The following is a 57,671-nucleotide window of genomic DNA, read 5'->3' on the forward strand; positions in this document are numbered from 1 at the left end:
CTCCCGCACATAGCCGTCGGTCGCGGCGAACATCACCGCGATATCCCCAGCACCGCGGCCCTACATGGAGGCCAGCACGATCCCGGCTCGCCGTAATCGAACACGGTCCCGCGTGGACCGGGTGATCTTGACCAGACGCTGGGCCTCCTCAGGCCCCAGCCGACGAACGAACACCTCAGGACGACGTCCCACTCGACCACCACCTCCAGCGGCCAAGCCTGGACCATCACCGGACACCACGTCCACGCGACACGATTACAACGCCGACGTTGCTTGATGCGGCACTAGCGTGGGCGGCCGTCGGGTTGCTGCCAAAGTGGAGGGAAATGCGGCCGGTTCCGGCAGCCTGAGCGGTATTCGTCCTACCATCCGGCGTGACCTCAGAGCCCGCCAAGCCCACCCGGGGCACGGTCTTCATCCTGCTGGCCTCGCTCGCGTTCGGCAGTTCCGGCCCGCTTGCCAAGCACCTCATGCAGTCCGGGTTCTCGCCACAGGAAGTGGCGAGCGCGCGCATCGGGCTCGCGGCGATAGTTCTTCTTCTCGCCGTCTCCGTCACCCAGCCCAGCATCCTTCGCATCGACCGTAAGCACTGGCGGACCGTTGTCGCGTTCGGGCTTATCGGGGTCGCGGCCGTGCAGTTGCTCTTCTTCGTCGCCGTCTCCCGCCTGCCCGTCGGCGTGGCGATGTTGCTCGAATACACCTCCCCCGTCCTCGTGGCGCTCTGGGTCCGGTTCGTGCGTCGGACCAAGCTGTCGCGGCTGTCTTGGGCGGGTACGGCGCTCGCGTTCGTCGGGCTCGCGGCGGTGGCGCAGGTGTGGGACAGCGGGCGGATCGACTCGCTCGGGTTGCTTGCCGGGATGGCGGCGGCGCTGTGTTCGGCGGGCTATTACCTGCTCGCCGAACGGGGGGCGGGTGAGCAACACCCGATCGGGATGGTCACCTGGGGCATGGTGATCGGCGCGTTGGCCGTTTTCGCCGTCGCCCCACCATGGGATCTGCCCATCACCACCGACGGTGACTCGCTCGGCTACCTGGTCACGCTCGCGGTGGTCAGCACCGCGCTCGCCTACGCCCTGAGCACCAGCTCTCTGCGTCACCTACCGTCCACAGTGGCCAGTGTGCTGGCACTGACCGAACCCGTCGTGGCCACCCTGTTGGCATGGGCGATGCTCGGCGAGACCCTCGACGCGGCGCAGATCGTGGGCATGGTGGTGCTGCTGTCCGGCGCCCTGCTGGTCCAGCTGGCCGCCCGCGCTCTTGTCACACCAGCCGAACCTTTGCCCATGAAATGAGACCCAAGTCACTCCAGATCCACCCGGTCGAGTGAACATCCGGCCATTCCGGCCGTAACCGGAACCGATAAAAGTAAAGCTCCGTTTACTCGACGGACGCGACACATGGTGGTCGATCGGTCACCATGTGCTGCGACATCGGTTCATCACTCCGACATCTGGAGGTTCCCATGGGTGCCGTCCGCACCAACAGTCCCGCACACGCGCCACCGATCCACCGGGTGCGCCAGTGGCTCGGCCGGGACGCCCGGTTCGACCTGGCCGCCTCGCTCGTCGTGTTCCTCGTGGCCATCCCCCTCTCCCTCGGTATCGCCGCCGCCTCCGACGCGCCGGTCATGGCGGGTCTCATTGCCGCCGTCGTCGGCGGTGTCGTCGCCGGATCGCTCGGCGGCTCCGCACTCCAGGTCAGCGGCCCGGCCGCCGGGCTGACCGTGGTCGTCGCCGGGCTCGTCGGCCAGTTCGGCTGGGCCGTCACCTGCGCCATCACCGTGCTCGCCGGTGTACTGCAGGTCGCACTCGGCGCCGCGCGCATCGGCCGCGCCGCGCTCGCCATCTCCCCCACCGTCGTGCACGCCATGCTCGCGGGCATCGGCGTCACCATCACCCTGGGCCAGCTGCACGTCCTGTTCGGCGGCGCGCCGGGGTCCACCGCCTGGGAGAACGTCCGCGACCTGCCCGCCACCGTGCTGTCGGCGGACATCGCCGCCGCGCTGGCCGGACTGGCGGTGATCGCCATGCTGGTGCTGTGGCCGCGGCTGCCCGCGCGCGTGCGCGGTGTCCCGGCCCCGCTGGTGGCGATCGTGCTGGTGACGGTCGTCGGCACGGTCCTGGCGCTGGACGTGGACAGGGTGTCGCTCCCGGACTCTCCGCTCGCCGCGATCCAGCTGCCGCGGCTGCCCGAGGGCGAGTGGCTCGCGTTCACCGTCGGCGTGTTCACCATGGCGATCATCGCCAGCGTGGAGAGCCTGCTGTCGGCGCTGTCGGTGGACAAGCTCAGCGAGGGCCGCCACCGCAGCGACCTCGACCGCGAGCTGGTCGGCCAGGGCAGCGCGAACATCGTGTCCGGCATGCTCGGCGGCCTGCCGGTCACCGGCGTGATCGTGCGCAGCTCCACCAACGTGCGCGCGGGCGCCCGCACCCGCGCCTCGGCGGTCATGCACGGCGTCTGGGTGCTGCTGTTCACCGCGCTGCTGGTCGGCCTGGTGGAGCAGGTGCCGCTGGCCGCGCTCGCCGGTCTGCTGGTGGTGATCGGCCTGCGCCTGGTGCGCCCGGCCGACATCGGCGTCGCGCGCAGGCACGGCGAGCTGCACGTGTACACGGTCACGATCGCAGGCGTGGTCCTGCTGAACCTGTTGGCGGGCGTGCTCATCGGCCTCGCGGTGTCGCTGCTGGACACGCTGCGCCGGGTCGTGTGGGCGCGGCTGCGGTTCGAGCCGGGCGACGACACCGACGCCGAGGGCAGGCCACGCTGCACGGTGTTCGTCGAGGGGACGTTGAGCTTCCTGTCCCTGCCGCGTGTCGCCCGGGTGCTGTCGCAGGTGCCCGAGGGCAGCGCGGTGCAGCTGGCGCTGGTGGTCGACTACCTCGACCACGCCGCCTACGAGCACCTGTCGGCCTGGCGCGGGCAGCACGAACGCGGCGGCGGCACGGTCGAGGTCGACGAGATGGGGCGCATTGGCAAGCGTCACCAGTCGGGGGTGCCGCGCTGGTTCTCGCCGTGGTCGCACTGGCAGGGCGACCACCCGGTCATCCCGGCGCAACGCTCGACCGGCGCCGACGACCACGCCCTGCGCCCGCTGGTCACCGGCGCGCGCGAGTACCACCGCTCCGGCGCCCCGGCGCTGCGCCCGCACCTGCGCAGGCTCGCCGGATCGCAGCAGCCGCAGGCGCTGTTCCTGACCTGCGCGGACTCCCGGATCGTGCCGAACGTGATCACCACGTCCGGTCCCGGCGACCTGTTCACCATCCGCAACGTCGGCAACCTGGTGCCCGACCCGGACACCGACCAGTCGGTGCAGGCGGGCGTCCTCTACGCGCTCAACGCGCTGAGCGTGCCGACCCTGGTGATCTGCGGCCACTCCCGCTGCGGCGGCATGGCCGCCCTCCTCGACGGCCGCACCGACGACGACCCGGTCGGCCGCTGGCTGCGCTGGGGCACTCCCAGCCTGGACGCCTTCCGCGCGGGCCACCCGCTCGCCGCCCGCGCCGCGGCCGAGGGCTGGTCGGCGGTCGACCAGTTGGCCATGGTCAACGTCGCTGTCCAGCTGGAGTCCCTGCGCGCGACCCCGGAGGTGGCCGCCAGCGGCGCCCGGTTGGTGGGCCTGTTCTTCGACATCCCCACCGGCACCCTGCACATGCTCGACGGCGACCGCGTCACTCCCCTGGAAGACGCCGCCTTGACCAGGTGACCACCGTCACACCGGTCCGGGCGCCGGCGATGTACACCGGTGTCCGGACCGGAGGTGACCATGAACCCGACCCGCCGCGAACAGCGCCGCGCCCGCAACGCGTTATTCCGCCAGCTCCTGGTGGCCAGCCTCGCCATCCTCATCGCCTCGGCCCGCCGACGATGAGGGTCTGGCCTTCAACTCGGTCGTGGCAGGCATGGCTTCCCGATCGCTCCACCGCTTGCCTGCGAGAAATGCGTCCGACCAGCCGGTGGTCGGCCGAGCCTTGATCCGAGCAGCCCGATCGACCACCGGAATGGATCAGCCGCCGTTGGCTGGGGTGTAGGTGGTTGTCGTGGTGAGAGCGGTGGTGGGGACGGCTTCGAGGAAGCGGCGGCCGAGGGCGGCTCGGGCGCGGACCGCCGGGTGGGTGCCGCCGAAGTCGTCGGGGTTGGGGGCGCCTTGGCAGAACAGGGCGTAGATCAGGGTGGGGTGGTCCGCCGAGTCGAAGACGATGCCTGCCTCGTTGCGGCCGTCGTTGAACCAGCCTGCCTTGGTGGCGACGCGGGCGCGTTCGTCGGAGGACATCTCGCGGCGGATGCCGTCGGTGTGGGCGGCTTGGGAGCGGAGGATGTGCAACAGGTACGCCGTCGACGAAGGGGTCAGCAGGTTGCCCTGGGCGAGGGCCTGCAGCAGGTTGTGCGTCTCGCGAGGGGTTGTCTTGCCGAGATAGAAGCGGTTGGGGTTCGCGACCGGTACGACCTGGGTCTTGGGAAAGCCCTTGTCCACCAGGATCTGGTTCACTTCCAACGCCGGACACACAAGCCCGCATAAGCGCACGGCAGTGTCATCGGAGACGGTCAGCAGCAACGCCAGCACGTGTCCGACGGTCACGGAACTCGGGTAGGCGCCGTCCAGCGGGAGGATGCCGTCGCCGGTCGGGATGACGATGTCGGCGGTGACCTCGACCCGCTGGGTGAGCGAGATCAGCCCCCGGTCGACCTTGTCCAGGACCGCGACCGCGACGGCCACCTTGTTCACGCTGTAGGCCTCGACCAGGTCGTCCGCGCGCTCGGCCACCACGTCGGTGCCCGCGAGGCTGATCACCGACTCCCAGGTGCCGCCTGCCTTGCGGGTCTGGCGCCGGTAGGCGTCGGCCAGGCCGGACGGGTGGTTCGCCGGGCCGTGGCCGGTGCCGGATATCCCGCCGCGCGGGTCGGGGTCCGCCGGAGCCGGAGTCGCGGCGGCCGCGGGGGCGAATCCGACCACCGCTGCGGCGGTGCCCAGGCCGAGTGCTGCTCTGCGATTGAGTTTGTTTCCCACGACGTTGTACTACGCCGTTCGAGCGACCCGGGCCGTCCGACCGCGGCCCGGGTGTCGCGTTTCCGCCTATACCGGGATCACCGTGGGAACGATCATCGGGCGCCTGCGGTAGGTGTCGGCGACCCAGCGGCCCACCACCCGGCGGACGGCCTGGGCGATGCGGTGGGTGTCGGTGATGCCCTCGGACTCGGTGTGCGACAGCTCCATCTCGACCAGCGACACCACGTCGTCGAGTGCCTTCGGGTCGTCGGAGAAGCCGCGGCCGGAGATGGTCGGCGGGGCGACCGCGCGGCCGGTGGCCGAGTCGACCGCGACGGTGATGGCGATGAAGCCGCCCTCGCCCAGGACCAGGCGGTCGGACAGGGTGGACTCGCCGACGTCGCCGACGGACAGGCCGTCCACGTACACGTGGCCGACCTCGACCCGGCCGGTGATCCTGGCGCGGCCGTCGACCAGGTCGACCACCACGCCGTCCTCGGCGATGACCACGTTCTCCGCGGGCACCCCGGTCTTGGCCGCGAGCGCGGCGTTGGCCCGCAGGTGGCGCCACTCGCCGTGCACCGGCATGACGTTGCTGGGGCGCACCGCGTTGTACAGGAACAGCAGCTCGCCCGCGGGCGCGTGCCCGGAGACGTGGACCTTGGCGTTGCCCTGGTGCACGACGTGCGCGCCGAGCCGGACCAGGCCGTTGACCACGCCGAACACCGCGTTCTCGTTGCCCGGGATGAGCGAGCTGGCCAGCACGACCGTGTCGCCCGGCCGCACCGAGATCTGCCGGTGCTCACCGCGCGCCATCCGGGACAGCGCGGACAGCGGTTCGCCCTGGGAACCGGTGGAGACGAACAGCACCTGGTCCTCGGGCATGGCCATGGCCTCGTCGAGGTTGATCAGCAGCCCGGGGGGCACGTTGAGCAGGCCGAGGTCGGCGGCGATGCCCATGTTGCGGACCATGGAGCGGCCGACCAGCGCGACCCGGCGGCCGTGGTTCTGCGCCACGTCGAGCACCTGCTGCACGCGGTGCACGTGGCTGGCGAAGCAGGCGACGATGATCCGCTGGTCGGCGCGGGCGATGACGCCGTCGAGCACCGGGCCGATCTCGCGCTCGGAGACCACGAAGCCGGGCACCTCGGCGTTGGTGGAGTCGACCAGGAACAGGTCGACGCCCTCGTCGCCGAGCCGGGAGAAACCGGCCAGGTCGGTGAGGCGGCCGTCCAGCGGCAGCTGGTCGAGCTTGATGTCGCCGGTGTGCAGGGCGATGCCCGCCGGGGTGCGGATGGCGACCGCGAGCGCGTCCGGGATGGAGTGGTTGACCGCGAAGAACTCGCAGTCGAACTCGCCGTAGGAGACGTGCTCGCCCTCCTTGACCTCGCGCAGCCGCGGGTCGAGGCGGTGTTCCCGGCACTTGGCCGCGACCAGGGCGAGGGTGAACCGGGAGCCGACGACCGGCAGGTCGGGGCGCATCCGGAGGAGGAACGGCACGGCGCCGATGTGGTCCTCGTGGCCGTGCGTGAGGACCAGCGCGTCGATCTCGTGCAGCCGGGACTCGATGGGCCGGAAGTCGGGCAGGATCAGGTCGACGCCGGGCTGCTGGTCCTCGGGGAACAGCACGCCGCAGTCGACGATGAGCAGTCTGCCCGCGTACTCGAACACGGTCATGTTGCGGCCGACCTCGCCGATGCCGCCGAGCGCGAAGACCCGCAGGCCGCCCTCGGGCAGCGCGGGCGGCGGGTTGCCTGGCCAGCCGCCCGACCTGGGCGACCCGTGCTGCCTCATCACCACGTCCTCCCCACGCCGCCGGACACCGCTCCGACGATCATGGCACCGGGGGTGCGCGGGCCGCGAACCGAGGCCGCGACTACCCCCGCGCGGGCGACCCGGACCGCGGGCATGCCGGAAGAGTTACGGCCGGAGCGGGCCGGGCCGGAACTCTTTCCGTCCACAGAGCACGGAATCCGGGAATCCGTTCGCCCGGCCCGGGTCCGCGGCGCGCCGACGGTCGGTCTCACTGGTGCACCGTCCCGGCGCTGGTGTGCGTGGTGGTGGCGATGTAGGCGGCGTTGGCGTCGGCGTGCGCCACCCGGGCGGCGGCGACGTGCGACTCCGGCGCCTCCAGCAGCGGCACGCCCGCCTCGGCCAGGTCGGCGGCGATGGCGCGGACCTGCTCCGGGGTGGCGGGCGGCAGCGGCAGCCGGGGGTCGCCCACGGCGTGGCCGCGCAGGGTCAGCGCGGTCTTGCTGAACACCACGCCGCCCACCCGGCTGAACGCGCGGAGCACCGGGAGGAGTCCATTGTGGATGTTGCGGGCGGCGGTGACCTCGCCGTTCTCGTGGGTGTCCAGCATGGACCGCAGCCGACCGGCGACCACGTGCCCGATCACGCTGACGAAGCCGACCCCGCCGATCGACACCCAGGGCAGGTTTAACGCGTCGTCGCCGGAGTAGTAGGCCAGGTCGGTGCTGGCGATGACCTGGCTGCCCGCGAGCAGGTCGCCCTTGGCGTCCTTGACGGCCTGGATGCGCGGGTGCTCGGCCAGCCTGCGCAGGGTGTCGACCTCGATGGGCACGACCGAGCGCGGCGGGATGTCGTAGAGCATGACCGGCAGGCCGGTGGCGTCGGCGGCGGCGGTGAAGTGCGCCAGCAGCCCGGCCTGCGGCGGCCGCGAGTAGTACGGGGTGACCACAAGCAGCCCGTGCGCGCCCGCCTTCTCGGCCTCGCGGGCCAGGTGCACGGTGTGCGCGGTGTCGTAGGTGCCGACCGAGCCGACCACCGTCGCCCGGTCCCCGACCGCCTCCACCACGGCCCGGACCAGGTCGGATTTCTCCCGGTCGGTGGTCGTCGGCGACTCGCCGGTGGTGCCGTTGACGACGATGCCGTCGTTGCCCAGCTCCACGAGGTGCTCGGCGAGGGCCTGCGCGCGGTCGAGGTCGACCGAACCGTCGGCGGCGAAGGGGCTGACCATGGCGGTCAGCACCCGCCCGAACGGACGGCCCGGGGCGGCGGTGGGGCATGCGGTCATGGTGCTGACGCTACCCGCTGGCCATCCCGGTGACGCCCGCCACCGCCTGGTTGTGGATGGATTCGCGCCTTGTGGACGGATTCCCGGAAGACCTAAAGGCCGCGCTTCATACCGCGCAACGCGGCCACCGATGTCTCCGGTCCCGAGTACTCGACCGTGCTCTCGGCTCGCCCGAACGCGTCGAGCAGCAGTTCCCCGGGTTCTCCCGTGATCGTCACCGGTTCCGGCCCGGTCCGCGCGGTGGTCTCCCGGCCGTCCGGCGCGCGCAGTACCACCCCGACGGGGCTACGCCGGTAGTTCAACCTGGCCGCGCGGGTCAACCCCGTCCACAAAGCACGGTCACGCTCGGCGTCGTTCGCACGCGGTTCCCACCCGGTGGCGGCACGGCGCACGTCCTCGTGGTGGACGTAGTACTCCACGGCGTTGGCCTGCTCGTCCAGCCAGTGCAGCGGCGAGTAGACCGGCGGTCCTGTCCGCACCAGGTCGACCAGTTCCGTCCACGGCCGTTGCGCGTAACCGGCCTGCACGCGTTCGGTGTGCCCGGCCAGCGCGGGGATCACGATCCCGGGCGCCGCGTCGAGCCGCCGTTCCCGGATGACCAGGTGCGCGGCGAGGTCGCGGGTCAGCCATCCCGCGCACAGCGTGGGCGCGTCCGGTCCCACCTCGGTGAACAGTTCCGACAGCGCCGCGCGCTCAGCCTTGGCCAGACCCATGCCCCGAGCCTACGACGTGCTGTTCACCTGGTCGGTGTCCATGGTGTTCTTGTCCTTGCGGTAGAGCACGCAGAACACGGTGTGCTCGCCGTAGCTGGACGACGCCTCCGACTTCTCCCAGGACTGCTGGGACGGGTAGATCACGGCGAAGGTCAGCAGCGCCTTGTCCTTCGGCTTGACCCGGTCGGTGTTGAACAGCCACTCGCAGTGCCCGATGCCCGCCTGCTGGATCAGGTCGGGTTTATAGGCCCACTTCGAGCTCGAATCACCCAGGTCGAACGTGCCGTAGACCTGCACGCGGTGCTCCTCCTCGCAGCTGGCGGTGCCGTCGAACGAGGTCCCGGTCTGCAGCACGCTGCTGGAGCAGTAGCCGTCGCTGAGGCCGAACTTGGGCAGGTCGGCGGTGCCGCGCCCGTAGGACAGCGTGAGCGGCGGCGCGGGCGGTTCCACCGCGTTGGCCTTGGTGATCGCCGAGTTGATCGCGTACCCGCCGACCAGACCGGCCACCAGCGCGATGCCCGCGCCGATGGCCAGCGCCTTGACCGGGAACCTCGGCTTGGCGGCCGGGGCCATGGGCGGGATCGTGGTGGTGGGGTTCTGGTGCGGGTAGTACGCGGTGCCGCCGGTGATCATGGTCGGACCGGTGGGCGGCCCCAGCGGCACGTGCGAGAGCATGCCGCGCACCTGTCCGGACGTGAGGCGCGCGGCCGGGGTCCCCACCATCAGACCCGACACGACCGACGCCAGCGCACCTTGCGCGCGCGTCAGGTAGGGCACCTCGCTCAGGATCGCGTGCATCGTCGCCGCGGTGGTGGTGCGCTCGTACGGCGAGTAGCCCTCGATCGCGTAGAACAGCACGGCGCCCAGCGCCCACAGGTCGGAGCTGGCGCTGGCCTCCTCGCCGCGCAGCCGTTCCGGCGCCATGTAGGTGGGCGAGCCGATGAGCATGCCGCTGCTGGTCAGCCGCGGGTCGTCGAGCGACTGGGCGATCCCGAAGTCGGTGAGCTTCACCCGCCCGTTGGCCGCCAGCATGATGTTGCTGGGCTTGACGTCGCGGTGCACGATCCCGGCCTGGTGCGCCGCGTCCAGCGCGGACAGCAACTGCTCGGCGACCTTGGCGACCTGTTCCTGCGGCAGCGGCCCGCGCTCGCGGATGACGTCGGACAGCGTGGGTGCCTGGATCAGCTCCATGACGATGTAGGTGGCGCCCGACTCCTGCACCACGTCGTAGACCGTCACCACGGCCGGGTCGTTGAGCCGCCCGGCGGTGCGTGCCTCGCGCAGCACCCGCTCCTCGAACACCGCCCGCTCGTTCGCCGGGACGCCGTCGGGCAGGTGCAGCTCCTTGATCGCCACGTGCCTGCCGATCATGCGGTCCTCGGCCAGCCACACCACGCCCATGCCGCCGCGGCCCAGCTCGTTGAGGATCGCGTAGCGGCCCGCGACCACCCGGGGTCCATGTGCGACGGTGGGTCCCTGCTCGGAACCCTGCTCTTGCGACACCGGCAACCTCCTCGACCGCGCGAATCCTAATGGTCCTATCGCGCGGGGGAGCTCGAACGGGTCAACTTGTCGCGGCGTCGCCGTGCACGTCGTGCCCTGCCTCGCGCAACGCGGCGACCGCCCGGTCCAGGTCGGCGTCGTGCACGAGGACGTGGTCGGTGTCGAAGGTGGACACGGCGAACAGCGGCACCCCCGCCGCGGCCAGCGAGCTGGCGATCGAGGCCATGATCCCGGTGAGGGTGAACTCCAGCGGGCCACGCACGGTGAGCAGCCGCCAGCCCAGCTCGGTCCGGCCGCCGCCCGGGGTGGCGTCGGCCGGGGTCACGATGGACAGCTCGGTCGCCGTCCTGGTGACCGAGACCAGTCCGGGCGCGGTGAACAGCTCCGGCGCGATCGGCGTGCCCGGCGCGAACCGGGTGATCGAGTACTCGCCCGCGACGACGTCGATGACCAGCCTGCGCACCGCTCAGCCCTCGGCGACGAGCGGGCTGGACGCGACCTCGGTGCCGTCCGGCAGCGCGGAGATGGTGAAGTCGGCGAACGCGTTGGCGGCGGCCTTCTGCAGCTGCCGCAGGCACTCCACGGCCAGCGCGCGGATCTCCACGTCGGCGTGCTCGGAGGCGCGCATGGCGATGAAGTGCCGCCACGCGCGGTAGTTGCCGGTGACCACGATCCGGGTCTCGGTGGCGTTGGGCAGGATCGAGCGGGCGGCCTGCCGCGCCTGCTTCTTGCGCAGGGTCGCGCTGGGCACGTCGGCGAACTTCTTCTCCAGCCCGACCAGCAGCTCGTTGTAGGCGTCCTGCGCGGCCTGGGCGGCGGCCAGGAACTTCTCGTGCAGCTCCGGGTCGGCGGCGATGACGTCCGGCTCGACCATGGCGGCGGACTTCTCCGGCACGTAGCGCTGGGAGAGCTGCGAGTAGGAGAAGTGGCGGTGGCGGATCAGCTCGTGGGTGAGCGAGCGGGAGATGCCGGAGATGTAGAAGGAGACGCTGCCGTGTTCGAGCACGGACAGGTGGCCGACCTCGATGATGTGGCGGATGTAACCGGCGTTGGTTGCGGTGGCCGGGTTCGGTTTCTTCCAGGACTGGTAGCACGCACGGCCCGCGAACTCGGCCAGCGCCTCGCCGCCCTCGGCGTCGGTGGACCACGGCACGTCCGACGGCGCCAGGAACTCCGTCTTGGCGATGAGCTGCACCTTCGGCGACACCGTCTCGGTCACGTGCACGTCCTTTGCGTCGGCTGTCGACCACCTGGCTGTCGACCACTGGGCGTCACAGTAGTCGTCACACGAGCGGGGACCGGCCATCGGCACGTGACACCACTCGACACCAGCCGGGCGATAGTTGACACCCCGGTCCGACTTGACTGATGTCAGAAATGACGTCATGGTGGTGTCATGGATTTGAGCACCTACCTCGCCTCCCTCCGGGACGACCTGACCACCACCGCCTCCGCCGGCGACGAGGCCACCCGCCGCGCCGCCGCCGTGCTGGCCGCCGCGCTGGAGCCGTCCGCCCGCCTGGCCATCATGAACGCACTGGCCGACCTGGCCGCGGAGATCACCGCCACGCTGCCCGACCACGTCGTCGAGGTCCGCCTGGACGGCCGTGATGTCAAGGTGGTGGTCACGGCGACGCGCGAGCACCCCGAGCCGCCACCGCCGCCGCCCCCACCACCGCCCGGCGAGGAGCCGCCGCCCCTGGGCGGCGACATGAGCCGGATGACGCTGCGGCTGTTCGAGGAGCTGAAGGCGAAGGCCGAGCGGGCCGCGTCGTCACAGGGCGTGTCGCTGAACACGTTCGTGCAGCAGGCGGTCCAGGGCGCGCTGAGCGGGCACGGCAAGACCCGCAAGCACCACCGGCCCGAACCGGAGTGGGACCAGTCCTCGGCCCACCGCGTGCAGGGGTGGTACGAGGGATGAGCGACGTGCGGATGGAGCAGTTCGCCACCGGCGGCGACCCGGTGGAGGTCACGATCGCGCTCGGCGCGGGCCGGGTGGACGTGCGGCTGACCGACGAGGAGGGCGTGGACGTCGAGGTCCGGCACTCGCCGGAGGACGCGAGCCCGTGGGCCGACCCGCTCAACAACCTGATGTCCTGGTTCACCAACCAGTTCGGCGAGGAGACGACCACCGACGTCACCGCCGAGGCGGTGCAGCGCACCCGGGTCGAGCTCATCGGCGGCAGGCTCGTGGTGCGCACCCCGAAGGAGGCCCAGCTGCGCAGCATCCCGATGGCGGTGACCGTGCGCGCCCCGCTCGGCTCGTCGGTGTCGGTGCGCAGCGGCGCGGGCTCGGTCCGGGTCACCGGCGTCGCCGACCGGGTGGACGTGACCACCGGCGGCGGCACCATCGACATCGCCGAGGCCACCGGCCCGGTCCAGGCCACCAGCGGCACCGGCGCGGTCCGCGTCGGCCCGGCACCGGCAGGCGCGCAGGTCCGCACCGGCCGCGGCGAGATCGAGCTGGCCGCGCTGGGCGGCTCGTCGATGGTCCTCACCGGCGGCGGCGACGTCTGGCTGGGCGCGGTCACCGGCAGCGTCAACGTCCGCTCCGGCACCGGCAACATCACCGTCGCCGACGCGGCCAGCGGGGACGTGCAGCTCAAGACCGGTTCGGGCGCGCTGCGGATCGGCATCCGCCCGGGGTCGCCCGCGGAGATCGACGTCTCCTCGGGGTCCGCGGACGTACGCAGCGAGCTGCCGTTGCGGGGCACGGCACCGGAACAGGCGCCCCCGTTGCGGGTGCGCGCCCGCACCGGGCTGGGTTCCGCGCTCGTCACGCTCGCGACCACCACGGCCCGCTAGGGGGTGGGGCCGTGTGGATGGGGGGAAGGCCGTCGATACTGGCCTTCCCCCGCCGCGCGTGCTGGGTCGAGCCCCCCGCGACGGAACGGATGATCCACAGCGCTAGCGACGATGACGCTCCTGCAGAGCAGGCAGACGAAGATCCGCCACCAGCTCCCGCAGAGTCGTGACATGCGCCAGGTCCGTGGGCTCCTCGGTGGCGGCGAGGAGGAGCCCACCGCGGGCGGCCTGGCGCAGCCGCGCCCAAGGGGCGGCGCGCACGCGGTCCTCGCCGATGGTCGCCAGCTGGGTGGTGTCCCAGTAGTTGACCCACCAGACACCGGGCGGCACGCAGCGGGTGTCGTACTCCTCTGGGACCAGCAGGTGCGGCAGGTCATCGGATTCGGGCGGTTCGGGGATGTAGTGCCGGTACTCCTCGGGAACGGCAGCCCGCGCGCGCTCGGTGGCGCGGTGGGATTGGTACAGCAGAAGGAAACGGTCGTCCTCGACGTGGGCGTGGTAGGCGTCGACGGCGGTGGTCAGGTCGTCGATCAGGGCCATGCAGGCGTCGACCGTGGTCGGTGGCAGCGGGAACCACACGGTGTCGGGTTCCGCCACCAGGACCATCGGACCGGAGGTGAGCAGGCTCGGGCGCGCCTCGCCGCGTTCCCGGGCCGCCAGAACCTCGCCGAGGTAGGCGGCCAGCGGACGTCTCGTGGGCTCGATGGGGATGCCCAGGTCGGTGGTCCACGGGTCCTGGGCGAGGTTGTGCTGGGCGAGCACGACGGCGGCGTTGGCGAGGACCTGGGCCGGGTCCAGCGCCGCGAGACTGGCCGTGACACGGCGGTTGGCGTCGGTCATGGTCACTCCGGGATGTGCAGGACCGGGGGCTTGCCACCCCAGCGGGCGATGAGCAGCTGCACGATGTGGCGGTCGGGTTGCGCCCATTGGTAGTGGAGCCCGCACCGGGCGGCGACCGCCAGACCGAGGTCTTTCTGCGTGTCCCATCTGGCCAGCTGGAACGCCGTCCAGCCCACGTGTTTGGGATTGAAGAACCAGCCGTACCCGGTCTTGACCTCCCACGTGGTGCCGGTGCCCGGTGTCCGGCCGTCGTAGTAGATCTGCAGGGGCGGCGGGGCGGTGCGCACGAACTCGTCCGACGGGGTGCCGGTGACCTTGGTGGCGTAGGCGTCGTGCCGGGCGTGCCCGCCCCGGCGCGGCACGGATTCCGAGGTACAGCCGGGGGTGCGCTGTTGCGTGACGGGCCAGTCCTCGCGGGACATGGCACCGTCGACCGCCGCGTCCGGCTCCAGTTGTCTGGCGGCGACCAGATAGCGGAGGTAGTCCCGCTGGGGCTGGGTGAGTCCGCCGAGCCACTCGTATTCCACTTGGCCGCCGTAGGGACCGCCGGTGATCGGGTTGACCATGTCCATCCACGGCGGGGCGGTGGACAGCGGCAACAACGTGAAGAGGGCCACCAACAAGGACGTGCCCAGGATCCCGGGCGCGAACACGATGCCGGGGAGGTCCTCCGGCTCCACCCTCGGCGGCCTGGGTTCGACCGTCCTGCCTCGCGGCGGCCCGGGATCGACCGGTTCGCGCGGCACCTTGTCGATCTTCGTGCCCTCCGGCCGGATGCGCACTCCCGGATTGCCGACCCGGGCGGCGCTCGGCGGGGAGTTCTTCGTCAGCGGCATCGGCAGGTCCGGGAAGTCGTCGACGTCCGCGGGCCGGAACGGCGGGTCCAGCAGTCCCGCCTTCCGCCACTCCGCCACCCATGGGGCGAGGAAGACCGGCACCGGGCGCGCCTGCTGTCGGGCGGCCAGGGCCATCCTGCCTGCGACGGCCTGGTTCCCGGCCTGCCGCTGGATGGCCACCAGCGCGTGCGGGTTCGGCGCGGCGGCCCGCGGGGCCACTCGCGCCGGATGGTCGGGAACCTCTGATTTCCGCATGACCACCCGCCTTCCGTAGCTGAGAATCACGGTAGTCATACCGCCACCATGTGCCACCGGCTACCGGAGCAACCACACGGGCAAGATCACCCGTACCGTCCGGTCTCCATCCCGGCACCCGCGAAGGAGGACCCGTCCCGTGACCAGCCACGAGGCGATGCTGAACCGGATGCGCGCGACCCACTTGGCCCGCAACGGCCCCCCGGACCGCACGAACGCGGCCGCCCACCGCGCCGCAGCCGCCGGAAACCCCGACGACACCACCCGCCGGGCCCTGGCCGAGTCGCTGGCCCAGTTGGCCCTCGACGAGTTCGGGGCAGGCGAGTTCGAGCAGTCCATCACCACTCTCGACGAGGTCGTGCACCTCTACCGCGACCTGGCCCGGGATCGGCGCCTCGCCCTGGCCCTGCTGGTGCGGTCCCACGTCAACGGAATCCTTCGCAGGCCCCTGTCCGCTGTCGCCGACGCCCAGAACGCCCTGCACCTGCTGATCCGCGCCGAGGCCCCGGACCAGATCGGCCTCTCCACCGACCTGCACCACCAACTCGCCTACGCCGCTTTATCGATGTCCCTCGCAGGCTACGAACCCGAACTCGTCCTGCGCATGACCGCGGTGACGAAACACAGCCACAAACCCCTCGACAGCGAATCCCGTTCGCACGCCGCCCGCGCCGCCTCCCTCGCCTACATCGCCCTCCGCGACCCGAACGGCATGATGACCGCCCTGGTCCAACTCGTCACCGCCGACCCGGACGGCGAGGCGGACCTGTCCCGCGACCAAGCCCTGGCCGCCCCGATGGGCACCCGGCTCGGCAAGGTCCTCCACCGCCACCCCGCGCTGTACACCTCGTTACGCGGCCCCCACGAGCACCCCGTCCTCCTCACCGCCGAACCCCGATGGCTGCTCCCCCACTCATCCACCGGCAGCGATCGCGACGAGGTGGCGGCCGAGCTGCTCTCCCTGTTACGCAAGGCAAAGGGCCTCGACGCCGTCACGCTCGGTCTGGAAATCCACGCCCTGCACGCGATCGACGGAAAGCCCACCGAGACCTGGTCCCACGCCTTGGCCTTGCTGAGCCGCGCCTACGAGAAGTCCGGCGGGACAGCACAGCTCGCGGACGCACAGGACTGGCTCGCCCGATTCCCCAGCCTCCCCCGCCGCCGCTGGTGGCAGGGAAGGTAGCGGACATCAACGGCGGAGGGCGGTCTCCTGGTCCATATGGGACAACTTCGCCGGATTGCGCACCGAGTACAGCCCCGAGATGAGCCCACCCTCAATCCGCACCGCCACCACCGTGTCCAGCTCCCCGGCAAGCCGCACGACCAACGCCGGATACCCGTTGGCCTGCACCAGATCCATCGACACCACGTCGATGATCCGCCCCATCCCCTTCACCAGCAGCCGCGCGACCTTGTCCGCCCCCACGACCGGCTTGAGCACGGCCTGCTTGACCCCGCCCCCGTCCCCCACCAGCACCACGTCCGGCGCCAGGATGTCGATCAGCCCTTGGAGGTCGCCGGTCCGCGCCGCCCGCTGAAAGGCGGTCAACGCCTCCCGGGTCTCCGCAGGCGAGGCGATCCCCCGCGGCCGCCGCGAGGCCACATGCGCCCGTGCCCGATGCGCGATCTGCCGAACCGTCGCCGCGCTCTTGTCCACGGCAGCGGCGATCTCGTCGTACCCCAGGTCGAACACATCCCGCAGCACGAACACCGCCCGCTCCGTGGGCGTCAACGTCTCCAACACCAGCAGCATCGCCATCGACACGCTGTCCGCCAGCTCGACGTCCTCCGCCACGTCGGGCGTGGTCAACAACGGCTCGGGCAGCCACGACCCGACGTAGGACTCCTTCCGCCGCCCCAACGTCCGCAGCCGGTTGAGCGCCTGCCGGGTGGTGATCTGCACCAGGTACGCCCGCTGGTCCCGCACCGTCCCCAGATCCACGTCCACCCACCGCAGCCACGTCTCCTGCAGCACGTCCTCCGCGTCGGCCGCCGACCCGAGCATCTCGTAGGCGACCGTGAACAGCAGATTCCGGTGCGCCACGAACGCCTCCGTAGCGGGATCAGTCATAGCTCGCCCTCCTCCTAGCCAGTCTCCCCCCACCCAGACACCACCACCCACCGCCGTGTGACACGCGACCACCGGTGGCGTGCGTCACTGTCACAAACCCGCCCTCCCCGGCATCTGGTGTTCGCCACACACACGAGAGGACAAACCCATGAACCCCCGCATCAACCTGATGGACAACCCGGTCGCCGCCAAGTTCGCCCGCCGGTTCGCGAACACCAGCCTCGTACTGACCCAGTCGACCCTGCCGAAGTCGACCCAGGAGCTCGTCTCCCTCCGCGCCAGCCAGATCAACGGCTGCGGCTTCTGCGCCGACATGCACACCAAGGACGCCACCGCCGCGGGCGAGACCCCGACCCGCCTCCACCTCGTCGCCACCTGGCGCGAGGCCACCGTCTTCACCGACGCCGAGCGCGCCGCCCTCGCCCTGGCCGAGGAGGGCACCCGCCTGGCCGACGCCCACCACGGCGTCACCGACGAGACATGGGCCGAGGTCGGCAAGCACTACGACGAGGACCAGATCGCCGCCCTGGTCTGCCTGGTCGGCCTCATCAACGCCGCCAACCGCATGAACGTCATCGTCCGCACCCCGGCGGGCTCCTACGAACCCGGCATGTTCGACGCCATGACGCACTGACCGAACGGCCCGGCCCTCGCGAAAGGGCCGGGCCGACCGCCGTCCGGGTGCCGAACCCGATCCGACTACGGCCCGGTGTGGAGGTAGGCCGCCCGGCCTGGACGCAGTGCCTGCTGATATTTCGCCGCGAGGCGGTCGTGGAGTTTGGCGTGACGGAACTGGTAGATCTCTCCGGTGACCCGCAGGATGTGCCGCGCTCGCGCGTCCTCAAGAAATACCATGAGACGCAACGGTGTGCCGTGCGCGGCTGCGATCTGCGCAAACGTGAACGTGGTCGTGGCGACAGCAGCAGCTGCGGCACCTGCCCCCATGACGAAACCCACCGTAAGACCGGCCAGGAAAATGACCACCACATGACCGGCTCCAAGCCCGTTTCCGAGTCCGGACATCCCATAGCCCACGAAAAGAAGGGCGCCAACCAGCAGCCCCCCGAGAGCGCTCCCCCCGAGGCAGTGCATGAGAAGGACATTTCTGTCTTGGCACCATGACTGCCACGGGTCGAGGAAGCCGGTGCTGCCATATTCGCGCCGGACACCGAGCACGCTTACTGCCACGATGCCCGCTCCGATCAGGAAGCCGAGGAATGACCACGTACCGAAAGCCTTACCGGACGTCAGGGCGCCTATCGAGCCACCCAGGAGACCGAAGGCGAGCATCAGCCCGACCTTCTTCATCGTGAAGATGTCGCGGAGGTGCGGTACGAGAAAGCGGCTGGGCTTCGCGCACACACCAGTGATGACCCCGCACTTGAGAAACAATGTGAAGGCGAACCGGCGCGCGCCTGACCGGGGAGCGCGATGTGGTAGGTGATCAATTTGCCACCAGCGGAAGTCACGTGTGTGTGCCTCGCTGAGCACGGCGGCGAGGTAGCTCAGCGTGTGGTGGGCCTGCCCTGCGCTGTATCGGGGCTTCGGTTCGCCGACACGGGGTGAATAGGCGACTGTCACGACTCGGTCAAGTAGATAGCCCTCGATGTCATCCTCGGTGGCGAACCGGTCCGGGTCGAGGAGTTCGTCAGCGGGGTCGGCGGGCGTGTAGGCGTCCCGGACCAGAGACAACGTGAGTGGTCTTTCGAACGCCTTCGCGACCGGACCGGACTTCGCCTTTTCGATGTGATCGCAGAGCCGCTGCCATGCCTGCGGGCGCGGATTGACGCAGCACCGACGAAGGTAGTCGGCGGCCTCGGTCGGGGTCACGGAGCGCAACTCCAGTGCGACCGCGCCCAGTAGCGGAGTGTCGACGGCGGCATGCGCGAGTTCCTCTACACGGGTCAGCAGGACGACCCGGAACGGCGCGGCCCCTAGCGCCTCAAGCACCAGCCGACGCAGGTGCGGGCTGATCTCGTCGAGACCATCGAAGAACACGGAGAGACGCCCCTCCCGCAGCAATCGAATCGCCGAGATTCGATCACACAACAGCGGGTAGACCCGAGCGAGTTCGCTGGCAACCCAGTCCACGATCGGTTTTTCTGCTGGATTCCAGCCATGCAAGGAGACCATCACCGGCACCGGGATATGTTCCCTGTCCTCGTTGGACGCCCGGCTCCTGAATAGCAGAGCTTCCCGGAGCAAGAGAAGCGCGGCCGTGGTCTTGCCCGCGCCCGGAGCGCCGATCAGGAGAATCCGCCCCGAGGCCAGCCCGCCGTATACGTCGTGCAGGCGGGCAAAATCTCCCTGGCGCAGGCTGGCGGCGGTCGACCTCATTAGTCCAGGCAGCGGTGGAAACCGCGGGGGAACACCGCGCGGACCAACGGCTGCGCCCACCGGCGGGGCAAACGAACGGCGAGTGCGAGTCCACCGGATCGGCACCGGCGCAGGCTGATTCAGGCGACGCTCGGTAATGGTCGTGTCTACTTCAACGAGAACCGCCGTGGCCAACAGGTCCACCTTCGCGGTGTCGGACAACTCAACTCGGGCGATATTCTTCTTCGTCGCGCCGATCGTCATCAGCACCAGACCGACCGCGGCGAGCACGAACTGCCCATAACCACTGGATACGCTACGCGCGTTCGGCTCCTGCAGACCTACCTGCAGCGCCCACCACCCGAGCCATGCAATGATCAATGCAGCGCCGACGAGCAACATCCAACGACGACCACGCCCCGGCGGGTTTGGCATGATGAGCAGTATCCCAGTCGGCCACGCTCACGTCTCACTGCTGCCGACGATCACCCGATCGGGCTCAAATGATACGTAAGGGTTGCCACCTTGCCGAGTGTGAGATACAAGGGAAGCTCGGGCTCGGAGGAGGTGTGGCGATGGCGGGCACCAGCTATCAGGACGCACCGGTTTGCGTCGAATGCGGGAACACCCCGCTGTTCACCAAGTGGGCCGCCAAGCTGATGACCACAGGATCATTTCGATCCTTCTATTCAGGCTATATCCGCTGCCCGTATCGCAACGGGTGGCACGTACTCCTCAGTCTCGGAGACGGCAAGTCTCCTCTCCCCGCACCACATCGCCCGTAGTCAGGTCCGTCGACCTACTCGCAGCCCGCAAGCTCCCCTGACCCTCACTCGCGCCCCCGCACGATCGTCGGCTCGTAGTCCTCGTCCTCCGCCGCGCCCCCGGACGGCCACCCCGGCGCTCGCCCCCCGATCACGTCCACCGACACCCGCTGTGTCGGGATCGTCAGGGTCGCTGTGTCGATGTCTCCCATGGTGTCCTCACGAATCCTCGCTCGATCCAACCCACCGGCAAGCGTGCGACGGCCGCACCGACCCCGCCACCGAACGCCCATCGGGCCACCCGGGTCAGTCAACCAAGGAGTAACCAAGAGCACAGCCCCTAATCCGCCAGGCGGGCACCGGGTACGTCGATCCGGGACAGCAGGAACTCCGGGCAGTAGTGCCAGCCGCTCCCGTCAGGCAGCGGGATCTGCACGATCAGCCTGCCCCACTTGCGCATCTCGGACATGTGTCCGATGGCCGCGTCCACCATGGTCTTGCGGGGCGCCGGATCCTCAGTCCGCCAAGCGAACTCCAGTTGGCTCAGCATGTCGCTGAAGGAGTCGTTGAAGGCGTCCAACAGGGCGGACACCGGTCGCCCGGTCGGGTTGTTCATCTGGTCGTGTGACCATCCGCCCGCCGGGACCTCCGCGGCCGCGTACACCGCGGGCATCGGGATCACCTCGCCCGTGTAGCCCCACTTGCCCGAACTGTCCTGCTCCAGCGCCCGGCCGTGGTAGAGCTGTCGGAACGCGTAGTAGTGCGCCAGGTCGCCCTTGACCGTCGGCTGGTCGGGTGAGGTGGTTGTGCCCTCGCCCTGTTCCATGATGACTTCCAGCGCCGACTGGACCTCAGTGAGATTCTTCATCGGGAAGATTCCCTTGCCGCTGCCGTGTTTGCTCAGCCGCTGGTCGATCTGCCGGTCGGTGGACAGCTTCGGCTTGACCGCCGCGAACCCCTGCTTGACCTTGCGGTAGAACGCCCCGATCGAGGGGGATGTGTCCATTTTGGCCAGCGGCTGTTCCGGTTCCTCGATGGCGCTGTACATGTCCAGCGCCGACCTGGTCAGCCCGGACAGCCGCACTTCCAGGCCCGGCCGCACCCCGCCGGGCAGCCCGCCCGGGTATTCCGGCAGCACCGCCGGGTCGGTGAGCACGGGTTCGCCGCCGATGGCCGTGAGCATGTTGCCCACCAGCCCGAAGTGCGTCATCTCGTCGAAGATGATGTCGCGGATCGTCTCGTGCACGACCGCATCCCGCTTCGGGTCCATGATGGACCACAGCCCGCACGAGTACGGCGGGATCGTGGCCAGCTCCAGCATCATCGCGTTGCGCAGCGCCTGCTTCAGCCATTCGATATCGACGTCGGCGTCGGCCACCCCCATCAGCTCGACGATCCCGGCGTCCGCGGTCACGGTCGTCGTCATGGGTGTCTCCCTCGGTCCGGTTACCGCCAGCGTCGCAAACCTCACGCCGCGCAGCCATGCGAGGTCACGCGAACCGGTGACGCTCCACATCGGACCCGAGGTCGGGTACGGTGGCCAGCGCCGCGGCAGAATGGGGTTGGCCATGTTCGACGACGACGAGGGCAAGCGCGTCAGCAGGCGCACCTGGGTACGCGGGATGGGCCTGGTGACCCTCGGCGGCCTGCTCGCCGCCTGCGGCACCGACGACTCGGACGCCAAGGCCACCCCGGCGGGCACCACCACCGACCCGGCCACCCTGCTGGCGAGCGCGGGCACCTGCGCCATGTCGCCCGCCACCACCCAGGGCCCCTACTACTTCGACGCCGACAAGGTCCGTGGCGACGTCCGCGAGGACCGCCCCGGCACCACCCTCGGCCTGGCGCTCAAGGTCATCGACAGCGAGTCGTGTTCCCCCATCACCAACGCGGTCGTCGAGATCTGGCAGTGCGACGCCACGGGCCTCTACTCGGGCGCGGAGAAGCTGTCCGGTTCCGGCTTCGGCAACATGAACGCGATGCCCGGCGGTGGCATGCCGATGCCGACGGCCATGCCCGGCGGCATGAACCCCGCCACCATGGACATGCCCGACCTGACCCCGCAGGACGCCACGCGCTACCTGCGCGGCGCCCAGGTCACCGGGGCCGATGGCGTCGTCCGCTTCACCACGATCTGGCCGGGCTGGTACCCGGGCCGCACCGTGCACATCCACGTCATGGTCCACATCAGCAAGGCCAAGACGCTCACCAGCCAGCTGATGTTCGACGAGAAGCTGAACACCGAGGTGTTCGCGAACGCCCCGTACTCGTCCCACACCGGCCGGGACACGCTCAACGGCCAGGACCTGATCTTCAAGGACCCGATGCTCGCGACCGTCCGCAAGGACGGCTCCGCCTACATCGCGGCCCAGACCCTGTCCGTGGACTCGAACAAGAACGGCCGCTGAGCGCTCACAGCGCCACCCCGAGCGCCGCCGACAGGTTCCCGCGCGGGTGCACGCTCACCTGCTCCAGCTCCAGCCACGACGCCATCGCGTGCAGTTCCTCGGCCAGCTCCGCGGCCACCCGCCCGGCATCACGATCCGGTTCCGCATACGCCCCTTGGACCCGCAGCGTCCCCGTCGCCCGGTCCGCTTTCAGGTCTACCCGCCCCACCAGCTCACCGTCGAGCAAAAACGGGAAAACATAGTAGCCGTACACCCGTTTGGGTTCGGGCACGTAAATCTCGATCCGGTAATGGAAGTCGAACAGCCGCTCCGTCCGATCCCGCTCCCAGATCAACGGGTCGAACGGGCACAGCAGCGCCCGCCCCCGCACCGCCCGCGGCAGCCGCGCGTCGACGTGCCGATATGCCTGATGCCGCCATCCCTCGACCGACACCGGCACCAGCTCCCCGGCCGCCACCAGCTCGGCCACCGCCTGCTTGGACCGCTCCGGCTCCAGCCGGTAGTAGTCACGAAGATCCTTCTCCGTCGCCACCCCGTGCGCCACCGCCGCCCGCCCGGTCAGCCGCCGCGCCGCCTCGTCATCGGGAACCGACGCCCCCAGGACCGACGCGGGCAGTACCCGCTCAGGCAGGTCGTACAGCCGCTGAAAGCCCTGCCGCGTCCCGGTCGTCAACCGCCCGGTGGCGAACAGGTACTCGCACACGTGCTTCACGTCCGACCGGTTCCACCAGCCACCCTTGGCCCGCGGCACCGCACCCCCGAGAGCCGATTCCAACGTCCCAGCGCCGATAGGTCCGAGTTCCTTAACGGTCGCCAACACGTCGTCCACCAACCCGGGCGACGCAGCCGCAATCCGCGTCACGTGCCGCGCGTACCGGGACTCGTACCGCGCCATCCGCCACCGGAACAGCGGCCAGTCCTCCACCGGGATCAGGCTCGCCTCGTGCGCCCAGTACTCCGCCATCAACCGCGGCTTCCGCGAGGAGTGCGACCACGCCGCCTCATCCACCAGCGACTGGTCATAGCCGCCCAGCCGAGCGAACAACGGCATGTAGTGCGCACGCACCGCCACGTTCACGGAGTCGAGCTGCAACAGCTGCACCCGCCGCAGCACCTGTTGCAGATGCCGCCGACCGGGCGCCCCCGACGGCCGCGCGACCCCGAACCCCTGCGCGGCCAGGGCCATGCGACGGGCGGCGGAAGCGGACAGAACCTCAGTCATCACCAGACAACCTCACGTGCGGATGCGGACGTGCCCGCATGCTCCCAGGCACCACCGACAATCTCTCGGTGGTTATCCGCTAGGTTGCCGGCATGGCCGACGCCGCGGTGCGCCCCGCAGGTCCAGACGACGTCAACGAGATCGCCCGGATCCAGGTGCTGACCTGGCAGTCCGCGTTCGACGGGCTCCTCCCCCCGACCGTGCTGGCCGGTCTCGACCAGGAACAATCGGCCGAGCAGTGGGCCCGGGTGGTCGAGCAGGGCCCGGCGTCGGTCTTCGTGGCCACCGAGGGCGCCTGGACGGTCGGTTTCTGCGTGGTCGGCCCGTCCCCCGAGTCCGAGTCGGCCGCCGCGAACGACCTCCCGGTCGAGGACGCCGCCACGGTCGCCCTGGTCAGCACCATCCTGGTCGAGCCCCGCTGGGGGCGCCGTGGGCACGGCGGCCGCCTGCTGGCCGCCGCGGCCACGACGCTGCGCGAACAAGGTTCCACGAGGGGCATCGCCTGGGTCCCGGAGCGCAACGCGGCGACCATGGGCTTCTTCCGCCGCGTCGGCTGGGGCCCGGACGGCGTCGTCCGCACCCTGGACGCGGGCGGCCAGCCCCTGCGCGAGGTCCGCCTCACCGGCTCCCTGGACCTCGCCCTGGCCCAGTGACCAGGACGTCGAGCCATCCGGGTGGCCGAGAAGCCGGTCGACCCGGAAACCACGTGCTGGATCGCCCGATCGGGCAATGATCCGCGCGAACTTCGCGCGGTGGACATCCCGGCCCTGGTCATCGCGGGCACCCAAGATCACCACCGGCGCTCCCGGCCGTGGTTCTCCGAGCGCAATTCACCCGAGTGCCGGGCAACCATTTCGGGGCATTCACTGGACCGGACCTACACCTCGTGATGGCCGAGTTCCTGGGCCGACCAGCAGTACCGATCAAGTGACCGAACCGCCTTTGCCGCACCCCGGCGAACACGGGATACTTCTGGATGATCTTGGCCGGATCGGGGCGCACGACTCGGCCGCCACACGGCGGGAAAGCACCCCCGGTGCCGCGGGGGCGTCGACCGCTGTCCGGAGACGGGAAACCGACATGGGGAAACCGGGGACGCGGGAAATCGCGGAGTTGGCGGCGTTAGTGCGGGAGTTGACCGCGGAGGTACCGGCCGCGCGGCTCGTGCACCGCTTCGACACTGGTCGGGCACTGTGGGACCGCTACCGTTCCGGCGCTGCGATCGTCCCGTGGCACCTGTTGGAACAACTTGTCACAGACCGGATCCCGGACAAGTGGGAACGGCTGATAGCGCTGTCCCAAGCGAAGGAGTTGTACGACCGCGCGGAGTCCTCCGCCGCGCGCAGAGAGGTCAACCACGTCCGGTTAAGACCGCACGTGAGCAAACGAAAGTGGTGGGTCGCCGCAGTTGCGGTCGCCGTGGTCGCGCTGGTCGCGACGACAGTGTGGCTGCCTAAGGCAGCGCAACCACCGGCGGCAGCAGAACCTCCCGCGGAGCTGTACGCGATCTCGACGGACATGAAATCCGTGTTGCGCTGGGATGACCGCAACAGCAGATGGATCACCATCGGCGGACCCGCGCAGGATCTGCTCGTGAGCAAGGCGGGCGTGTTCATCACCGACCCCGGCAACGGCAGGATCATGCGTTACGACGGTCGTCCACACGCGTGGACTCTCGTGGGTGAACGCGCGGCCGCGATAGCGGTAACCGACAACAGGTTGTACCGCCTGTCCCCGGACAAGGACATCATCTGGGAATGGCAACCGGAGACGCTCGCGTGGACCATCATCGGCGGACCCGCCAGCACACTGTTCGCGGGCGGCGCGGGCCTGTTCGCGGTAGATCCCACTGGAAAGCTGATCCACTACGACGGAAAGCCGGGTAGCTGGACCAAAGTCACGGACGCGTGCAGCGCGGAAGACCAGTTCGTCGTTGGCCACGACGCGCTCTACGCCCGTTCCCACAAGGACGGCACGGTGTGGGAATGGAGTGGCGGCTGGACCCGGATCGGCGGTCCCGCACGCGTGTTGCGCGCGGGCGGCGCGGGTCTCCTGATGCAGGACGCCGAGACGGGGAAGATCCTGCGCTACACCGGCAGGCCGTTCACCTGGAGCATCGTCGGCGACTCGGTCGCGGACCTGGCCGTGTCGGGGGACACGGTCTACACCCTGTCACCGAACAGGCGGTACGTGATCCGGTGGCGTAACGACCCGCTCCCCCCGGCGAAGGTCGTGATGGACGCCCCGGCGGCCCGGATCGTGGTGGATTCGGTCGGGTAGCGATAGGGGTGCCCCCCTATCGACCGGGGTCGGGAACCCGATGTCCTCGGGTACCGTCAGTGGTTGGGGATCGATCAGGAGGGGGCCCGTCGTGATCGGCTGGCTGTGCGTGACGTTCGGCGTCGCGTTCAGCTCATCCCTGATCCCCTTGATCAGCGTGGAACTCTTCGTCGTCGGCCTGGCGGCCCGCGAGCCGGACGTGCCGTGGCTGGCCCTGGGCGCGGTGGTCGCGGTCGCGCAGATCCTCGGCAAAACGCTGTTCTATCTGGCTGCCAGAGGATCGATCCATCTGCCCGCGTTCATGCACCGCAAGCACCCGAGCGAGAAGCCGGTGACGCCGCGTCGGGAGCGGTGGCGGCAGCGTACGAAGAAGCTGCGCGACCTGGTGGACCTGGTGCGCGAGAGGTGCGAGCGGCACCCCGGGTGGATGCTGGGGTCGTACAGCCTCAGCTCCGTGGTCGGGGTGCCGCCCTTCATGGCGATGGTGGTGATGGCCGGGCTGGTCCGGATGCGGCTGCTGACGTTCCTGGGGATCGGGGTCGTCGGTCGGTTCGTCCGGTTCAGTGCCCTGGCCGCGTCACCCGCGCTGTTCGCGGGTTGGTTCCTGTAGGAAGGACGCCCAGGCGGTGGGGGTGAAGGAGAGGATGCCCGCCGCAGGCTTCTTGGAGTCCCGCACCGCAACGGTCTCGGTGTAGGCAACCTCCACGCAGTCGCCGTTGTCCCCACTGAACGAGCTCTTACGCCACCCGACCTCGACGCAGTCGCCGTTCGTGCCGCTGAACGAGCTCTTGCGCCACTCCACCTCAACGCAGTTGCCGTTGCTGCCGCTGAAGCTGCTCTTACGCCAGCCCGTCCTGATCATCATGGTCGTGCGCTCCCGCTCGTTCGTACACACTCGCGATGTCCGCGAGCACCGAGCGTGATTGTTCCCTACTCAGGGCTGCGTCCGCGAGCCTCCCCAGGATGAGCCGATAGGTAGCGATGTCGGTCGCGCTCTCAAGGAACAGAGTCCGGTTCTGAGTCTCCAAACTGACGACAGGCTGGGCATCGCTGTACTGCATGAGCCGGAACGGGCAGTCGAGAGCAGCGTGTGCGCCAGCAGACCGAGGGATGATCCGGATATCGCAGCCCGGCCGCGCACCGAGGAAGAGGAGCTGCAACATCTGTTCATGCATAGCCTTGTCGTCAGCCACAGGTAGGTGCAACGCCTGCTCATGGATGTAGAAGATGACCCTCGGCGGGTTCTCCCGCCGGATCAGCGTCTGCCGCTCCATCCGAGCCTGCACTCGCCCTTCAATGAGAGAAAATGGCACTAGCCCTGGACCGGTAATGACCGCGCGCGCATAGTCCTCGGTCTGGAGCAGCCCCGGGACTCGATTGAGTTCGACCTCGTAGATCGTCTCCGCGATCGTCTCGTGCAAGATCAGCGTGCGAAGCTGGTCGGGCAGACAACCGTTCTCTCGAACCCATGTGCCATCAGCATCCCCCGCACAGAGCCTCAAGATCTCGTCCAGCCGGCGCCCGGTCACCTTGCAGTAGGCCAAGATGATCGCGGCCTCCACTTCGGAGCACGGCAGCTTGCCGTTCTCGATGCGGGACAGCTTGGACGCCTCCCAGCCGAGCCTGCGCGCCAGCTCGCACATGCTGATCCCGAACTTGTCTCGGACTTCGCGCAGCTCCAGCCCTAGCTCGCGACGCCGGACCGTGGCCTTGTAGGCGGTGGTGGTCATGCGCGCACGTTATCCCCGTGACGTGGCAAACTTCCCGCGACGGGCTGATTTATCACCGGAAAGGAGGCAGATCCCATCCGCCTTGCAGGTCCAACACTACTCAGCGTCCACGAACGACCAGCCGGTCGAGCAACTCGGCTGTCGCCGCCGCAACGGCGTCAACCGCCGCGTCGAACGCCTCCGCGTTGTGCGGGGCCGGGGCCCGGAAGCCCGAGATCTTCCGGACGTACTGCAACGCGGCCGCACGTACGTCGTCGTCCTCGACGGTCTCGACGTAGGGGGCCCTCAGGGTCTTGATGCTTCGGCACATGCCGACATCATGCCCCGGAGGACCCCCTGTCTCACTCCTTGTCGCTCTCCGTCGGCTCGAAAGCACAGCCCGGGGCCCCCACGTCGTGCAGTTCGCGCACGCCCGGCACCCGGGAGTACGCGGGACACAGACAGACGCCGGTGGAGTCCGCCACGTCGCCGGTGTCGACTTCGTTCACGTTCACGGTCCGCCTTCGCCGGAGTTGATATCGCCGAGGACCGGGACAGCCTAGTCTCGGGCGGTCAGTCGCGGAGTCGATACGCGACTTCGGTCTCCCAATCGGCCGGGTCCGGCGTGACCTCCGGGTTGGTGAGATAGGACTCGAAGCGGCCCGCCCACACACCGTCCGTCAGGTCCCACTCCGCACCGGTCTCCGCAGCCCATTCGTCCAGGTGAGCGAAGGTTTCGCGGATGCGGTCAGGGTGTCCTCGGTGCATCAGGACCGCGTACCGGCCTGCGGGTTTGCTACCGGACTTCACCCGTCCGTCCGGCTCCACCGGGCCGTCCACCGGCACACCGACCTCGACGGTCAGTACATCATCGGTCACCGAGTGGTACCGGTAGAACAGGGCGCCCGCCGGCGCGATCCCGCGTTGCGCGAGCCAGCCAAAGACCTCCCCGATCAGCGCGTTCACCTGCCCCCACTCCGACAGCCTTGCCTGGATCGGAATGGACACATAGGGCTGCTCGGCACGGGTCTCGATGGTGGGCTCCATCCGCCCTCCTCTCTCTCGTTCACCTATCCATACGAGATGAGCCCGCGAAACTCATCGCGGCGCGGTGGACGGTAACTCGAACAGGGGGAACAGGGCGGTGTCGAGGTGTGAGACCGCGTGCGCGATTCGTCCGTCGACGACGTCCAGGGTGATGAGGGCGAACGGCGCGCCGTCCGGACCGTAGTGGCCGAACGCGGGGCCGCCGTTGGCGTGGGTGGGGACGAGTGTCGCACCGAGACAGGGACCGTCGGCGTGCAGCAGTGCGATGCGCTGGTGTTCCTTGCCGCGAATCCACCACTGGAACGGAGGCATGCTCATTGTTGCGTCGTCACGTAACAGAGAGACCAGGGTGTCCACATCGTGCGCCTCGAACGCCCGGCAATAGCGGTCCAACAGGGACTGGTCCACTTCGTCCTGTGTGGGTTGTGCGGGGACCAGCGCGCGCGCCCGTTGCAGGACACTGTTAACCGCCTCAGTGGAGGTACTCAGCAGTTCCGCGACCTCTGCGGCCTTCCAGCACAGGACGTCGCGCAGGATCAGTACGGCCCGTTGTCGTGGCGGAAGGTGTTGCAGCGCGGCCACAAACGCCAACCGGACCGACTGCTTCGCGACCACTTGGTCCGCCGGGTCCAGCACTTTGGCGTCCGGAACCGGCTGCACCCAGGCGGTCTCCGGTAACGGCGCGCCGACGTCCTTGCCTGGAGCGGATACCGGCGCGAGATCCACCGCCAGCGCGCGACGTTGGGGACTACGCAACATGTCCAGGCAGACGTTGGTGGCAATCGAGTACAACCACGCCCGCAACGAACCGCGTTGCTCGTCGTACCCGGCCTTCCACGCCTTCGCGAACGTCTCCTGGACAGCGTCCTCGGCCTCGAACCCCGACGCCAACATGCGATAGCAGTACCCGGTCAACTCGACCCGGTGAGATTCCCAGTCCACTCGCCTCACCTTAGAACCGGCTGGTGTCGTGTCGGTCACGCTCTCGGGAAAATTGCCTGAAGTCCCAGACGGGTTGGGTTTGTTGGGTGTCTCGCTGGGGGGTGGTTGGGGTTGGTGGGGATCTCGCTGTGTTTGTTGGCTCGGCTTCGCCTCGCGGCGGGATCGCCTTTAGCCGGTCTCTTCCCACCCGATCCCACTCGGCCCCGGGGGCCTCCTGGGATCGGGTGGGAAGAGACCGGCGCGATCCCGCGTGGTGGTCGAGTTAGGGGTGGCTGAGTTGGGGTGGCTGAGTTGGGGTGGCTGAGTTGGGGTGGCTGAGTTGGGGGTGGCGGGGTGGGCCCACTCACTCTCACCTTGCTCTACTCCCCTCGCTCCCTTGCAAAGAAAACTCCGCCCTGCTGATCTGAATGGCGAACAGGGCGGAGTCGGTGTCTTTTCGTCCGCTATTCGGTGGTGAAGGTTTCTGCGGTTGGGGAGGTGTTTTCGCGGCGGGAGATCCAGGTGTGGATGGCGTCTACTGCCTTGGCTACCGGGATGCCGTTCAGTTGGGAGCCGTCGCGGAATCGGAAGGAGATCGTGTTGGCTTCCACGTCCTTTCCGCCTGCGACCAGCATGAACGGGACCTTCTGCAGGGTGTGGTTACGGATTTTCTTCTGCATGCGGTCGTCGGACATGTCGACCTCGACGCGGACTCGCTTGGCGCGCAGCGCCTTGGCCACCTGGAGCAGGTGGTCGGTGTGGTCCTCGGCGATGGGGATGCCCACCGCCTGTACCGGGGCCAGCCAGGCCGGGAAGGCGCCCGCGTAGTGCTCGGTGAGGACGCCGAAGAAGCGTTCGATGGAGCCGAAGAGGGCGCGGTGGATCATCACCGGGCGTTGGCGGGAGCCGTCGCCTGCGGTGTACTCCAGTTCGAAACGTTCGGGGAGCATGAAGTCGACCTGGATGGTGGACATCTGCCAGGTGCGGCCCAGGGCGTCCTTGGCCTGGACGGAGATCTTGGGGCCGTAGAAGGCGGCGCCGCCGGGGTCGGGGACCAAGGCCAGGCCTGAGGACTCGGCGGCTTCGCGGAGGGCCTCGGTGGCCTTGGCCCAGACCTCGTCGGAGCCGATGTACTTCTCCTCGTTGCGGGTCGACAGCTCCAGGTAGAAGTCGTCGAGGCCGTAGTCGCGGAGCAGGTCCAGCACGAACGTCAGGAGAGACTTCAGTTCGTCCTGCACCTGTTCGGGGGTGCAGAAGATGTGGGCGTCGTCCTGCGTCATGCCGCGTACCCGGGTCAGGCCGTGGATGACGCCGGACTTCTCGTAGCGGTAGACGGAGCCGAACTCGAACATGCGGAGCGGGAGCTCGCGGTAGGAGCGGCCCCGGGAGCGGAAGATCAGGTCGTGGAACGGGCAGTTCATCGGCTTCAGGTAGTAGTCCTGGCCGGGTTTGCGGACCGTTCCGTCCTCGTTGTACTCCGCGTCCAGGTGCATGGCCGGGTACATGCCGTCGCGGTACCAGTCGAGGTGGCCGGACGCCTCGAACAGGGTGCCCTTGGTGATGTGTGGCGAGTAGACGAACTCATAGCCCTCTTCCTCGTGCCGGGCGCGCGAGTAATCCTCCATCGCGCGCCGGACGATGCCGCCCTTGGGGTGGAAGACGGCCAGGCCGGAGCCGATCTCGTCGGGGAAGCTGAACAGGTCCAGCTCGGTGCCCAGCTTGCGGTGGTCGCGGCGCTCGGCCTCGGCGATCAGCTCCAGGTAGGCGTCCAGGGCCTCCTGGGACTCCCATGCCGTGCCGTAGACCCGCTGGAGCTGCTGGTTGTTCTGGTCGCCGCGCCAGTACGCGGCGGCCACGCGGGTCAGCTTGAAGGCCGGGATGTGCTTGGTCGTGGGCAGGTGCGGGCCCCGGCACAGGTCGCCCCAGACCTGGTCGCCGGTGCGCGGGTCGAGGTTGTCGTAGATGGTCAGCTCGCCGCCGCCGACCTCCATCACCTCGGGGTCGTCCACATCGCTCTTGATGTCGACGAGCTCCAGCTTGAACGGCTCGGCGGCCAGCTCCTGCTTGGCGGCCTCGACCGACTCCACGACGCGGCGGGAGAAGCGCTGGGCGCCCTTGACGATCTGCTTCATGCGCTTCTCCAGCGCCTGCAGGTCCTCCGGCGTGAACGGGCGCTCGACCGCGAAGTCGTAGTAGAAGCCGTCGCGGACCGGCGGGCCGATGCCGAGCTTGGCATCCGGGAACTGCTGCTGCACGGCCTGGGCGAGCACGTGCGCGCACGAGTGGCGGATCACCGAGCGGCCGTCGTCGGTGTTCGCCGCGACCGGCTCGACCTCGACGTCCACGTCCGGGGTCCAGGACAGGTCGCGCAGCCTGCCCTCCTGGTCGCGGACCACGACGACGGCGTCCGGGCCCTTGCCCGGCAGACCTGCCTCGCGCACGGCGGCACCAGCCGTAGTGCCCGCCTGCACCACCACGCGCGCGGCGGGTGCGACGGACGGGGGCGGCGGCTGGGACACGGTGACTCCTCGGTGCAGGCGGTCACAGGGGTTGTGACCTCGACAGCAGCGATGTTATCGACCGCCCCGCCGGACCCGCCCCCCGGTTTGCCCCGCCTGTGGACAACTCTCGAAGGTCGCGCGAATCTGTGGACAACCCCGGATCAGCCGCCGAGCATCGTGCGCATCCGCTGGATCTCGTCGGACTGCTCGGCCACGATGTCGTCGGCCATCTCCTGGACCCGGACATCCACCCCGTGCTGCTGGATGTCCTTGGCCATCTGGATCGCGCCCTCGTGGTGGCGGGTCATCAGCTGGAGGAACTGCCGGTCGAAACCCGGCCCGTACGCGCCCTGGAGCTCGACCATCTGCTCGGGAGTGGCCATGCCGGGCATCGGCATCTGGTGGCCCGCGTGTTGACCGTGCGATGGGTCGATCTTGGGCCTGCCCTTGCCCGCCAGCCAGGCGTTCATCGCGTCGATTTCCGGCTGTTGGGTGTGCGCAATCCGGTCGGCCAGACCCTTCACGGCCGCGTCCTGCGCGTGCGTCGCGGCGAGCGCGGTCATGTCCACCGCCTGCTGGTGGTGCTGGATCATCATCTCGGCGTACATGAAGTCGGCCGAGTTGGGCTGGTCGACGCGCGCGCCCGCCGAGATCTCCGCCGGGGACAGGGTTCTGTTGTCGCCACCGGGTTTCCCGGGTTGCACCACCGGGTTGGTGGGCATGCCCACGGCCGGTTCTGTGTCGTCCGTGCACGCCGAAACTGCCAGCAGTACGGCGATCATCGATACCCCGCCGCGCGCGATCAGACCCGCCACGCCAGACCCTCCTGTCGGCCACGCCCGACCCCCGAACGTAACCGGGGACCGGGCGTGGCGACAGCGTCCAACCAAGTGGTGAAAATTTCCAACCTCAAGACCTGGTAGCGCTCCGTCCATGAGTCCATACTCCCGGTTACCGACTCCACGAGAGGGGTAAGCAGCATGCCTTCATCCCACAGCGGCAGGCGTGCACTGGCATCGGTCGCGGCCATCGGCGTCGCGGTGCTCACCGCGTCCGGCCTGGTGGGGACGCCCTCGGCGACCGCGCAGAGCCAGCTACCGGGCCAGGACCAGATCGTCATGAGCCCGAACGTCAAGCACGTCGCCAACATCCCGGCCACCGCCCCGCTGGCGGGGGACGGGTCGATCGGCACCGACATCGCGTTCACCGGCAACTACGCGATCGTGGGGAACTACCTCGGTTTCACCATCTACGACATCGCCAACCCCCGGCAGCCCCGCATCACCAGCCAGGTGCTGTGTCCGGGCTCGCAGAACGACGTGTCGGTGAGCGGGAACGTCCTGTTCCTGTCCACGGACTCGCGCCGCAGCGACGACACCTGCTCCTCGGTCGCGCAGAACGACGGCACCCAGCCCTACTGGGAGGGCATGAAGATCTTCGACATCAGCGACAAGAGCAACCCGCGTTACGTCAAGGCGATCGCCACCGACTGCGGCTCGCACACCCACACGCTGGTCCCGGACCGGCGCGGGCGGGACGTCTACCTGTACATCTCCTCGTACGGGCCGTCCGACACCATCGCCAGGTGCAAGCCGCCGCACGACAAGATCTCGATCATCAGGGTGCCGCTGCGCGACCCGGGCGCGGCGGAGCTGGTGGCGACGCCGAACCTGTTCCCGGACGGCGGCAACCCGGGCACCCCGGGCACGGTGGACAGCGGTTACGTGTCGGCGACCAGCGGCTGCCACGACATCACCGTGTACCCGTCGAAGAACCTGGCGGCGGGCGCCTGCATGGGTGACGGTGTGCTGATCGACATCGCCGACCGGGAGAAGCCGCGGGTGATCAACCGGGTGCAGGACGACCGGCACTTCGCGTTCTGGCACTCGGCCACGTTCAACAACGACGGCACCAAGGTCGTGTTCACCGACGAGCTCGGCGGCGGCAGCGCGGCCACCTGCAACGCCAAGGTCGGCCCGACCCGCGGCGCGGACGGCGTCTACGACATCACCGGCCGCGGCGACCAGCGGCGGCTGGAGTTCCGCAGCTTCTTCAAGATCAGCCGCTACCAGGCGGACAGCGAGAACTGCGTGGCGCACAACGGTTCGCTGCTGCCGGTGCCCGGGCGGGACATCATGGTCCAGGCCTGGTACCAGGGCGGCGTGCAGGTGTGGGACTTCACCAGCTCGACCAGCCCGCGCGAGATCGGGTTCTTCGAGCGCGGGCCGCTGAGCGCGCAGCTCAGTCTGGGCGGCTCGTGGAGCGCCTACTACTACAACGGGTTCATCTACAGCTCGGACATCGTCAAGGGCCTCGACGTCCTGGAGATCAACGACCCGAGCACCGACCCGGCGAAGCGCTACCACTACGACGAGCTGAACGTGCAGACCCAGAACACCTTCCACTGACAGAAGAACAAGAGAGGGGACCCCGCCGAGCGTGGCAGGGTCCCCTCTCTCGTGGGTGTCAGACGGACCGGACGACCTCGTCGTAGTCCAGGCGCGGGTTGCGGTCGAACCAGGCGTTCTCGCCGGGGGTGCCGAGGTTGACCACGACCAGCGAGCGCAGCTTGCCGTCCGGGAAGAACTCGCGGTCCACGCCCGCGGCGTCGAAGCCGCTCATCGGGCCCGCGGCCAGGCCGATCGCGCGCACGCCCAGCACGAAGTAGCCGACCTGGAGCAGCGCGTTGAAGCGCGCGTTCTCGACCCGGGCCGCGTCGTCGGCGGCGTGGATGTCGCGGGCGATGGGCAGGTTCGGGAAGGTGCGCGGCAGGTGCTCGTGGAAGTCCACGTCAGCGGCCAGCACGGCGGTCAGCGGCGCGGTCAGCGTCTTGGCGCGGTTGCCCTCGGCCAGGTGCCGGGCGAGGCGCTCGCGGGCCTCGGGCGTACGGACCAGCAGGATCCGCAGGGGCTGGCTGTTCATCGCCGTCGGCGCCCACTTGACCAGGTCGTAGACGGCCTGGACCTGCTCGTCGGTGACCGGCTCGGCAGTGAAGGAGTTCGCCGTGCGGGCGGTGCGGAACAGCAGGTCCTGGCCCTCCTCGGTGAGCTGGGCGAGCTGGGGTTCCTGTACTGCGGTCATGACTGGTGCTCCTGGGTCGGCCGGTCCGTCGTTCCGGGAAAGGCGGAACGACCCGTGCAACTTAATTGAGAGCTTGACTATTTCACCGGCGTTCATGGCGATCGTCACATCCCGGATTCACCCGATAGCCGCAACGACGCCCGTTACGGGGACGTCGTGGTCCGGCAGGGTGTAGGGATCGGAGGCACAAGCTGATCACCGGGGGGACACGTGCGGGTGCCATCGCGCCGGATCATCCGGGCGGTGCTGCTCGCCCTGCTGCCGGTCGTGGCCATCGCCCTCGGCACGCTGATGGCCACCGGTGGTCTGGAGCAGAACGACAAGCTGGCCAGCGTGTTCGGCCTGTTCGCCGCGCTGGCCGCGCTCGCGGTCGCGGTGGTCGGCCTGCCGCCCGCGCCGGACGAGTTCGTCCGCGACACCACCGAGCTGGCCGACGACCTGGCCACCACGATCCGCGCGCAGTGGCTGGAGGAGGCCGCGGCGCGCAGCCTGATGGACCCGCACATGCTGCCGCTGACCTGGTCGGACGGCCAGCGCGCAGGCCGCGTCGACGGTCGGTTCGCCGAGGTCGGGCAGCGGCTGGCGGAGCGCTACGGCGACATCCACAGCGGCAGGCTGCTGGTGCTGGGCGAGCCGGGGTCGGGCAAGACGGTGCTGGCCATCGTGCTCACCCTTGGCCTGCTCGGCGAACGCCCGCCCGGCGCGGCGGTGCCGGTGCTGCTGACCGCGTCGTCCTGGGACCCGGGCGAGGTGCCGCTGGACGACTGGATCGTGCGCATGCTGGCCACCTCGTACTACCACGGCCGCGCGGACATCCCCCGCAGGCTGCTGCTGGCCGGGAAGATCCTGCCGGTGCTGGACGGGGTGGACGAGATCCCGGAGATCGACCGGCGGGGCGCGGTGCGCGGCATCAACGCCGCACTGGGCCGCGACCGCCCGGTGGTGGTGACCTGCCGCAGCACCGAGTACGCGGAGGTCGTCCGGGACGGCGCGGCCCCGCTGCGCAAGGCCGCCACGGTCGAGGTGCGGCCGGTGGCGGGCGCGGACTCGGTCGCCTACCTGAGCGAGGTGCAGTGGCCGAGCGGGACGGACTGGGCACCCGTCTACAAAGCGCTGCGGGACCGGCCGGGGAGTTCGGTGGCGGCAGCGCTGTCGACGCCGTTGATGGTGTCCCTGGCCCGCATGGCCTACCAGCGCGCGGGCGGCCCGCCCGCGCGGCTGCTGGACGAGACGGAGTTCCCGGACCGGCACTCGATCGAGGACTTCCTGGTCGACCAGGTGATCGAGGCCGCGTACGCACCGGACCCGCTGCCGACCGGTGAGGTGGGCCACGCCCCGAGTGGACGGTGGAGCGCCACACAGGCACGTCGCTGGTTGACCTATCTGGCCCGGTACACACACCGGCACCGGGAACGAGACCTGGCGTGGTGGAAGGTGAGCGACCGCCTGGTGTCGCCGTGGGTGGCACCCGCGATCGGGGTGGGCATCGGCGTGACGCTGATGGTCGCGGTGGCGGGCGCGGGGGCGCTGCTGGGCGCGGATCCGCTGTTCAGCGACCTGTTGGAGATCGGCCTGGGGCTGGCGGCGCTGGTGGCCGTGCTGGCGACCGCGCTCTGGTACGGCGCGACCGGCCGGGAACCCGGGCGGGTGGCGTTCGTCGCCCGTGGGTCGCTCGGCCGACTGCGGCGCGGGTTCGCCACCGGTGTGGCGTTCGTGGCCATCCCGGTGACGCCGGTGCTGGTCGGCGCGGTCCTCGTGTCGGCGACCGTGGGCGGCACGTTCGCCGAGGTGACCGAGCTGGTGACCGGCATCCTGGCGGCGGTCGGGTTCGCCGCCGTGGCCGGGGCGACCGTGGCGGCGCACAACTGGCTGAACGCACCACCCGAACGGTCGACGAAGGCGGGCCCGATCGGGCTGGTGCGGCAGGACCGGCGGGCGACGCTCGTGGGAGCGCTGGTTGCGGGCGGGATCGCGGGCCTGGTGTCCATTCCGGCACTCGCGCTGGTGCGGTTCCTGTCGGAAGTGTTCGGCCCCGGGGTGGCCGCACTGCTCGGGTACGCGGGGACGGCGCGGTTCGATCGTGACCCGCTCGACTTGGGCGCGCCGATCAACACGGCCGCCGTGGTGCTGCTGCCCGCGTTGGCCGGTGCGCTGCTGGTGTCGTTGACGCGCGCGTGGCCCCGGTTCGTGTTGGCGCGGTTGGTGTTGGCGGCACAGGGGCGACTGCCACTGCGGTTGCTGGCGTTCCTCAGTGACGCGCGGGATCGCGGGTTGTTGCGGCATTCCGGTGAGGTGTACCAGTTCCGGCACGTGTTGGTGCAGGAACGCCTACACGCCACGGCTGTCGAGGCAGCGGAGCCGGTCAGGCGGCCGCGTCGGGTGCGTGCGGTCGTGTGTGTGGTGTTGCTGCTCGCGGCGACCGTGGTGACTGTCGTGACCTACAACCACATGCGGTGTGAACCGGCCCTGCACTTGGGAACCGACGTCGACCGGGTGCGCGCGTTCGACGGGACCGGGTCGCATTGCGTGGGATTGGTTCCGGAGACGGAGTGGTCGACGCTCGGGGTGGATCCTGGCGTGATCGCGCTGCTGCGTGCGGGGAACCAGAACGCCCTCACCGCGCCTCGACATGTGGATGTGGCTGTCGTGGGGCCGTTGCGGCCGGACGACGGCGGGTCGACGCAGCGGATCACCGAGCAGCTGAAGGGGGTGACGTTGGCACAACGAGAGAGTGGCTTGGTGGGCCGCGCCATCCGCATCGTGCTGGTGTCCGCGCCTGGGCTGCCCGCCGGGGTTGAGCCTGCGGTGCTACCGGAGACGACGGAGGTGGCCGTCCAGCGCGCGGTCGAGCGGGAGGGGATGTCGCTGGCGGCGGTCATAGACCTGGACTCGCCGATGCTCTCGCCCGAACCGGTACCTGCGGCCGGTAGTCCCATGACGCCGTTGGTGGGTGCACGGCAGCTGTCGGAGACAGCGCACACGGAACAGGTGCGCGCGCTGCGGATGCTGACGTTCCTGCGCGGGGAACTGGGCAACTTCCAACTGGTGCCCTCGGGCTCGCGCCTGGGCTGTGCCGGGTCGGGAGATCTGGCGGTGGCGTTCTCGACCGAGGTACCGCCACGGCTGTTCCTGGAGCAACAGAGCTGCGCGGGTCGGCCGGTGGACCTGGTGCTGCTGGGCAACGTCACGGAGGATCTGCGGTCACGCTTCCAGGCCGGACGGGACACGCGCCTGACGGTGTACCTGGCCGCCGAGGGCACGAACACCGGCGACCGCGCCTGCCCCCAGGCCGCGGCCGACATCGGCCTCACCTGCCGCACGGTGTCGAGCCGCTACACCTACGAACTGGTGCAGGCCATCGTCGGCACCCCCGCCCGCCCCATCACCCGCATGACCTGGGGCCCCCGCGGCTGGATCACCACCACCATCCCCTGACCGGGCGACCGCGAGCCAAGCCATGATCCATCTTCCACCGCACAGCAGCCCCCTCCCACCCAGGGGGGCGGGCCCCACAAGGACACCGTACCGCCCGCCGCGCCCTGTCAAGAGCCCGGAAACGGGCCTGTGGAAGGAAACGGTTACCGACGGGGAACCTGTGGACAACCCGGAGACGGGTCGGTGACCGTGCCAAGGCGGCACGGTCACCGACGGGGTCACCACTCGCAGCCGTTGGTGACGATCATCAGTGACGAGAAGCAGTGGCTGCAACAGCTGGAGATCAGCTGTGGCTCGTCCCCGGTCTGCTCCGCGGCAGGCATCAGGTCGAGCTCGTTGACGGTCAGTTCCATCGGATCACCTTTCAGTAGGAGGGCAGCAGGGGTCTTTCACCGCCGTGGTAGAGGCGGAGCAGGAAGGACAGGGCGCCCGCGTATCCGTTCGCGAAGGCGGCGACCACGTCTCCGGTGTCGTCGGGGGTGAGCATGCGGCCGCGACGGGGGACCGTGCGGGCGATCAGGGCCTCGGCGGTGTCGGCGGCCCAGATCCGGTAGCGGTCGTCGCCGAGAGCCTCGTGGCAGTCGAGGAGGAAGTCGCCGTCGGTGGCGAGGCCGTGGCACCACAGCGGCGGGGAGGTCCAGTTGGCGCTGCGCACGGCGACGGCCGCCGCCTCGGCCAGCGGATCACGGGTGTGGAGCAGGAAGCCACCGACCCCGCTGGCGCCACTGCAGAAACCGGTCAACCGCACGGAGTCCGCCTCGCTGTCGTCCTCGCCGCTGGGCCAGAACGCCGCGTCCCCGTCCACGATCGCGACCCCTCGCAGCGCGGTCGCGCAGTCCTGGGCAGCAGCCCAGTACCGGTCAGAACCGGACGCGGCAGCGGCGTCCAGCAAGAACGTGCCGATACCCGCGACCCCGTGCGCGAACCCCCAGTGCCGCTTGCCCGCCAGTGCGAACTCTCCCGTAGCAGTCCACTCCGGACCGATGCTCAACAGATAGTCCGCACACGCACAGGCCTGTCGCAGCAGGTCCTCCTCCCCCGTGTGCCGCCACAACCGCAGCAACGCCAACCCGGCACCCGCAACACCGTGGAACACGTCCGGCACCGGCCACTCCACCGGCAGCCGCCGCGCCAACCGCAATGCCTCGTCCTGGATGTCGGCAGCGTCGAGCAGTTCACCCGCCTCGTACAGACTCACGGCAGTACCCGCGCGCCCGAACAACAACCCCGGCAACAACCGAGGCTCCGCAGGCAACCGGCGCAGCGTCCACCGCGCGGCCAGCTCGACCGTCTCCAGCACATCGCGCCCCGCCCGCGCGGCCTGGCACAACACCAGCAGCACCCCCGGCGCGCCGACGTGCACCGAGCACGGGTCGTACCGGCTGGCTGTCTCCGAGTTGCGCCACAACCACGGCGCGCCAGGGTCGGCGGTCGCCACGATGTCGGCCAGCATGTCGTCGATCACGCCACCGACGTCCACAGTGGACGCGGACACCGCGCGCGGCCGGGGTACCGGCAGCCAGGTCGTGGGCGCCTCCACCAGCAACGCCGAGTCGCCGTGGGCGGCACGGACGCGCGTCGTGTGGCCGTTGGCGGGCTCGGGCATGCCGAGATCCCCGAGCTGGGCGCGAACCGTGGCCAGGTCGGGCCGCGCGGCCGGATCCGGTGCCAGCAGATCCGTCAGCACCGGCCCGACCAGCGCCGCCACCGGGTTGCTCGGCGTCATCGCCGTCACCATCGCGCGCAGCCGGGTTCCCTTGCAGGCGGGCGGATGCGCGCCGGACACCAGGTGGAACAGCGTCGCGCCCAGCCCGTAGAGGTCCGACGCCACGCTCGGGTCGGCGGCGATCATCCGCGCCCGGCCCTCCTCCTCCGGCGCCGCGTACCCCGGGGTCAACAGCCGCGCGGCCACGTCCGTGGGCCGCAACGCCGACTCCAGGTCGATCAACACCAGCTCGCGCGACGGCGTCACCAGCACGTTGTTCGGCGTCAGGTCGCCGAGCACGTACCCGGCGGCGTGCACCTCCCCCACCCGGTCGACCAGCTGACGAGCGAGGTCGAGCGCGAGCGGCACGTCCAACGCCAACGCGCCAGACGGCGACGGCCGCAGCTCGCGGGCGACGAACCGGCGCAGCGGCACGCCGTCGATCCACTGCTGGGCCACGAAGATGTCGGTGCCCGCGGTGAAGATGTCCACGAACCGCGCCGGGTCCAGCGCGGCGAGCAGGCGCGCCTCGGCCCGAGCGCGGGTGCGCGAGTCGGTGCCGTCGACCCCGGCGCCGGTGTGCTCGCGAAAGCGTTTGAGCACCACCGTGGTGCCCTCCGGGTCGACCGCGAGGTACACGCCGCCCCGGTTGTTCTGGCGGATCGCGCGCACCACCCGGAACCGGCCGCCGACCAGGACGGACTTGGGCGGCGTCTGCTCGGCCTCGGGGGTGTGGAACGGGTCGACCGCCCAGTCCGGGGCCACCTTGCCCACGCTGCGCTGGTCGGGCACGGCGGTGCCGTCCGGGGCGTGCAGCACGGCCCGGTACTCGCCGTCGTCGGTGAGGACCAGGTCCGGGGCGAAGGCGCCGTAACGGTAGAAGACCTGGGAGTGCGCGCGGTAGCGGCGGTCGGTGAGGATCCACTGGCCGGGCAGGCCGAGCGTGGCCGCGTGCAGGTCCTCGGCGACGGCGCGGGCGTGGTCGTCGTCGTCCGGGTAGGCGGTGATGAACTTGCCGGCGGCCTTGCGGTCGGCGTTGGGGCCGACCAGCTCGTGCACGCGGCGCAGGGTGGCGGCGAACTTGAACGCGCACCGGTGCCGGGCCAGCACGTCGGCCGCGCGGGCCAGCACCAGGCAGGCCGAGAGCGGCGTGGCGGGCACGTGCAGCTTCCAGCCCTGCGCGCGCGGCCGGTGGTCGTCGGGCAGGACGTGGTGCCAGTGCGTGTCGACGTGGTGGCGCCAGCGGTCGGGGGCGTGCCGGGCCAGCACGGCGGCGAGGGTGTCGGCGAGCAGTTCGCCGTCTTCGGTGGCACCGCCTTCAGCGCTGATCATCGCACCGTCCCAGGGCCGTGGGGACACCAATCGGTCCCAGGGGCCAAATAGACTCCCCCGGACCGCCCCCGGACAAGCCTGTGACGTGCGAGAAGACCCGCCAGGACGACGGATTCCTCCGTTAGGTCCGGATGGGTGACGGCCCGTGTGCCTGAGTCACCCAGGCGACCGGACCGGCTGGTCGCTTTCCCGGCCGAAAATCGGCTGCGACGCACGCCGCCAGCCGGCTAGGGTGCCGCGACAGCCGCATCACGAGAACGAGGAGAGGTCCATGCGCCGAGTGACGACAGGCCCCAGCAGCCGCCGCCCACTCGCATACAAGGACCTCCCACCGGATGCGCATGCTGAACCTCGGCGTCGTCGCGCACGTCGACGCCGGTAAGACCAGCCTCACCGAACGACTCCTTTTCGACGCGGGCGCGATCGCGCGCCTCGGGTCGGTCGACGGCGGGGACACCACCACCGACGGCATGGCGCTGGAGCGCCGCCGCGGCATCACCATCCGCGCCGCGGTCGCCTGCCTGCGCGTGGGCGACCACCAGGTGCACCTGATCGACACGCCGGGGCACGTGGACTTCGTGGCCGAGGTGGAGCGCGCGCTCGGCGTGCTCGACGGCGCGGTGCTGGTGATCTCGGCCGTGGAAGGCGTGCAGGCGCATACGCGCGTGCTGATGCGCACGCTGCGCGCGGTCGGTGTGCCGACGCTGCTGTTCGTCAACAAGGTCGACCGCGCGGGCGCGCGCGGCCTGGAACTGCTCGCGGAACTGCGGCGGTTGCTGGATTCCACCGTCATCGCGCTGAACCGACCGGCGGACCCGGGCACCCGCGCGGCCTCGGTGGTGACCGTGCCGCTCGGCGAGGACGCGGCCGAGGTGCTGGCCGAGCGCAGCGACGCGGTACTGGAGTCCTATGTGGATGGCCTGGACCCGGAGCTGCTGCGGGCGGAGCTGATAGCACAGACCCGAAAGGGACACGTGTTTCCGGTGCTGTTCGGTTCCGCCATCACCGGCGTCGGTACCGCCGAACTATTCCGTGCCATTGTGGAATTGTTGCCGTGCGGCAATCCCACGGCCGCCGGGAATCCGCTGGCGGGAACGGTATTCGCGGTGGAACGGGACGCGGCCGGACGCCGATTCGCGGTGGCCCGGCTGTTCTCGGGCACGGTGGCCGCGCGCGACCGGGTCGAATACCTGCGGCACCGGGCAAACGGCGTGGTGAGCGAGTCCGGACGGGTCACCACCGTGCTCGACGCCACCGGCGCGCCGGGTCGGGTCGGCGCGGGCGGCATCGCGCGCATCGGCGGGCTGCCGAGGCTGCGCGTGGGCGACCACCTGGGCACGTCCGCGACCGCCCGGCCGCGCGCCTTCCGGTTGCCGACAATGGAAACCGTCGTCACCTCGGCCGACCCGGCCGCCCTGTTCGCCGCACTGGACACGCTGTCCGACGAGGACCCGTTCATCGACGTCCGGCGCGGCCCCGAGCCGGGCAGCCTGGTCGTGTCGCTCTACGGCGAGGTGCAGCGGGAGGTCATCGCGGACCGGCTGGCCGACGAGTTCGGCGTGACCGCGCGGTTCGCCCCGACCCGCGCGGTGTGTGTGGAACGGGTGGTGGGCTCGGGGCACGCGGTGCACCACATCGGCGACGGCCTGCCGTTCTGCGCGACCCTGGGGCTGCGGGTGGACCCGGGGTCCGGTGTGGACTTCCGGCTGGCGGTGGAGCGGGGTTCACTGCCGGGCGCGTTCTTCACCTCCATCGAGGAGAGCGTGCGCGCGGCGCTGGACGACGGGCCACACGGTTGGCGCGTGGTGGACTGCCGGATCACCGTGACACACACCGGCTACTTCAGCCCGGTGACCACGGCCGGAGACTTTCGCGGTCTTGCCCCGCTGTTGCTCGCGGACGCGCTGCGGTCGGCGGGGACGGCGGTGTGCGAGCCGGTCGACCGGGTGGAACTGGTGGTGCCGTCGGACGCGCTGACCCCGGTACTGGCGGCGGTGGTGCGGCTCGGCGGCCTGCCGGAACCGCCGCGCGGCGACGCGGACACCGTGTTCGTGTCGACGACGCTGGCGACGGCGCGGGTGCGCGAACTGGCGAAAACGTTGCCAGGGCTAACCAATGGCGTGGGCTCGCTCACCACGCACCCGCTCGGCCACCGTTCGGTCAGCAGGGATGCGCCCGGCCCGGCCCCCCGTCCGCGGGCGTGACTCCGGTGGGGGTGAGGTCGGCGGAGGCGACCACGACGGGCATGCCGTCGGCGACGGTGTCCGTGGCGGAGACGGTGACCGCGCCCACACCGGCATCCGCGGGAGCGACGTAAACGGCAGGAACGTCCGTGACAGGGGCATCGGCAACAGGGAGTTCGGCAGCGGTGTCCACGGCAAGAGTGTCCACGGCAAGAGTGTCCACGGGCAGGGCATCGGCGGGCAGGGCATCGGCGGGCGGGGTGTCAGCAGGCGGGGTGTCGGCGGGGGCGGAGTCGGGCAGCACCGGCGCGGCCCAGTCCAGTACCGGCGGGCACTTGCGGGACGGTCCCCTGCGGAACACGACCGACGCGTACCCGGGCGCGGGCTGGGTGGTGTGCGGGCGCAGCACGAGCGCGGTGCGGCCGGAGCAGTCGGGGCTGCTGTAGAGGACCGCGAACCGGTCGGTGTCGTTCTGCACCTGGCGGTAGGTGTTGCCGAGCAGGTAGCAGCTGTCGTCGTCGGGGTCGACGATGCCCAGGCCGCCATCGATGTCGTAGTAGATGAACAGTCCCGTGGCGGCCTCCGCGAGCGGCGCCGCTCCGGTCAGGCAGGCACCTGCGGCGGTCGCGGTGATCAGGAATCGCAGGAGAGTGTTCATGGGGGCCACATCCTGTCTATTTATCTGGTCCCGGCGGCATTTCGGTTGTCCACGATATGCCCGCTCTCGGAGCGAACTCCCGACAAGCACACCATCGAGCGAATTCGGCTTTTCCCGGTCACGTCGAGTTTTCCGAGCGAGTGGTCGGTCCGGAACGGCGGCCGACCCGGGAGATCATCGCGGGCGGGTCGGTGGTCACCGGTAGCCTGCGGGCCCGTGGACCTTCTGCCGTACGACGAGTACGCCGCCTCCCTGCCCCGTAAGCGCGCCGCCGCGGGCATGCTGCTGCGCGACCACGACGGGCGGGTGCTGCTGGTGGAACCGACCTACAAGGACAGTTGGGAACTTCCCGGCGGGACGGTCGACGCGGAGGAGTCGCCGTGGGCCACGGCGGTCCGGGAGACGACCGAGGAGCTGGGGATCACCCGGGAGCTCGGCAGGCTGCTGGTGATCGAGCACATCCCGACCCGCGGGGTGATGCCGGAGGGGCTGATGTTCGTGTTCGACGGCGGGGTGATCCCCGCGGCCGAGGTGCGCGCGCTGCGGCCGACGGATCCGGAGATCCGCTCGGTCGGGCTGTTCACCCGCGACGAGGTGCGCGCGCTGTCCAGGGGCGGCCTGCACCGGCGCATCGAGGCGGCGTTCCGGGCGTTGGAGACCGGGTCGCTGGTGTTATGCGACCGGGACACCAGGCGAGAGTGATTCGCGTTTCCGTTGTGGGCCAGTCGGTCCGCTCAGTCCGCGACCGGCAGGTCCACCCGGACCACCGCGCCGACATCGCCCGGCGGGTCGACGAAGCGGACGGCACCGCCATGCGCCGCGACGGTGTCGCGCACGATCGCCAGCCCGAGCCCCGAGCCGGGCAACGCGCGGGCGTCTGGCGCGCGCCAGAACCGCTGGAACGCCTCCTCCCGGTGCGCGGGCGGCACCCCGGGGCCCTCGTCGGCGACGGTGAGCCGCCCGCGGCCGGACCGCACGGTGATGGTCGAGCCGAGCGGCGAGAACTTGATCGCGTTGTCGAGCAGGTTCAGCACCGTGCGTTCCAGCGCGACCGGATCCCCGACCACCGACCACGGCACGCCGCGCACCTCCAGCGCGCGGTCGCCCGCGCGGTTGCGCGCCCGGTGCACGGCGCGCTCGACCACGACGGCCATGTCGACGCGTTCGGTGCGCAGCTCGCGTTCGTCGCGGGCCAGCACCACCAGCTCGGTGACCAGGTCGCCGAACTCGCGGACCTGGGCGCCCACCCGGTCCAGGATCTCCGCGCGCCGGGCGGGCGGCAGCGGGCGGCGCACGCGTTCGCTGCGGGCGAGCAGGTCGACGTTGGTGCGCAGGCTGGTCAACGGGGTGCGCAGCTCGTGCGCGGCGTCGTCGACCAGCGCGCGCTGACGGCGGCGGGACTCGGCGAGCGCGGTCGTCATCCGGGTGAACGCGCGGCCGAGCCTGCCCACCTCGTCCTGGCCGCGCACGGTCACCGGGGTGCGCAGGTCCTCGGTGCGGGCGATCTCCTCTGCGGTGCTGGTCAGCCGTTCCATCGGGGCCAGCGCGCGGCGGGTGAGCACGTGCCCGGCCACCGCGGCGAGCACCGCGCCCAGCAGCGACACCGCGACCAGCACCCGGCCGAGGCCCACCAGGGTGTCGTCGACCTCGGCCAGGCCGTGGCTGAGCAGCAGCACGTCCCCACGCGGCAGCGGGTTGACCAGCACCCGCACCGCGGCGCCGGAGGCCGTGCGGCCGTCGCGCAGTGTGTCGGCGCGCCCGGCGCGGTCGCTGTCCAGCACCACGACCCGGTCGGCGCCGGGTGGTGCGCAGTTCTGACCGTCGGCGCGCAGCAGCTGGATACCGTCGATCAGGTGCCGCAGGTCGCGGCCGTTGGAGCCGCCGCACAGCCAGCGGAAGTCCGGCGGCGGCATGCCCGGCGGTTTCGGCGCGCCCGGCGGCGGGACGCGGCTGAGCAGCGTCTGGTCCAGCTGGGCGAGCAGGTGGTGCCGGGTGGTGAACCAGGCGGTGGTGCTGATGGTCGCGATCGCCACCGCCACCACGATCGCGGTGCTCATGGTGACCCGGCTGCGTAACAGCATCCGGCGTTCCCGCTGTCTCATGACCGATCCGTCACGGGGTGCGCAGGATGAAGCCGACGCCGCGCACGGTGTGCAGCAGGCGCGAGCGGCCGCCCGCCTCGGTCTTGCGGCGCAGGTAGCCCACGTAGACGTCGAGGTTGTTGGTGCCGGGGTCGCGGCCCCACACGGCCTGCTGGAGCTGGTGGCGGGTCAGCACCCGCTCGGGGGTGTCGAGGAAGACCGCGAGCAGGTCGAACTCGGTGGGGGTGAGCTCGATCCGGTGCTCGCCGCGGCCGACCTCGCGGGTGCGCGCGTCCAGCCGCAGGTCGGCGTAGCAGCGCAGCTGCGGGGTCTGCCTGGCCCGGTTCTGCTTGAGCAGGGCGCGCACCCTGGCCAGCAGCTCCTCCAGGGCGAACGGCTTGACCAGGTAGTCGTCGGCGCCCGCGTCCAGGCCGGTGACCCGGTCGCCGAGCGCGTCCCGGGCGGTGAGCATGAGCACCGGCAGCCGGTCGCCCGCGCCGCGCAGCCTGCGGCAGGTCTCCAGACCGTCCACCCCGGGCATCATCAGGTCCAGGATGGCCAGATCGGGACGCGGGTCGGCGGCCAGCAGGCGCAGCGCCTCGCCGCCCTCGGCCGCGGTGTCGACCTCGTACCCCTCGAACTCCAGGCTGTGCCGCAGGCTTTCCCGCACGTCCGGGTCGTCGTCCACCACCAGCAGGCGCATCGTCTTCCACTTCCCGTCTCTCGCCGGTGCACCAGGCTAACCGGCCTCCGCGCATTCCCGGCACGCTCGGTTTTCCCAGGTGACCGGGTGTGATCGGCTCTCACGCTTCTCTCAGCCGACGCCAAGGTCGTTCTCACGGGCCGCACGCCACCGTGGGGCACGACCGAAGACCACGACCGACCCGCAGCCCCCCGGTCGGATCCGCCGAAGGGAGAACCTGGTGTCCGTCGACGCGACCGGACGACCCGTGAGATCCACTATAGACACGACCGGTCTGACCACAGTGGACATCGTGATCCCGGTGTACGACGAGGAGCGGGCCTTACCCGGCTGTGTTCGCGTGCTGCACGACTTCCTGGCCGCGAACTTCCCGTACGACTGGACCCTGGTCGTGGTCGACAACGCCAGCACCGACGGCACGCTCGCCGTCGCCGAGGGGCTGGCCGGGGAGTACGACCGGGTCCGGGTGCGCCACCTCGACCGCAAGGGCCGCGGCCTGGCGCTGCGCGAGGCCTGGTCGGCGAGCACGGCGGCGGTCGTGGTGTACATGGACGTCGACCTGTCCACCGGGCTGGACGCGCTGCTGCCGCTGGTAGCGCCGCTGGTCACCGGACACTCGGACCTGTCGATCGGCTCCCGCCTGGCTCCCGGCGCGCGCACGGTTCGCGGCCCGCGCCGGGAGTTCGTCTCGCGCGTCTACAACCGGTTGCTGCGGCTGACGCACGGCGCGCGGTTCAGTGATGCGCAGTGCGGGTTCAAGGCCGCGCGCACCGACGTCGTCCGGCCACTGCTGGACCACGTGCACGACGACGCGTGGTTCTTCGACACGGAGCTGCTGCTGCTGGCCCAACACAACGGGCTGCGCGTGCACGAGGTGCCGGTGGACTGGGTGGAGGACGTCGACAGCCGGGTGGACGTGGTGGGCACGGCCATGGCGGACCTGCGCGGGATGATCCGCGTGGCGCGCGCCAAGGCGTCCGGCGCGGCGTTGGTCCCGAACCTGCCGCGTCGTCCGGATCCGCGGGCGACACACCCGGACGCGGTTCTTGCCCGGCGCAAGGGTGCGCTGTCGTGGCAGTTGCTGTCGTTCGCGGTAGTGGGTGCTATCTCGACCGTGGCCAACCTGGCGCTGTACGGGTTGTTCCGCTCGTGGTGGCCGCCGCTGGTGGCCAACCTGGTCGCGTTGGTGCTCACGACGCTGTTCAACACCGAGGCCAACAGGCGGTTCACCTTCACCGCCGTGCAGAAGACGCGCGGGCGGACCCACTTGCAGGGTTTCGTCGTATTCGGGCTTTACTACGCGTTCACCTCGGCCGCGCTGCTGGCACTGCACGGTGCCGACCCGAACCCGACCCGCGCGCTGGAACTGCTGGTGCTGTTGGCGTCCTCCGTACTGGGCACAGCGGGCCGGTTCCTGCTGCTGCGTCGTTGGGTGTTCCGCGGACGGCGACAATGACCACTCCCGCAATCCGCGTCGACGCGGTGGCCTGCCGGGCGTGGCAACTCAGTGAGTCGCCACGGGTCCGGAGCCCGCGTGACTGTCCCGGCGCCGCGCGGCGCAACATGCTGGTGCGTGGCTGGATGCCCCGTGCGAAAGGAAAGGACGAGAAATGACTGTCGCGGCAACGGAGGCGCCCGCGCCTCCCGAACCCCCGGCGCGCACGCCCCGCACCTGGTGGCGGGCGGGCGCCCTGGCGGCGATCTGCGCGTTCGCGGCGGTGCTGTACGCGTGGAACATCGGCGCGGGGCAGCTGGGCAACACGTACTACGCCGCCGCCGCGAAGTCGATGGCCGGAGACTTCACGAACTTCCTGTTCGGGAGCTTCGACCCGTACGGCGTGGTCACGGTCGACAAACCGCCCATGTCGCTGTGGCCGCAGGCGTTGGCGGTGAAGCTGTTCGGCTTCCACGGCTGGGCACTGCTGCTCCCCCAGGTCATCGAGGGTGTCGCGGCGGTGTTCCTCCTGCACCGCACTGTCCGCTGGTGGGCGGGTGAGCAGGCCGCGTTGGTGGCGGCACTGATCCTCACGTTGACGCCGGTGACCGTGGCCATCAATCGGGACAACAACCCGGACACGCTCCTGGTGCTGCTGTTGGTCGCCGCCGCCTACGCGTTGACGCGGTCGGTGCACGCGGAGACCGCCACGTCGCGGACCCGGTGGCTGCTGGGGTGCGCCTTCCTGATCGGGTGCGGCTTCCTCACCAAGATGATGCAGGCCTGGATCATCGTCCCCGGTTTCGTGCTGGCCTACTGGGTCGGCTCGGCCGCGCCGGTGCGCAGGCGGGTGGTGGACGTGCTCGCCGCGGGTGCGGTACTCATCGCCTCGTCGTTCTGGTGGGTCGCGCTGCACTCGCTGTGGCGCGGCGACAAGCCCTACATCGGCGGCAGCACCGACGGCTCCGCCTGGGACCTGATCTTCGGCTACAACGGCTTCGGCCGCGTCTTCGGCGGGGACGGCAACATGTCCCCAGGCAGGCCCCCGGCGGGCTTCGACCTGCCCCAGGGCGGCTTCGGCGACGTTCCCGGCGGGGTCCCGGGCGGTCCCGGGGGCATCGGTGCCCCTGGCGGACCCGGTGGGCCAGGCGGGCCAGGCGGGCCAGGCGGGCCAGGCGGTGGGCCTGGGTTCGGCGGGTTCGGCGAGACCCCCGGCGCGGACCGGATGTTCAACGAGTCGGTCGGCGGGCAGATCTCCTGGCTGCTGCCGCTGGCCCTGGCGATCGTGGTGGTCGCGGCGGTCCTGGGCGTGCGCGGGGTGCTGGCGCGCAGGCGTGGCGAGGACGTGCCGGTGGACCGCGCGGGCCGGGCCGCCTGGGTGCTGTGGGGCGGCTGGCTGGTCGTGACGGCGTTCGTGTTCAGCTTCGCGCAGGGCATCTGGCACCCGTACTACACGACGATGCTGGCCCCGCCGATCGCCGCGCTGTGCGCCGTGGCCCTGGTCCGGTTGCGCACGGCGAGCGGTCCGGCGCGGTTCCTGCTGCCGCTGGCCGTCGCCGGGACCGCGGGGTGGGCGTACTTCCTGTCCGCCCGCGAGCCCGACTGGCACGGGTGGGCCCGGTGGGCGGTGCTCGCGGTCGCCGCCTTCGCGGTGATCGGGTTGTTGGCCGCGTACGCGAGCCGGGTCGTGTGGCTGGTCGGCCTGGTGGCGGTGCTGTTCGTCCCGGCGGTCTGGTCGGCGGGCACGGCCGCGGCGGCCACCGACAACGGCGTGATGCCCGCCGCGGGCTCGTCGATGTTCGGCCCGATGCCCGGCGGCGACCGCGGCGGCCGCTTCCCCGGCGGTTTCCCCGGTGACGACTCGACTCCCGGCGGCAACGCCCCGGGTACCCCTGGTGGCCCGTCCGCAGGCTTCCCCGGTGACGGCACTCCCGGCGGTGGGTTCCCCGGCGGCGTCCCGGGTGGCGGCACCCCTGGTGGGGGCTTCCCCGGCGGTACACCGGGCAACGGCACCCCGGGGGGCGGCTTCCCCGGCGGCGGCATGCCTGGTGGCGGAACGCCCGGCGGCGGGACGCCGAACGGCGACGCGTCCGGCCGTGGGATGTCGGGCCGTGGCGGTCCCGGCGGTTTCGGTCCGGGCGGGGGCGCGCACCTCACCGACACCCAGCGCCGCATCCTGGACTACGCCGTCGCGCACGGCGACGGCGCCGCGATCACCCTGGCGGTCAACGGCGGGGCGATGGGCGCCTCCGCCTACATCATCGACTCCGACCGCATGGTGATCGGCATGGGCGGCTTCATGGGGGCGGACAACGCACCCTCGGTCGACCAGCTCACCTGGTGGACCCAGCACGGCATGCTCCGCTTCGTGCTCAGCAACTCGGGCGGCGGCGGCTTCCCCATGCCCGGCGGCGGCATGGGCGCGGCCCGGGAACGGCAACAGTGGATCGAGCGCAACTGCACCAAGATCCCCACTTCCGCCTACGGGGGCTCGACCGAACAACAGGCCGCTCCGTTCCCTATGGGGGCTCTCGACCTCTATGAATGCCACTAACCCCTAGCCGACCACGCGCGTGTGGGCCCCGCCCCTCCTCCTCCGGTCCACACACGCGCGTGGTCACCCTTACAGGCCCACCACCGCTACCAGTGCCCCAAGCCCCAGCACGCCTGCCAACACAGGCAACGCTGTCGCCGACGGAACGGCCCCCAAGACAGCCACTCCCAACGACGCCCCAACCTGCCGAGCCGCGTTGAGTGCCCCGGCCCCGATCCCCACCAGTTCCTTGGGCACTGCCGCAGCCACCCCCGCTACCAGAGCAGGCAGGGCGAACGAGACTCCCAGCCCCAACACGAACAACCCCAGCAACGGTGTTGCGGTGATGAGCAACGCGCCCGCCGCCATCGACACGAGTCCGATCGTCGCCGGGATCCTCGGTCCGACCCGCCCCACCAAGCGCCCGGTGAAGACCGGATTCACAGCGGTCGGAATCGTCAACGGCAGAAACATCAACCCGGCTGCCCAGGGCTCGTAGCCGAGCGTCTCCTGGAAATACAGGGACAGCACGAACAACACGGCCGACAACCCGAAGTTGGCCAGCAATCCCCCGCTGAGCGCCGCGCTGAACGTGCGACCGAACAGCCGTAACGGCAACAAGGCAGCCGCACCCGCCCGCCGCTCCGCGATCAGGAACAGCATTGCCGCTCCCGCAGCCACGCAGTAGGCGACAACGTCACGCTCGATCAGCCCGTAAACCAAGGCTCCCAACACAACGATCGCGGCACCCTGCCCCAGCACATCGGTCCCGCTCTTCCCGCGCACGGTTTCCGGCGCCAATCGGGCCGTGAGCACCAATCCCCCGATAGCGATCGGCACGTTCACCAGGAAGATCGACCGCCAGCCCGCCAGATCGACCAGCACACCACCCACGACCGGGCCCGCGACCAACGCGAGCCCGGTAATGGCCGCCCAGTTCCCGATCGTCCGCGCCGGGGCCGGGTAGGCCGTGGTGATCACCGCGAGGGAGGTGGGGAGCAACAACGCACCCGCCGCCCCGAGCAGCAGCCGCAGAACCACCAGCATCCCGATCGACGACGCGGCGGCCGACAACGCCGACAGCACCCCGAACGCGCCCGCCCCGACCAGGAAGACGCGGCGCCCGCCATACCGGTCCGACAGCCTTCCCGCCGTGAACAGGAACGCGGCGAAAGTGATCGTATAACCATTCGAAACCCATTGCAGACCGGCGATTCCGCCCGCCAAGTCACCCCCGATCGCGGGTAAGGCGACAGTGACCACGGTGGTGTCCAACAACACCATGAAGTAGCCGAGTGACAGGCCGAGCAACAGAAACCGGCTCGGTCGACCAACATGTCCCGTCTTGGCGCACACGGGCAAGGACAACGATTCTCCTCGGGTAGGCTGACAACGACGATCCTGCGCCGCGACCCGAGCGATGGGAAACGGGAGCTGCCGATCGCCCTATCGGCCCGGCCGATGCGTGATCGACCCTGGGGAGAACGAGATGGAACTACGCCAGCTGCGGACCTTCGCGGCCGTGGCCCGGACCATGAGCTTCACCCGGGCCGCCCAGGAGCTGCACTTCGCGCAGTCGAGCGTGAGCGAACAGATCCAGGCCCTGGAGCGCGACCTCGGGGCCGAGCTGTTCGACCGCTCCCGCCGGTCCCTGCGGCTGACCTCGGCAGGCGCGGCCCTGCAGGGGTACGCGGAGCGGATCATCGGGCTGGCCGACGAGGCCCGTGCCGCCGTCGCGGGCGTACCGGGGGCGTTGGCGGTTGGTGCGCTGGAGACGTTGTCGACGCACCGATTACCGGGGGTGTTGGCCCGATTTCGGGAGGTGCGGCCGGATGCGCGGGTGGTGGTCAGCCAGGGGAATCGGGGGGAGCTTTACGAGCGGGTCGGCAGGGGGGAACTGGACCTTTGTCTGACGTTCGGGTCGGCACCGGAGAATCTGGCACACAGTGAGGTCATCGCCGTGGAGCCATTGGTGATCGTCGTCCCGCGCGATCACCGGTTGGCCGGTCGCGAATCGGTTGCGCTGAACGAGTTGGCGGACGAGCCCTTCCTGTCCACCGCTCCCGGCTGCGGCTTCCGCGAGATGTATGACAGCACGTTCGGCGCGCTGCCCAGCCTGGTGGCCGAGTTGGACAGCATCGGCACCCTCGGGGCTTGCGTAGCGGCCGGGATGGGGTGCGCGCTGCTACCCGAGACCGCCGTCCGGGGACTGGATGTCAGCACTCTCTCGTTACCGGACAAGGACTTCAGCACCACGGTGACGATGACGTGGAACGACAACGCCAACCCGGAACTGAAGCCCTTCCAGGACCTCTTGCGAACCCGCTGATCCTGTGTGCTCGGCGGTCAGCAGCGCTCGATCTCGTCGGCGGCCTCGACCGCCCCGCCATAGGCCTGGATCGTTCGTTGCATGGCGGCCAGACTGTCCCGGATCGACCGGTCCTCGGCCACCCGTTCCACGACCGCCACCAGCTGCTCCACATCCCCCAGGGTCTCCCCCAGCCCCAGTTCGCGAACCCGCTCGGCATTGATCTCCTGCTCGGGCGTGAACGGCACCGCGACCATCGGCACCGCGTTGTACAACGCCTCCATCACCGAGTTCATCCCCGCGTGCGTGACGAACACCGACGCGTGTTTCAACACGGCCAACTGCGGAAATGAGCTGCGGATCTCGACGAATTCGGGAACATCCCCAATCTCGACATCCCCGACCGTCATCGCCACCTGCCATCCGGCTCCCTCGAACGCCGATATACAGGCACGATAGAAGTCGGCATCGGTAATGGCGGAGCCCAACGAGATATATACCAGCGGCTGATCCAATTCTCGCGGCGACCATTGCTCCGCAGGCTCCATCGGGACGGTAGGCCCGACAAACCGGAACTGTTCATCGAATGTCTCGCCCGCAGGCTGGAACTCCCTGGGCACGAAGATCAGATTCCGCTCGTCGATCGCGTCGAAGACATCCGAGACGTCGAACGACAACTCGTACTCGGCCGCGAACCGGTCACATTCCGCCGCCAGGTCGCGCAGCATGGGGTCGGCCGGGGTGAGGCCAAGGTCGAGCGAGAAGTGGTCGTTCGAGGCCAGGTGCGGGAGCAGACGGATGGCCGGGATGCCCAGGACCCGGGCCACGAGGCGGCCGTACCAGTTGGATCCGTCGTAACAGATGATGTCCGGCTGGTGCGCGTCGCACCAATCCCGCACGAGCGGATAGGCGATTCGCTGAACGGAGAAGTAGTACTCGAACCAGGTCACGAGGATCCGACGCATGTCACCCACGGCGGGCGTGAACGGCGGCGGCGACGGCAGCGTCACCCATTCGGCCCCGGCCTGCACGACGGCCGGGCGGTGTTCGGGACTGGTGGCGTAGTGCACCCGATGATGGCGACTGGTCAGTTCCCGGACGATCGGCAGGGTCGGGTTGACGTGCCCGTACCCCATCAGCGTCACGAACAGCACTGTGCGCGGCATGACAACGCAGCCTAGAGTCAGGCTCGCGCCCGCCACCACTGTATTTCCGGCCCCCGCCTTTCGTCGGGTACGGGCGGCGGATACCACTTGTCCTAACAAAGGAAGGTTGAACGGAGCAAAGTACCCTCGCGCGTCTCACCGACCACTCGGTAACCTCGGCGAGGCCGACCCCCGGATATCCGGTCGATCCGGACGCAACACCCGGACATCAAGAATATTACAACCGCCCCTCGGTACCGTCCGATTCCCCCACCTTGCCCTGCCCCCAGAGAGAAACACGCGAAGGGAACACAATGTCCCACGCAGTCTTCTACTTCCCCGGCACCGGCTCCTTCGGCGGCGAGTTCAGCACCCCCACCACCCCGGTCAAATACCCGGGCCGCTTCGGCCCACACTTCGGCACCCCCGCCGACTCCTTCACCGAGGTGGTCGACTCCTGCGCCGACCAGATCCGCGCCTCCCAGGCCCTGCACCCACTCCTCGTCGGCCACAGCTACGGCGCCTATGTCGCCTACGCCACCGCCCAACGCCTCCGCGAGACCGGCACCGAGATCTCGACCCTCGCCGTCGCGGCCGCCGCCGCCCCGACCCGACTGTCGGTGCCCGAGGGCGTCGCCGACAGCCCGGAACACACGGCCGAGTACCTGAACGCCATCGACCCCGACCTCCTCGGGAGCGTTCCTTCCCCGGACTGGAGGGAAATCGTCACCAAGGCGGCGATGCACGACCTCCGTCTCCTGGCGGAGTTCACCCCGCCGACCACCTCGCTCGACTCCCCGGTCCACGCCGCCGTGGGCAGCGCGGACCCGGTGTCCGAACAGTCCATAACCGACTGGAAGCTGACGACCGACGGGCCGTTCGCCGCGCACACCTTCCCCGGCCGCCACGACGAGTACCTGGACGCCTGGCTCGCCGACCTGGTCTCCTGAGAACCCGGCCTGCCTGGTCGTCACATCCGGCGACCAGGCTTGGCCCGAAGGTGGAGTAATTCCGCCATTCGGATCTTGAGCTATTCTCAGACATCACGTTGCGCAATCGAAGAGTTCACCTTGCGAACGGAACCACCGGTCGGCCCAGGTCGCTCGTTCGTGCCGGACCGCATTGTGCTACCCATCATGCTGCCGTATCCCACCATGAAGGCAGCAGACAGCTATGTGGCAAGATGACAACATGAGCGAGCGCGACACACCTATAGTCCATCAGCGGCGCCTGCGCGCCGAGCTACGCAGACTTCGCGAAGCGGTCGGGCTGACCCAGAAAGACGTGGCAGACCGACTCGAATGGTCAGCCAGCAAGGTACTGCGCGTCGAGGGGGGCAACTCCAACATCGGCACGACCGATCTACACGCCCTGCTTCACCTTTACAATGTCACCGATGGCGCCAAGGTCGCCGAGTTGGTGGATGAGGCCAGAGCCAGCCGCAAACCCGCCTGGTGGACGAAATACAAAGTCTATCTCGACCCGCAGTTCTACACCTTCATCGGATACGAGAACTCGGCGGTTCGAATCTGTCAGTTCCAATCTCTCACACTGCCTGGACTACTACAGACCTCGGCCTACTCCGAGGCGCTGATGTCTTCCTACGGAAATCCTGAGGAGAAAGTCCGCCGAGGCGTGGAGATCCGTCGCAGGCGCCAGGAGATCATCACCGACACCGGCCCTGAGCTGCGGTTCATCCTCGACGAAGCAACGCTGCGTCGATACGTGGGCACCCAGGAAACCATGCGGGGCCAATGGACATCGCTCATCGAGCGCAGCCGGATCAAGACCGTCTCCATTCGCGTGCTTCCGTTCACCTCGGGCGGTCACATCGGCCTCAAAGGATCATATTCGATCATCGAGCTCCCGGAGCCGGAATCCACTCGGATTCTCATCCTTGAGGAACCGTTGCGCGACGTCATGGTCCGCGACCGAGACGATGAAATAGAGAGTTACGCGTCCGCATTCGAACACCTGGAGGAAGTCGCCCTTTCTGCGGAGGATTCACGAACTTTTCTTCAGCAGCTCGTATCAGAGTCGAACGACTAGCCTCCGTTCGGTGTCGAAGCCACTTTTCAGCACACAGATGCTTTCCACATGGAAACCTCAACTGTCGAGCAAGTCCGACGTTGACGCGTCCTTCTCTTGGCGGCTGCGAAACAGACACACCTCCAGCTAACGTCAAGGTGTGTCATCAACGCACGCCCCTGTCTGAACCACCTTCTCTCCCGCTACCTCTGCGGAACACGCCACGCCAGGGGCTGCTGCGCTGCGAGAAAGGGGACGACATGGCATGGTCGGGGCGACCGATTCTGGTGGAAGTTGACAATTACGGGACATCCTGGGTCAAGAGTTCGGCAAGTGGCGGCGCCAACGGCGACGCCCAAGGGTGTGTCGAGTTCACACAGGGGAAACCGCGAACAGAGGTCCGAACCTCACGTGACCGAGCCGGTCGGCATCTGAGCTTCCCCGGCCGGTCCTGGCGTCGGTTCGTCTCCGACCTGCGAGGATCATGAGCGGCGGGCGCGCGAGCGTGCACAATCGGTTCCACTCGGTGTCGCCGAACACGGTGGTGCAGGTAGGCATCGTGTCCGGGGACTTCTACGTGACCAAGGGGGAGAATCCGGTGTTGCCGACGCCAAGGCAGTTACCCGCGCCGCCGCACCTTCTGCTGGGCCGGGGGCGGGAACTCACGCGGCTGGACGCGGCTCTTGATCTCGCGCGGGACAAAACGAGAGTCGCCGTGCTGGCGGTGGAAGGTTGTGGCGGGATCGGGAAAACCGCGTTGGCGCTGTACTGGGCGCACACGCGGCTTTCCCGTTTTCCGGACGCCCAGCTCTATGTCGATCTTGGTGAACGCGGC

The 57,671-nt window shown here is 69.8% G+C and carries 53 protein-coding genes (1 of these 53 running past the window's edge); 23 read left to right on the top strand and 30 right to left on the bottom strand.

Features of this window, described 5'->3' with window-relative positions:
* Positions 1–374 precede the first annotated feature (374 nt).
* From C503_RS40305 to C503_RS48580, 3 genes are all read left to right on the top strand, one after another.
* Complete coding sequence (locus C503_RS40305; protein WP_018684360.1) at positions 375–1,292, top strand: EamA family transporter; 918 nt, start codon at positions 375–377, stop codon at positions 1,290–1,292.
* A gap of 170 nt (positions 1,293–1,462) precedes the next feature.
* Positions 1,463–3,700, top strand: a complete 2,238-nt coding sequence (locus C503_RS0121875; protein ID WP_018684361.1) for a SulP family inorganic anion transporter — start codon at positions 1,463–1,465, stop codon at positions 3,698–3,700.
* A 39-nt stretch (positions 3,701–3,739) separates the two neighbouring features.
* Positions 3,740–3,865, top strand: coding sequence for a hypothetical protein (locus C503_RS48580; protein WP_018684362.1), 126 nt, complete (start codon positions 3,740–3,742; stop codon positions 3,863–3,865).
* A 135-nt stretch (positions 3,866–4,000) separates the two neighbouring features.
* On the opposite strand, the gene C503_RS0121885 is transcribed toward C503_RS48580, so the two are convergent.
* From C503_RS0121885 to thyX, 7 genes are all read right to left on the bottom strand, one after another.
* On the bottom strand, positions 4,001–5,002 hold the full coding sequence (locus tag C503_RS0121885; protein ID WP_018684363.1) for a serine hydrolase: 1,002 nt from the start codon (positions 5,000–5,002) through the stop codon (positions 4,001–4,003).
* A gap of 66 nt (positions 5,003–5,068) precedes the next feature.
* Complete coding sequence (locus tag C503_RS0121890) at positions 5,069–6,775, bottom strand: ribonuclease J (protein WP_018684364.1); 1,707 nt, start codon at positions 6,773–6,775, stop codon at positions 5,069–5,071.
* A gap of 229 nt (positions 6,776–7,004) precedes the next feature.
* On the bottom strand, positions 7,005–8,018 hold the full coding sequence (dapA, locus tag C503_RS0121895; RefSeq protein WP_018684365.1) for a 4-hydroxy-tetrahydrodipicolinate synthase: 1,014 nt from the start codon (positions 8,016–8,018) through the stop codon (positions 7,005–7,007).
* Positions 8,019–8,110: 92 nt separating this feature from the next.
* Positions 8,111–8,731 carry a TIGR03085 family metal-binding protein gene (locus C503_RS0121900; RefSeq protein WP_018684366.1) on the bottom strand — a complete coding sequence of 207 codons (621 nt, stop codon included), beginning with the start codon at positions 8,729–8,731 and terminating at the stop codon, positions 8,111–8,113.
* A 9-nt stretch (positions 8,732–8,740) separates the two neighbouring features.
* On the bottom strand, positions 8,741–10,234 hold the full coding sequence (locus C503_RS40310) for a serine/threonine-protein kinase (protein WP_051114906.1): 1,494 nt from the start codon (positions 10,232–10,234) through the stop codon (positions 8,741–8,743).
* A 61-nt stretch (positions 10,235–10,295) separates the two neighbouring features.
* Positions 10,296–10,697, bottom strand: a complete 402-nt coding sequence (locus C503_RS0121910) for an ACT domain-containing protein (RefSeq protein WP_018684368.1) — start codon at positions 10,695–10,697, stop codon at positions 10,296–10,298.
* Positions 10,698–10,700: 3 nt separating this feature from the next.
* Positions 10,701–11,453 carry an FAD-dependent thymidylate synthase gene (thyX, locus tag C503_RS0121915; RefSeq protein ID WP_018684369.1) on the bottom strand — a complete coding sequence of 251 codons (753 nt, stop codon included), beginning with the start codon at positions 11,451–11,453 and terminating at the stop codon, positions 10,701–10,703.
* 177 nt (positions 11,454–11,630) lie between these two features.
* Between thyX and C503_RS0121920 the strand changes: the two genes are divergently transcribed.
* Both C503_RS0121920 and C503_RS0121925 read left to right on the top strand, forming a co-directional pair.
* Positions 11,631–12,155: a toxin-antitoxin system HicB family antitoxin gene (locus C503_RS0121920; RefSeq protein WP_018684370.1), complete on the top strand. Its 525-nt coding sequence runs from the start codon at positions 11,631–11,633 to the stop codon at positions 12,153–12,155.
* A complete protein-coding gene (locus C503_RS0121925) occupies positions 12,152–13,039 on the top strand; it encodes a DUF4097 family beta strand repeat-containing protein (RefSeq protein ID WP_018684371.1) in 888 nt (295 codons plus the stop codon). The genes C503_RS0121920 and C503_RS0121925 overlap by 4 nt, the downstream gene beginning before the upstream one ends.
* Before the next feature lie 102 nt (positions 13,040–13,141).
* Here the strand turns inward: C503_RS0121925 and C503_RS0121930 are convergent, their stop codons facing one another.
* On the bottom strand, positions 13,142–13,879 hold the full coding sequence (locus C503_RS0121930) for a DUF5953 family protein (protein ID WP_018684372.1): 738 nt from the start codon (positions 13,877–13,879) through the stop codon (positions 13,142–13,144).
* A gap of 2 nt (positions 13,880–13,881) precedes the next feature.
* The gene (locus C503_RS0121935) at positions 13,882–14,970 is read right to left on the bottom strand and encodes a hypothetical protein (RefSeq protein WP_156893379.1); all 1,089 of its coding nucleotides are present in this window, start codon (positions 14,968–14,970) and stop codon (positions 13,882–13,884) included.
* A 139-nt stretch (positions 14,971–15,109) separates the two neighbouring features.
* On the opposite strand from C503_RS0121935, the gene C503_RS0121940 reads away from it, so the two are divergent.
* Positions 15,110–16,153 carry a hypothetical protein gene (locus tag C503_RS0121940; RefSeq protein ID WP_018684374.1) on the top strand — a complete coding sequence of 348 codons (1,044 nt, stop codon included), beginning with the start codon at positions 15,110–15,112 and terminating at the stop codon, positions 16,151–16,153.
* A gap of 6 nt (positions 16,154–16,159) precedes the next feature.
* Here C503_RS0121940 and C503_RS0121945 read toward each other — a convergent pair whose 3' ends face one another.
* Positions 16,160–17,041, bottom strand: coding sequence for an RNA polymerase sigma-70 factor (locus tag C503_RS0121945; protein ID WP_018684375.1), 882 nt, complete (start codon positions 17,039–17,041; stop codon positions 16,160–16,162).
* Positions 17,042–17,189: 148 nt separating this feature from the next.
* Between C503_RS0121945 and C503_RS0121950 the strand changes: the two genes are divergently transcribed.
* Positions 17,190–17,675, top strand: coding sequence for a carboxymuconolactone decarboxylase family protein (locus tag C503_RS0121950; RefSeq protein ID WP_018684376.1), 486 nt, complete (start codon positions 17,190–17,192; stop codon positions 17,673–17,675).
* 65 nt (positions 17,676–17,740) lie between these two features.
* Here C503_RS0121950 and C503_RS0121955 read toward each other — a convergent pair whose 3' ends face one another.
* The 3 genes from C503_RS0121955 to C503_RS40315 form a co-directional block, all read right to left on the bottom strand.
* Positions 17,741–19,759 (bottom strand): hypothetical protein, encoded by a 2,019-nt coding sequence (locus C503_RS0121955; RefSeq protein WP_169514582.1) that lies wholly within the window; start codon positions 19,757–19,759, stop codon positions 17,741–17,743.
* 427 nt (positions 19,760–20,186) lie between these two features.
* Positions 20,187–20,333 carry a hypothetical protein gene (locus C503_RS46110; protein WP_018684379.1) on the bottom strand — a complete coding sequence of 49 codons (147 nt, stop codon included), beginning with the start codon at positions 20,331–20,333 and terminating at the stop codon, positions 20,187–20,189.
* 128 nt (positions 20,334–20,461) lie between these two features.
* The gene (locus C503_RS40315) at positions 20,462–21,547 is read right to left on the bottom strand and encodes a ferritin-like domain-containing protein (RefSeq protein ID WP_018684380.1); all 1,086 of its coding nucleotides are present in this window, start codon (positions 21,545–21,547) and stop codon (positions 20,462–20,464) included.
* Positions 21,548–21,623: 76 nt separating this feature from the next.
* Here C503_RS40315 and C503_RS0121975 point away from each other — a divergent pair, with 76 nt between their 5' ends.
* Positions 21,624–22,529 carry an intradiol ring-cleavage dioxygenase gene (locus C503_RS0121975; RefSeq protein ID WP_018684381.1) on the top strand — a complete coding sequence of 302 codons (906 nt, stop codon included), beginning with the start codon at positions 21,624–21,626 and terminating at the stop codon, positions 22,527–22,529.
* A 4-nt stretch (positions 22,530–22,533) separates the two neighbouring features.
* On the opposite strand, the gene C503_RS0121980 is transcribed toward C503_RS0121975, so the two are convergent.
* A complete protein-coding gene (locus C503_RS0121980; RefSeq protein WP_033400906.1) occupies positions 22,534–23,751 on the bottom strand; it encodes a winged helix-turn-helix domain-containing protein in 1,218 nt (405 codons plus the stop codon).
* 92 nt (positions 23,752–23,843) lie between these two features.
* Here C503_RS0121980 and C503_RS0121985 point away from each other — a divergent pair, with 92 nt between their 5' ends.
* From C503_RS0121985 to C503_RS0122000, 4 genes are all read left to right on the top strand, one after another.
* Positions 23,844–24,404 (top strand): GNAT family N-acetyltransferase, encoded by a 561-nt coding sequence (locus tag C503_RS0121985; protein WP_018684383.1) that lies wholly within the window; start codon positions 23,844–23,846, stop codon positions 24,402–24,404.
* A gap of 21 nt (positions 24,405–24,425) precedes the next feature.
* Positions 24,426–24,641, top strand: coding sequence for a hypothetical protein (locus C503_RS0121990; RefSeq protein WP_018684384.1), 216 nt, complete (start codon positions 24,426–24,428; stop codon positions 24,639–24,641).
* A 190-nt stretch (positions 24,642–24,831) separates the two neighbouring features.
* On the top strand, positions 24,832–26,031 hold the full coding sequence (locus tag C503_RS0121995; protein ID WP_026316566.1) for a hypothetical protein: 1,200 nt from the start codon (positions 24,832–24,834) through the stop codon (positions 26,029–26,031).
* A 91-nt stretch (positions 26,032–26,122) separates the two neighbouring features.
* Positions 26,123–26,641, top strand: a complete 519-nt coding sequence (locus C503_RS0122000) for a YqaA family protein (RefSeq protein ID WP_018684386.1) — start codon at positions 26,123–26,125, stop codon at positions 26,639–26,641.
* On the opposite strand, the gene C503_RS0122005 is transcribed toward C503_RS0122000, so the two are convergent.
* The 8 genes from C503_RS0122005 to C503_RS0122040 all read right to left on the bottom strand — a co-directional run bounded on the left by C503_RS0122005 (position 26,609) and on the right by C503_RS0122040 (position 33,024).
* Positions 26,609–26,896, bottom strand: a complete 288-nt coding sequence (locus C503_RS0122005; protein WP_018684387.1) for a DUF397 domain-containing protein — start codon at positions 26,894–26,896, stop codon at positions 26,609–26,611. The genes C503_RS0122000 and C503_RS0122005 overlap by 33 nt on opposite strands.
* The gene (locus C503_RS40320) at positions 26,871–27,761 is read right to left on the bottom strand and encodes a helix-turn-helix domain-containing protein (protein WP_018684388.1); all 891 of its coding nucleotides are present in this window, start codon (positions 27,759–27,761) and stop codon (positions 26,871–26,873) included. The genes C503_RS0122005 and C503_RS40320 overlap by 26 nt, the downstream gene beginning before the upstream one ends.
* 100 nt (positions 27,762–27,861) lie before the next feature.
* A complete protein-coding gene (locus C503_RS0122015) occupies positions 27,862–28,071 on the bottom strand; it encodes a DUF2277 family protein (RefSeq protein ID WP_018684389.1) in 210 nt (69 codons plus the stop codon).
* A 31-nt stretch (positions 28,072–28,102) separates the two neighbouring features.
* On the bottom strand, positions 28,103–28,255 hold the full coding sequence (locus tag C503_RS46115; RefSeq protein WP_018684390.1) for a hypothetical protein: 153 nt from the start codon (positions 28,253–28,255) through the stop codon (positions 28,103–28,105).
* A gap of 58 nt (positions 28,256–28,313) precedes the next feature.
* The gene (locus C503_RS0122025) at positions 28,314–28,787 is read right to left on the bottom strand and encodes a GyrI-like domain-containing protein (protein WP_018684391.1); all 474 of its coding nucleotides are present in this window, start codon (positions 28,785–28,787) and stop codon (positions 28,314–28,316) included.
* A gap of 51 nt (positions 28,788–28,838) precedes the next feature.
* Positions 28,839–29,729, bottom strand: coding sequence for a sigma-70 family RNA polymerase sigma factor (locus C503_RS0122030; protein WP_018684392.1), 891 nt, complete (start codon positions 29,727–29,729; stop codon positions 28,839–28,841).
* A 443-nt stretch (positions 29,730–30,172) separates the two neighbouring features.
* Positions 30,173–32,227 carry a threonine--tRNA ligase gene (gene thrS, locus C503_RS0122035; protein WP_018684393.1) on the bottom strand — a complete coding sequence of 685 codons (2,055 nt, stop codon included), beginning with the start codon at positions 32,225–32,227 and terminating at the stop codon, positions 30,173–30,175.
* Positions 32,228–32,370: 143 nt separating this feature from the next.
* On the bottom strand, positions 32,371–33,024 hold the full coding sequence (locus C503_RS0122040) for a DUF305 domain-containing protein (RefSeq protein WP_018684394.1): 654 nt from the start codon (positions 33,022–33,024) through the stop codon (positions 32,371–32,373).
* A 165-nt stretch (positions 33,025–33,189) separates the two neighbouring features.
* Between C503_RS0122040 and C503_RS0122050 the strand changes: the two genes are divergently transcribed.
* Complete coding sequence (locus C503_RS0122050; RefSeq protein WP_033400908.1) at positions 33,190–34,617, top strand: LVIVD repeat-containing protein; 1,428 nt, start codon at positions 33,190–33,192, stop codon at positions 34,615–34,617.
* Between the two features lie 58 nt (positions 34,618–34,675).
* On the opposite strand, the gene C503_RS0122055 is transcribed toward C503_RS0122050, so the two are convergent.
* On the bottom strand, positions 34,676–35,290 hold the full coding sequence (locus C503_RS0122055; protein ID WP_018684397.1) for a malonic semialdehyde reductase: 615 nt from the start codon (positions 35,288–35,290) through the stop codon (positions 34,676–34,678).
* A 210-nt stretch (positions 35,291–35,500) separates the two neighbouring features.
* On the opposite strand from C503_RS0122055, the gene C503_RS0122060 reads away from it, so the two are divergent.
* Positions 35,501–38,725 carry an NACHT domain-containing protein gene (locus C503_RS0122060; RefSeq protein ID WP_018684398.1) on the top strand — a complete coding sequence of 1,075 codons (3,225 nt, stop codon included), beginning with the start codon at positions 35,501–35,503 and terminating at the stop codon, positions 38,723–38,725.
* A gap of 218 nt (positions 38,726–38,943) precedes the next feature.
* On the opposite strand, the gene C503_RS48585 is transcribed toward C503_RS0122060, so the two are convergent.
* Entirely contained in the window at positions 38,944–39,078 is a 135-nt protein-coding gene (locus tag C503_RS48585) for a hypothetical protein (protein ID WP_018684399.1), read from the bottom strand.
* A gap of 11 nt (positions 39,079–39,089) precedes the next feature.
* Positions 39,090–41,762 carry a class IV lanthionine synthetase LanL gene (lanL, locus tag C503_RS40325; protein ID WP_018684400.1) on the bottom strand — a complete coding sequence of 891 codons (2,673 nt, stop codon included), beginning with the start codon at positions 41,760–41,762 and terminating at the stop codon, positions 39,090–39,092.
* Positions 41,763–42,097: 335 nt separating this feature from the next.
* On the opposite strand from lanL, the gene C503_RS40330 reads away from it, so the two are divergent.
* Complete coding sequence (locus C503_RS40330; protein WP_018684401.1) at positions 42,098–43,966, top strand: elongation factor G; 1,869 nt, start codon at positions 42,098–42,100, stop codon at positions 43,964–43,966.
* On the opposite strand, the gene C503_RS0122080 is transcribed toward C503_RS40330, so the two are convergent.
* Positions 43,923–44,603: a hypothetical protein gene (locus tag C503_RS0122080; RefSeq protein WP_018684402.1), complete on the bottom strand. Its 681-nt coding sequence runs from the start codon at positions 44,601–44,603 to the stop codon at positions 43,923–43,925. The two genes, C503_RS40330 and C503_RS0122080, sit on opposite strands and share 44 nt — an antisense overlap.
* A gap of 216 nt (positions 44,604–44,819) precedes the next feature.
* Here C503_RS0122080 and C503_RS0122085 point away from each other — a divergent pair, with 216 nt between their 5' ends.
* Complete coding sequence (locus C503_RS0122085; RefSeq protein ID WP_018684403.1) at positions 44,820–45,305, top strand: NUDIX domain-containing protein; 486 nt, start codon at positions 44,820–44,822, stop codon at positions 45,303–45,305.
* Between the two features lie 32 nt (positions 45,306–45,337).
* On the opposite strand, the gene C503_RS0122090 is transcribed toward C503_RS0122085, so the two are convergent.
* Both C503_RS0122090 and C503_RS0122095 read right to left on the bottom strand, forming a co-directional pair.
* The gene (locus tag C503_RS0122090) at positions 45,338–46,705 is read right to left on the bottom strand and encodes a HAMP domain-containing sensor histidine kinase (protein ID WP_033400909.1); all 1,368 of its coding nucleotides are present in this window, start codon (positions 46,703–46,705) and stop codon (positions 45,338–45,340) included.
* A 10-nt stretch (positions 46,706–46,715) separates the two neighbouring features.
* Positions 46,716–47,387, bottom strand: a complete 672-nt coding sequence (locus tag C503_RS0122095) for a response regulator transcription factor (protein ID WP_018684405.1) — start codon at positions 47,385–47,387, stop codon at positions 46,716–46,718.
* A 247-nt stretch (positions 47,388–47,634) separates the two neighbouring features.
* Here C503_RS0122095 and C503_RS0122105 point away from each other — a divergent pair, with 247 nt between their 5' ends.
* Positions 47,635–48,843: a bifunctional glycosyltransferase family 2/GtrA family protein gene (locus tag C503_RS0122105; protein ID WP_026316570.1), complete on the top strand. Its 1,209-nt coding sequence runs from the start codon at positions 47,635–47,637 to the stop codon at positions 48,841–48,843.
* Between the two features lie 154 nt (positions 48,844–48,997).
* Positions 48,998–51,376, top strand: a complete 2,379-nt coding sequence (locus C503_RS0122110) for an ArnT family glycosyltransferase (protein ID WP_018684407.1) — start codon at positions 48,998–49,000, stop codon at positions 51,374–51,376.
* A 69-nt stretch (positions 51,377–51,445) separates the two neighbouring features.
* Here C503_RS0122110 and C503_RS0122115 read toward each other — a convergent pair whose 3' ends face one another.
* Positions 51,446–52,723: an MFS transporter gene (locus C503_RS0122115; RefSeq protein WP_245572561.1), complete on the bottom strand. Its 1,278-nt coding sequence runs from the start codon at positions 52,721–52,723 to the stop codon at positions 51,446–51,448.
* Between the two features lie 121 nt (positions 52,724–52,844).
* Here C503_RS0122115 and C503_RS0122120 point away from each other — a divergent pair, with 121 nt between their 5' ends.
* Positions 52,845–53,684, top strand: coding sequence for a LysR family transcriptional regulator (locus tag C503_RS0122120; RefSeq protein ID WP_033400918.1), 840 nt, complete (start codon positions 52,845–52,847; stop codon positions 53,682–53,684).
* Positions 53,685–53,701: 17 nt separating this feature from the next.
* On the opposite strand, the gene C503_RS0122125 is transcribed toward C503_RS0122120, so the two are convergent.
* A complete protein-coding gene (locus tag C503_RS0122125) occupies positions 53,702–54,868 on the bottom strand; it encodes a macrolide family glycosyltransferase (RefSeq protein ID WP_156893381.1) in 1,167 nt (388 codons plus the stop codon).
* 254 nt (positions 54,869–55,122) lie between these two features.
* Between C503_RS0122125 and C503_RS0122130 the strand changes: the two genes are divergently transcribed.
* From C503_RS0122130 to C503_RS0122140, 4 genes are all read left to right on the top strand, one after another.
* Positions 55,123–55,758 (top strand): thioesterase II family protein, encoded by a 636-nt coding sequence (locus C503_RS0122130; protein WP_018684411.1) that lies wholly within the window; start codon positions 55,123–55,125, stop codon positions 55,756–55,758.
* A gap of 241 nt (positions 55,759–55,999) precedes the next feature.
* On the top strand, positions 56,000–56,857 hold the full coding sequence (locus tag C503_RS0122135; RefSeq protein ID WP_026316572.1) for a helix-turn-helix domain-containing protein: 858 nt from the start codon (positions 56,000–56,002) through the stop codon (positions 56,855–56,857).
* A gap of 239 nt (positions 56,858–57,096) precedes the next feature.
* Entirely contained in the window at positions 57,097–57,324 is a 228-nt protein-coding gene (locus C503_RS48915; protein ID WP_084477255.1) for a DUF397 domain-containing protein, read from the top strand.
* On the top strand, positions 57,321–57,671 hold the beginning of the coding sequence (locus C503_RS0122140; RefSeq protein WP_018684413.1) for a tetratricopeptide repeat protein. 1,761 nt of this gene lie beyond the right edge of the window; the window shows 351 of its 2,112 coding nt (coding positions 1–351); it begins with the start codon at positions 57,321–57,323; the stop codon falls past the right edge of the window. Before C503_RS48915 ends, C503_RS0122140 begins: the two co-directional genes overlap by 4 nt.

Origin of the sequence: Actinokineospora enzanensis DSM 44649 (genome assembly GCF_000374445.1) — a bacterium.
In the GTDB taxonomy this organism is placed as follows: domain Bacteria; phylum Actinomycetota; class Actinomycetes; order Mycobacteriales; family Pseudonocardiaceae; genus Actinokineospora; species Actinokineospora enzanensis.

Coding starts and splice junctions, on each gene's coding strand:
- C503_RS0121875 (WP_018684361.1), top strand. CDS start 1,463: ATGGGTGCCGTCCGCACCAACAGTCCCGCACACGCGCCACCGATCCAC.
- C503_RS0121890 (WP_018684364.1), bottom strand. CDS start 6,775: ATGAGGCAGCACGGGTCGCCCAGGTCGGGCGGCTGGCCAGGCAACCCG.
- dapA (WP_018684365.1), bottom strand. CDS start 8,018: ATGACCGCATGCCCCACCGCCGCCCCGGGCCGTCCGTTCGGGCGGGTG.
- C503_RS0121900 (WP_018684366.1), bottom strand. CDS start 8,731: ATGGGTCTGGCCAAGGCTGAGCGCGCGGCGCTGTCGGAACTGTTCACC.
- C503_RS0121920 (WP_018684370.1), top strand. CDS start 11,631: ATGGATTTGAGCACCTACCTCGCCTCCCTCCGGGACGACCTGACCACC.
- C503_RS0121925 (WP_018684371.1), top strand. CDS start 12,152: ATGAGCGACGTGCGGATGGAGCAGTTCGCCACCGGCGGCGACCCGGTG.
- C503_RS0121930 (WP_018684372.1), bottom strand. CDS start 13,879: ATGACCGACGCCAACCGCCGTGTCACGGCCAGTCTCGCGGCGCTGGAC.
- C503_RS0121935 (WP_156893379.1), bottom strand. CDS start 14,970: ATGCGGAAATCAGAGGTTCCCGACCATCCGGCGCGAGTGGCCCCGCGG.
- C503_RS0121945 (WP_018684375.1), bottom strand. CDS start 17,041: ATGACTGATCCCGCTACGGAGGCGTTCGTGGCGCACCGGAATCTGCTG.
- C503_RS0121950 (WP_018684376.1), top strand. CDS start 17,190: ATGAACCCCCGCATCAACCTGATGGACAACCCGGTCGCCGCCAAGTTC.
- C503_RS0121955 (WP_169514582.1), bottom strand. CDS start 19,759: ATGTTGCTCGTCGGCGCTGCATTGATCATTGCATGGCTCGGGTGGTGG.
- C503_RS46110 (WP_018684379.1), bottom strand. CDS start 20,333: ATGGGAGACATCGACACAGCGACCCTGACGATCCCGACACAGCGGGTG.
- C503_RS40315 (WP_018684380.1), bottom strand. CDS start 21,547: ATGACGACGACCGTGACCGCGGACGCCGGGATCGTCGAGCTGATGGGG.
- C503_RS0121980 (WP_033400906.1), bottom strand. CDS start 23,751: ATGACTGAGGTTCTGTCCGCTTCCGCCGCCCGTCGCATGGCCCTGGCC.
- C503_RS0121985 (WP_018684383.1), top strand. CDS start 23,844: ATGGCCGACGCCGCGGTGCGCCCCGCAGGTCCAGACGACGTCAACGAG.
- C503_RS0121995 (WP_026316566.1), top strand. CDS start 24,832: ATGGGGAAACCGGGGACGCGGGAAATCGCGGAGTTGGCGGCGTTAGTG.
- C503_RS0122005 (WP_018684387.1), bottom strand. CDS start 26,896: ATGATGATCAGGACGGGCTGGCGTAAGAGCAGCTTCAGCGGCAGCAAC.
- C503_RS40320 (WP_018684388.1), bottom strand. CDS start 27,761: ATGACCACCACCGCCTACAAGGCCACGGTCCGGCGTCGCGAGCTAGGG.
- C503_RS0122015 (WP_018684389.1), bottom strand. CDS start 28,071: ATGTGCCGAAGCATCAAGACCCTGAGGGCCCCCTACGTCGAGACCGTC.
- C503_RS0122025 (WP_018684391.1), bottom strand. CDS start 28,787: ATGGAGCCCACCATCGAGACCCGTGCCGAGCAGCCCTATGTGTCCATT.
- C503_RS0122050 (WP_033400908.1), top strand. CDS start 33,190: ATGCCTTCATCCCACAGCGGCAGGCGTGCACTGGCATCGGTCGCGGCC.
- C503_RS0122055 (WP_018684397.1), bottom strand. CDS start 35,290: ATGACCGCAGTACAGGAACCCCAGCTCGCCCAGCTCACCGAGGAGGGC.
- C503_RS48585 (WP_018684399.1), bottom strand. CDS start 39,078: ATGGAACTGACCGTCAACGAGCTCGACCTGATGCCTGCCGCGGAGCAG.
- lanL (WP_018684400.1), bottom strand. CDS start 41,762: ATGATCAGCGCTGAAGGCGGTGCCACCGAAGACGGCGAACTGCTCGCC.
- C503_RS40330 (WP_018684401.1), top strand. CDS start 42,098: ATGCGCATGCTGAACCTCGGCGTCGTCGCGCACGTCGACGCCGGTAAG.
- C503_RS0122080 (WP_018684402.1), bottom strand. CDS start 44,603: ATGAACACTCTCCTGCGATTCCTGATCACCGCGACCGCCGCAGGTGCC.
- C503_RS0122090 (WP_033400909.1), bottom strand. CDS start 46,705: ATGAGACAGCGGGAACGCCGGATGCTGTTACGCAGCCGGGTCACCATG.
- C503_RS0122095 (WP_018684405.1), bottom strand. CDS start 47,387: ATGCGCCTGCTGGTGGTGGACGACGACCCGGACGTGCGGGAAAGCCTG.
- C503_RS0122110 (WP_018684407.1), top strand. CDS start 48,998: ATGACTGTCGCGGCAACGGAGGCGCCCGCGCCTCCCGAACCCCCGGCG.
- C503_RS0122120 (WP_033400918.1), top strand. CDS start 52,845: ATGGAACTACGCCAGCTGCGGACCTTCGCGGCCGTGGCCCGGACCATG.
- C503_RS0122130 (WP_018684411.1), top strand. CDS start 55,123: ATGTCCCACGCAGTCTTCTACTTCCCCGGCACCGGCTCCTTCGGCGGC.
- C503_RS0122135 (WP_026316572.1), top strand. CDS start 56,000: ATGAGCGAGCGCGACACACCTATAGTCCATCAGCGGCGCCTGCGCGCC.
- C503_RS48915 (WP_084477255.1), top strand. CDS start 57,097: ATGGCATGGTCGGGGCGACCGATTCTGGTGGAAGTTGACAATTACGGG.